At 66.4% G+C, this 57108-nt stretch carries 54 protein-coding genes (2 of these 54 running past the window's edge); 37 read left to right on the top strand and 17 right to left on the bottom strand.

The features are described from left to right. On the top strand, nt 1–416 hold the 3' portion of the coding sequence (locus CURSPS6_RS02105; RefSeq protein ID WP_030013769.1) for an N-acetylmannosamine-6-phosphate 2-epimerase. Its footprint begins 268 nt before the window's first position; only the last 416 of its 684 coding nucleotides appear in the window; its start codon lies beyond the left edge, outside the window; the stop codon is at nt 414–416. Nucleotides 417–522: 106 nt separating this feature from the next. Here the strand turns inward: CURSPS6_RS02105 and nagB are convergent, their stop codons facing one another. Further along, nucleotides 523–1302 carry a glucosamine-6-phosphate deaminase gene (gene nagB / locus CURSPS6_RS02100; protein ID WP_030013767.1) on the bottom strand — a complete coding sequence of 260 codons (780 nt, stop codon included), beginning with the start codon at nt 1300–1302 and terminating at the stop codon, nt 523–525. Nucleotides 1303–1405: 103 nt separating this feature from the next. Between nagB and CURSPS6_RS02095 the strand changes: the two genes are divergently transcribed. Together CURSPS6_RS02095 and CURSPS6_RS02090 are read left to right on the top strand one after the other, a co-directional pair. Next, on the top strand, nt 1406–2149 hold the full coding sequence (locus tag CURSPS6_RS02095; protein ID WP_035810097.1) for a GntR family transcriptional regulator: 744 nt from the start codon (nt 1406–1408) through the stop codon (nt 2147–2149). Beyond that, nucleotides 2146–3366, top strand: a complete 1221-nt coding sequence (locus CURSPS6_RS02090) for an N-acetylglucosamine-6-phosphate deacetylase (protein WP_051687527.1) — start codon at nt 2146–2148, stop codon at nt 3364–3366. The genes CURSPS6_RS02095 and CURSPS6_RS02090 overlap by 4 nt, the downstream gene beginning before the upstream one ends. On the opposite strand, the gene CURSPS6_RS02085 is transcribed toward CURSPS6_RS02090, so the two are convergent. The 4 genes from CURSPS6_RS02085 to CURSPS6_RS02070 all read right to left on the bottom strand — a co-directional run bounded on the left by CURSPS6_RS02085 (nt 3329) and on the right by CURSPS6_RS02070 (nt 8901). After that, nucleotides 3329–4015 (bottom strand): hypothetical protein, encoded by a 687-nt coding sequence (locus CURSPS6_RS02085; protein ID WP_030013763.1) that lies wholly within the window; start codon nt 4013–4015, stop codon nt 3329–3331. The genes CURSPS6_RS02090 and CURSPS6_RS02085 overlap by 38 nt on opposite strands. A 40-nt stretch (nt 4016–4055) precedes the next feature. Beyond that, on the bottom strand, nt 4056–7838 hold the full coding sequence (locus tag CURSPS6_RS02080) for a TM0106 family RecB-like putative nuclease (protein ID WP_082469941.1): 3783 nt from the start codon (nt 7836–7838) through the stop codon (nt 4056–4058). Between the two features lie 71 nt (nt 7839–7909). After that, nucleotides 7910–8656, bottom strand: coding sequence for a GntR family transcriptional regulator (locus CURSPS6_RS02075; protein WP_051687526.1), 747 nt, complete (start codon nt 8654–8656; stop codon nt 7910–7912). A 14-nt stretch (nt 8657–8670) separates the two neighbouring features. Then, nucleotides 8671–8901 (bottom strand): glucose PTS transporter subunit EIIB, encoded by a 231-nt coding sequence (locus CURSPS6_RS02070; RefSeq protein ID WP_030013758.1) that lies wholly within the window; start codon nt 8899–8901, stop codon nt 8671–8673. Between the two features lie 146 nt (nt 8902–9047). On the opposite strand from CURSPS6_RS02070, the gene CURSPS6_RS02065 reads away from it, so the two are divergent. Next, nucleotides 9048–10418 (top strand): PTS transporter subunit EIIC, encoded by a 1371-nt coding sequence (locus CURSPS6_RS02065; protein ID WP_082469940.1) that lies wholly within the window; start codon nt 9048–9050, stop codon nt 10416–10418. 42 nt (nt 10419–10460) lie between these two features. Further along, the gene (locus CURSPS6_RS02060) at nt 10461–11042 is read left to right on the top strand and encodes a TetR/AcrR family transcriptional regulator (protein ID WP_051687525.1); all 582 of its coding nucleotides are present in this window, start codon (nt 10461–10463) and stop codon (nt 11040–11042) included. Here CURSPS6_RS02060 and nrdF read toward each other — a convergent pair. Together nrdF and nrdI are read right to left on the bottom strand one after the other, a co-directional pair. After that, a complete protein-coding gene (gene nrdF / locus CURSPS6_RS02055) occupies nt 11039–12064 on the bottom strand; it encodes a class 1b ribonucleoside-diphosphate reductase subunit beta (protein ID WP_082469939.1) in 1026 nt (341 codons plus the stop codon). The two genes, CURSPS6_RS02060 and nrdF, sit on opposite strands and share 4 nt — an antisense overlap. Before the next feature lie 49 nt (nt 12065–12113). Further along, a complete protein-coding gene (nrdI, locus tag CURSPS6_RS02050) occupies nt 12114–12512 on the bottom strand; it encodes a class Ib ribonucleoside-diphosphate reductase assembly flavoprotein NrdI (RefSeq protein ID WP_235503658.1) in 399 nt (132 codons plus the stop codon). A gap of 228 nt (nt 12513–12740) precedes the next feature. Between nrdI and CURSPS6_RS02045 the strand changes: the two genes are divergently transcribed. From CURSPS6_RS02045 to CURSPS6_RS12260, 5 genes are all read left to right on the top strand, one after another. Beyond that, entirely contained in the window at nt 12741–13670 is a 930-nt protein-coding gene (locus CURSPS6_RS02045; protein WP_030013752.1) for a MurR/RpiR family transcriptional regulator, read from the top strand. Then, entirely contained in the window at nt 13667–14581 is a 915-nt protein-coding gene (murQ, locus tag CURSPS6_RS02040) for an N-acetylmuramic acid 6-phosphate etherase (protein WP_035810014.1), read from the top strand. The genes CURSPS6_RS02045 and murQ overlap by 4 nt, the downstream gene beginning before the upstream one ends. A 34-nt stretch (nt 14582–14615) precedes the next feature. Further along, nucleotides 14616–16124: a PTS transporter subunit EIIC gene (locus CURSPS6_RS02035; protein WP_051687524.1), complete on the top strand. Its 1509-nt coding sequence runs from the start codon at nt 14616–14618 to the stop codon at nt 16122–16124. Nucleotides 16125–16141: 17 nt separating this feature from the next. Continuing rightward, nucleotides 16142–17620 carry an amidohydrolase gene (locus tag CURSPS6_RS02030; RefSeq protein ID WP_030013747.1) on the top strand — a complete coding sequence of 493 codons (1479 nt, stop codon included), beginning with the start codon at nt 16142–16144 and terminating at the stop codon, nt 17618–17620. 184 nt (nt 17621–17804) lie between these two features. After that, nucleotides 17805–18686 carry an Abi family protein gene (locus CURSPS6_RS12260; protein WP_082469963.1) on the top strand — a complete coding sequence of 294 codons (882 nt, stop codon included), beginning with the start codon at nt 17805–17807 and terminating at the stop codon, nt 18684–18686. 165 nt (nt 18687–18851) lie between these two features. Here the strand turns inward: CURSPS6_RS12260 and CURSPS6_RS02025 are convergent, their stop codons facing one another. The 4 genes from CURSPS6_RS02025 to CURSPS6_RS02010 form a co-directional block, all read right to left on the bottom strand. Then, the gene (locus tag CURSPS6_RS02025) at nt 18852–19667 is read right to left on the bottom strand and encodes a class I SAM-dependent methyltransferase (RefSeq protein WP_030013746.1); all 816 of its coding nucleotides are present in this window, start codon (nt 19665–19667) and stop codon (nt 18852–18854) included. Beyond that, entirely contained in the window at nt 19664–20017 is a 354-nt protein-coding gene (locus tag CURSPS6_RS02020; protein WP_030013745.1) for a cupin domain-containing protein, read from the bottom strand. The genes CURSPS6_RS02025 and CURSPS6_RS02020 overlap by 4 nt, the downstream gene beginning before the upstream one ends. A gap of 101 nt (nt 20018–20118) precedes the next feature. Beyond that, nucleotides 20119–20775: a flavin reductase family protein gene (locus tag CURSPS6_RS02015; protein WP_030013744.1), complete on the bottom strand. Its 657-nt coding sequence runs from the start codon at nt 20773–20775 to the stop codon at nt 20119–20121. Beyond that, nucleotides 20772–22208 carry a purine-cytosine permease family protein gene (locus tag CURSPS6_RS02010; protein WP_082469938.1) on the bottom strand — a complete coding sequence of 479 codons (1437 nt, stop codon included), beginning with the start codon at nt 22206–22208 and terminating at the stop codon, nt 20772–20774. Before CURSPS6_RS02010 ends, CURSPS6_RS02015 begins: the two co-directional genes overlap by 4 nt. A gap of 143 nt (nt 22209–22351) precedes the next feature. Here CURSPS6_RS02010 and CURSPS6_RS02005 point away from each other — a divergent pair, with 143 nt between their 5' ends. The 3 genes from CURSPS6_RS02005 to CURSPS6_RS01995 all read left to right on the top strand — a co-directional run bounded on the left by CURSPS6_RS02005 (nt 22352) and on the right by CURSPS6_RS01995 (nt 24872). Further along, a complete protein-coding gene (locus CURSPS6_RS02005; protein WP_035810011.1) occupies nt 22352–23008 on the top strand; it encodes a GntR family transcriptional regulator in 657 nt (218 codons plus the stop codon). A 38-nt stretch (nt 23009–23046) separates the two neighbouring features. Beyond that, entirely contained in the window at nt 23047–23580 is a 534-nt protein-coding gene (locus tag CURSPS6_RS02000; RefSeq protein ID WP_030013740.1) for an O-acetyl-ADP-ribose deacetylase, read from the top strand. 62 nt (nt 23581–23642) lie between these two features. Continuing rightward, complete coding sequence (locus CURSPS6_RS01995) at nt 23643–24872, top strand: amidohydrolase (RefSeq protein ID WP_030013737.1); 1230 nt, start codon at nt 23643–23645, stop codon at nt 24870–24872. A gap of 67 nt (nt 24873–24939) precedes the next feature. Here CURSPS6_RS01995 and ppa read toward each other — a convergent pair whose 3' ends face one another. Then, complete coding sequence (gene ppa / locus CURSPS6_RS01990; protein WP_030013736.1) at nt 24940–25416, bottom strand: inorganic diphosphatase; 477 nt, start codon at nt 25414–25416, stop codon at nt 24940–24942. A 208-nt stretch (nt 25417–25624) separates the two neighbouring features. Here ppa and dacB point away from each other — a divergent pair, with 208 nt between their 5' ends. After that, entirely contained in the window at nt 25625–27070 is a 1446-nt protein-coding gene (gene dacB, locus CURSPS6_RS01985; protein ID WP_051687523.1) for a D-alanyl-D-alanine carboxypeptidase/D-alanyl-D-alanine-endopeptidase, read from the top strand. Nucleotides 27071–27159: 89 nt separating this feature from the next. Here dacB and CURSPS6_RS01980 read toward each other — a convergent pair whose 3' ends face one another. Beyond that, nucleotides 27160–28257, bottom strand: a complete 1098-nt coding sequence (locus CURSPS6_RS01980; protein ID WP_030013733.1) for a hypothetical protein — start codon at nt 28255–28257, stop codon at nt 27160–27162. Between the two features lie 178 nt (nt 28258–28435). On the opposite strand from CURSPS6_RS01980, the gene CURSPS6_RS01975 reads away from it, so the two are divergent. The 19 genes from CURSPS6_RS01975 to CURSPS6_RS01885 all read left to right on the top strand — a co-directional run bounded on the left by CURSPS6_RS01975 (nt 28436) and on the right by CURSPS6_RS01885 (nt 47873). Beyond that, a complete protein-coding gene (locus CURSPS6_RS01975; RefSeq protein ID WP_152978028.1) occupies nt 28436–29323 on the top strand; it encodes a hypothetical protein in 888 nt (295 codons plus the stop codon). A gap of 77 nt (nt 29324–29400) precedes the next feature. Next, nucleotides 29401–30624 (top strand): zinc-dependent metalloprotease, encoded by a 1224-nt coding sequence (locus tag CURSPS6_RS01970; protein ID WP_082469937.1) that lies wholly within the window; start codon nt 29401–29403, stop codon nt 30622–30624. Then, nucleotides 30624–31811, top strand: a complete 1188-nt coding sequence (tilS, locus tag CURSPS6_RS01965) for a tRNA lysidine(34) synthetase TilS (protein WP_030013730.1) — start codon at nt 30624–30626, stop codon at nt 31809–31811. Before CURSPS6_RS01970 ends, tilS begins: the two co-directional genes overlap by 1 nt. Before the next feature lie 117 nt (nt 31812–31928). Beyond that, the gene (gene hpt, locus CURSPS6_RS01960) at nt 31929–32480 is read left to right on the top strand and encodes a hypoxanthine phosphoribosyltransferase (protein ID WP_030013729.1); all 552 of its coding nucleotides are present in this window, start codon (nt 31929–31931) and stop codon (nt 32478–32480) included. A gap of 134 nt (nt 32481–32614) precedes the next feature. Beyond that, nucleotides 32615–34789 carry an ATP-dependent zinc metalloprotease FtsH gene (gene ftsH, locus CURSPS6_RS01955; RefSeq protein WP_200910814.1) on the top strand — a complete coding sequence of 725 codons (2175 nt, stop codon included), beginning with the start codon at nt 32615–32617 and terminating at the stop codon, nt 34787–34789. Nucleotides 34790–34791: 2 nt separating this feature from the next. Continuing rightward, entirely contained in the window at nt 34792–35361 is a 570-nt protein-coding gene (gene folE / locus CURSPS6_RS01950; protein ID WP_030013724.1) for a GTP cyclohydrolase I FolE, read from the top strand. Then, on the top strand, nt 35358–36290 hold the full coding sequence (gene folP / locus CURSPS6_RS01945; protein WP_235503654.1) for a dihydropteroate synthase: 933 nt from the start codon (nt 35358–35360) through the stop codon (nt 36288–36290). The genes folE and folP overlap by 4 nt, the downstream gene beginning before the upstream one ends. Nucleotides 36291–36353: 63 nt before the next feature. Further along, nucleotides 36354–36770, top strand: a complete 417-nt coding sequence (folB, locus tag CURSPS6_RS01940) for a dihydroneopterin aldolase (protein WP_051687522.1) — start codon at nt 36354–36356, stop codon at nt 36768–36770. Beyond that, nucleotides 36767–37279, top strand: a complete 513-nt coding sequence (gene folK / locus CURSPS6_RS01935; protein ID WP_030013717.1) for a 2-amino-4-hydroxy-6-hydroxymethyldihydropteridine diphosphokinase — start codon at nt 36767–36769, stop codon at nt 37277–37279. Before folB ends, folK begins: the two co-directional genes overlap by 4 nt. Next, a complete protein-coding gene (locus CURSPS6_RS01930) occupies nt 37276–37818 on the top strand; it encodes a DUF3180 domain-containing protein (RefSeq protein ID WP_030013716.1) in 543 nt (180 codons plus the stop codon). The genes folK and CURSPS6_RS01930 overlap by 4 nt, the downstream gene beginning before the upstream one ends. After that, nucleotides 37796–38401, top strand: coding sequence for a PH domain-containing protein (locus tag CURSPS6_RS01925; RefSeq protein WP_152978026.1), 606 nt, complete (start codon nt 37796–37798; stop codon nt 38399–38401). The genes CURSPS6_RS01930 and CURSPS6_RS01925 overlap by 23 nt, the downstream gene beginning before the upstream one ends. Then, the gene (locus tag CURSPS6_RS01920) at nt 38401–39990 is read left to right on the top strand and encodes a PH domain-containing protein (protein ID WP_051687520.1); all 1590 of its coding nucleotides are present in this window, start codon (nt 38401–38403) and stop codon (nt 39988–39990) included. The genes CURSPS6_RS01925 and CURSPS6_RS01920 overlap by 1 nt, the downstream gene beginning before the upstream one ends. Continuing rightward, entirely contained in the window at nt 39983–40921 is a 939-nt protein-coding gene (locus CURSPS6_RS01915) for a Rossmann-like and DUF2520 domain-containing protein (protein WP_030013709.1), read from the top strand. Before CURSPS6_RS01920 ends, CURSPS6_RS01915 begins: the two co-directional genes overlap by 8 nt. A gap of 116 nt (nt 40922–41037) precedes the next feature. Then, nucleotides 41038–41994, top strand: coding sequence for a pantoate--beta-alanine ligase (gene panC / locus CURSPS6_RS01910; protein WP_030013707.1), 957 nt, complete (start codon nt 41038–41040; stop codon nt 41992–41994). A gap of 125 nt (nt 41995–42119) precedes the next feature. Continuing rightward, nucleotides 42120–43568 carry a lysine--tRNA ligase gene (lysS, locus tag CURSPS6_RS01905; protein WP_082469956.1) on the top strand — a complete coding sequence of 483 codons (1449 nt, stop codon included), beginning with the start codon at nt 42120–42122 and terminating at the stop codon, nt 43566–43568. 81 nt (nt 43569–43649) lie between these two features. After that, complete coding sequence (locus CURSPS6_RS01900; protein ID WP_235503653.1) at nt 43650–43823, top strand: hypothetical protein; 174 nt, start codon at nt 43650–43652, stop codon at nt 43821–43823. Between the two features lie 209 nt (nt 43824–44032). Continuing rightward, the gene (locus CURSPS6_RS01895) at nt 44033–44377 is read left to right on the top strand and encodes a histone-like nucleoid-structuring protein Lsr2 (protein ID WP_030013703.1); all 345 of its coding nucleotides are present in this window, start codon (nt 44033–44035) and stop codon (nt 44375–44377) included. A 201-nt stretch (nt 44378–44578) separates the two neighbouring features. After that, a complete protein-coding gene (locus CURSPS6_RS01890; protein WP_030013702.1) occupies nt 44579–47194 on the top strand; it encodes an ATP-dependent Clp protease ATP-binding subunit in 2616 nt (871 codons plus the stop codon). 142 nt (nt 47195–47336) lie between these two features. Further along, nucleotides 47337–47873, top strand: a complete 537-nt coding sequence (locus CURSPS6_RS01885) for an amino-acid N-acetyltransferase (RefSeq protein WP_030013699.1) — start codon at nt 47337–47339, stop codon at nt 47871–47873. 1 nt (nt 47874) lies between these two features. Here the strand turns inward: CURSPS6_RS01885 and CURSPS6_RS01880 are convergent, their stop codons facing one another. Next, entirely contained in the window at nt 47875–48882 is a 1008-nt protein-coding gene (locus CURSPS6_RS01880) for an A/G-specific adenine glycosylase (protein ID WP_082469935.1), read from the bottom strand. A gap of 67 nt (nt 48883–48949) precedes the next feature. Between CURSPS6_RS01880 and CURSPS6_RS01875 the strand changes: the two genes are divergently transcribed. Then, the gene (locus tag CURSPS6_RS01875) at nt 48950–49762 is read left to right on the top strand and encodes a hypothetical protein (protein ID WP_035810005.1); all 813 of its coding nucleotides are present in this window, start codon (nt 48950–48952) and stop codon (nt 49760–49762) included. 82 nt (nt 49763–49844) lie between these two features. On the opposite strand, the gene disA is transcribed toward CURSPS6_RS01875, so the two are convergent. The 3 genes from disA to CURSPS6_RS01860 are packed head-to-tail and all read right to left on the bottom strand — an operon-like array spanning nt 49845 to nt 53588. After that, the gene (gene disA, locus CURSPS6_RS01870; protein ID WP_035810003.1) at nt 49845–50915 is read right to left on the bottom strand and encodes a DNA integrity scanning diadenylate cyclase DisA; all 1071 of its coding nucleotides are present in this window, start codon (nt 50913–50915) and stop codon (nt 49845–49847) included. A 42-nt stretch (nt 50916–50957) separates the two neighbouring features. Continuing rightward, on the bottom strand, nt 50958–52355 hold the full coding sequence (gene radA / locus CURSPS6_RS01865) for a DNA repair protein RadA (RefSeq protein WP_030013692.1): 1398 nt from the start codon (nt 52353–52355) through the stop codon (nt 50958–50960). A gap of 30 nt (nt 52356–52385) precedes the next feature. After that, nucleotides 52386–53588 carry an FUSC family protein gene (locus CURSPS6_RS01860; protein ID WP_082469934.1) on the bottom strand — a complete coding sequence of 401 codons (1203 nt, stop codon included), beginning with the start codon at nt 53586–53588 and terminating at the stop codon, nt 52386–52388. Nucleotides 53589–53839: 251 nt separating this feature from the next. Here CURSPS6_RS01860 and pstS point away from each other — a divergent pair, with 251 nt between their 5' ends. The 3 genes from pstS to pstA form a co-directional block, all read left to right on the top strand. Beyond that, on the top strand, nt 53840–54943 hold the full coding sequence (gene pstS, locus CURSPS6_RS01855) for a phosphate ABC transporter substrate-binding protein PstS (protein ID WP_030013688.1): 1104 nt from the start codon (nt 53840–53842) through the stop codon (nt 54941–54943). Between the two features lie 114 nt (nt 54944–55057). Then, nucleotides 55058–56080, top strand: coding sequence for a phosphate ABC transporter permease subunit PstC (pstC, locus tag CURSPS6_RS01850; protein WP_082469933.1), 1023 nt, complete (start codon nt 55058–55060; stop codon nt 56078–56080). After that, nucleotides 56077–57108 carry the 5' portion of a phosphate ABC transporter permease PstA gene (pstA, locus tag CURSPS6_RS01845; protein ID WP_030013685.1) on the top strand. It continues 81 nt past the right edge of the window, so only the first 1032 of its 1113 coding nucleotides appear in the window; its start codon is at nt 56077–56079; its stop codon lies off the right edge, out of view. The genes pstC and pstA overlap by 4 nt, the downstream gene beginning before the upstream one ends.

Below are 57108 nucleotides of genomic sequence, written 5' to 3'. Positions count from 1 at the left end.
TGGCGCAGGCCGGCGCCCACATCGTGGCCTTGGACGGGACCCGGCGCCCGCGACCGGACGGCCGAACCCTCCGCGAGACCATCGAGGCCGTGCACGAACAGACCGGCGCACGGGTCATGGCGGACTGCGGGTCCCTGGAGGACGCCGTCGCGGCGGTCGAGGCCGGGGCAGATCTGATCGGCACCACCCTGGCCGGATACACCGGCGAAAGAGACAAGACTCCCGGCCCCGATGTGGAACTCATCGAGTCCATCTCTCGGACCGGGCTGGGTCGGATGCTCGTCGCGGAAGGGCGGATCCATACCCCCGCCCAGGCCGCCGAGGCCATGAAGGCCGGGGCGGACGCCGTGGTCGTCGGGACCGCCATTACGCATCCCACGAGCATCACGTCATGGTTTGTCGAGGCTCTCGGCTAGTTTTGCCCAGACGACGACGCCACATCCGGCCGGACCGTACAGGACCGGCCGGATGTGGCGTTTTCTGAGGCGTGAATCGCGGGGCGATGCGTGGCCCCGCGGGCCGTCAGCGCTGCCAGCTCGGGCGGTTATCGCGCACGAAGTCGTAATATTCGCGCTGCGTCAGCTGAGAGGCCGCGGCCTCGTCGATCACCACGATCGCGCGACGGTGCCACTGAAGCGCCGAGGCGGGGCAGAAGGCCCCGGCGGGACCTTCGACCATCGCGGCCACCGCCGCCGCCTTTTCTTCGCCGTTGGCAACCAACAGGGCGATCTTTGCGTCCAGGATGGTGCCGATTCCTTGAGTGAGGCAGTGCGTGGGCACCCGTGAGAGATCGTTGTCGAAGAACCGGGCGTTGTCGGCCCGTGTTTTCGGGGTGAGCGTCTTGACCCGTGTTCGCCCGGCGAGGGACGAGCTGGGCTCGTTGAAGCCGATGTGCCCGTTGGCACCGATGCCGAGCAACTGAATGTCGACGCCGCCGGCCTCCCGGATCGCACGCTCGTAATCCTCGCACGCGGCGGGGATATCCGAGGCGTGTCCGTGCGGGACATGCACCTTGTCGGGATCCATCCCGAGGCGTTCGGTGACGTCGCGACGGATCACCTCGGCGTAGCTCTGGGGGTGCCCGAGGGGAAGACCGACGTACTCGTCGAGGGCGAAGGCGCTCGCGCGGGAGAGGTCCAGGCCTTGGCCGACGCGTCGTTCGAGGGCCTCATAGGTGGGCACCGGGCTGGACCCGGTCGCCACGCCCAAGACCGCCTCGGGATTCGAGGCAAGAACCTTGGCGATACGATCCGCGGCGAATTCGCCGACGTGTTCCGGGGTGGGTGCAACGATGATTTCCATGTCTTCATCATAGACCCATGAAGGCAAATTGGTACGTACCAACCACCTCTCAGCGGGGTGCCGTGTATGTTTGGTTCGTACCAGTATGGGGAAGGTGATGAGCATGGCTGACGGTTCCGGTGGGGCCCTCACTCGGCCAAAATACCTCGAACTTGCCGATTCTCTTCGCGCCGATGTCCTGAGCGGACTCGATTTTCACGAGGCGATCCCGACCGAACGGGAGCTTCAGAAGACCTATGGGGTGAGCCGAGCCACGGTGCGTCGTGCGCTCGCCCGACTCATTGACGAGGGCGTGCTCTACTCGGTGCGGGGGTCGGGGACTTACCTCGCCGATCCCAGCCTGATCCGCAAGGATTTGCGGCTGACGTCTTTCTCGCAGGATATGTCGCAGCGCGGGCACACCCCGGATAGCACTCCCTTGGGCTGCGATATCGTCGCGGCGCCGGAGCGGCTGGCCGAACAGTTGAGCATCGCCGTGGGGTCGCAGATCGTTCGATTGCACCGGTTGCGCTTGGCGGACGGCGCACCCATGGCGTTGGAAATCGCCCATCTCCCGCTGGACGTGCTCGGCGGGCGGCTTCCCGATCCGCACGCGTCACTCGATCAGCACCTGATCGAGTGCGGGCACCGCGCGGAGTCGGCCTATCAGTCGATTCGGGCGGTGAATCTGACCGCCGAGGAGGCCGGACACCTCCTGCAGCCGGTGGGGGCCGCGGCCTTGAGGGTCGCCCGACTCGCCTTCGATGGCCGGGGGCGCCCCGTAGAGCAGACCGAAACCACGTATCGGGCAGACCGCTATGGATTCGATCTGACCGTCATTCGTACCCCGAAGGATCACTTGTCATGACAACTCTCTTGCATTCGGCGCGCCCCACGCGTTCCCTGAACGACCACCCGGTGCTGGGCCACCTACCGGCATCCGCCCTCGCCGACGGCGCGAACACCGTGTGGGTCCTCCTGGACGAGACGGGTCTTCCGATCCGCGGTGGACTCAATGACACGTTTCACGGCACGGAACAAGCCCTGACCGCCGAACGCTGGGTGGATGCTTCCGGCCTGCGGTTGGCCCTCCCGTTCACGGACATTCATTGCCACGGGGGCGGAGGATTTTCCTACGAGGACCCGGGATGCCTTCCGCGCGCGCTGGAGGTCCACGGGGAGCACGGCACGGGACGCGCCGTGGCCTCCTTGGTGGCCAACCCGATTCCCGATCTTGAGGCCTCCTGCCGGCGTCTGGCCGAGGCGATCGACGCCCGTGACGTGGTGCCGGACGGCATGCGTCTGGAGGGCATTCACGCGGAGGGGCCCTGGATCTCGCCGAGCCACAAGGGCGCACACCGCCCCGATTATTTGCACCCGGCCTCCGTGGAGGAGGCTCGTCGTTTGGTCGACGCCTGCGGGGGCCACCTGCGTCAGGTCACGCTCGCCCCTGAGGAAGACCCGGGGTTGGCCGTGACGCGGTACCTCGTGGACCGGGGCGTGCGGGTGGCCGTGGGCCATACGGACGCCGACTACCACACGGCCCGAGCCGCCTTCGACGCCGGTGCCTCGGTCTTGACCCACGCGTTCAACGCGATGAACGGGATTCATCACCGGCGGCCGGGCCCCGTGGTGGCGGCGATGGAATCCAGCCACGTGTACCTGGAGGTGATCGCCGACGGCGTGCACGTGGCACCCGAGGTCGTCTCGATGCTCTTCCGCTCCGCCCCCGAGCGGGTCATCCTGGTCACCGACGCGATGTCCGCGACGGGGCAACCCGATGGCGACTACCGGTTGGGGAGTCTGGACGTTCGGGTGGAGGCCGGCGTCGCGCGACTGGTCACCGCCGACGGTTCCCAGGGCGCGATTGCCGGATCAACCCTGACCGTGGATCAGGCGGTGCGCACGGCCGTCGCAGCTGGAATCGATCCGGACGAGGCGATCATCGCGGCAACTTCTCGTCCCGCCCGGGCGCTCGGCCTTAACCCGTGCGACGAGGCCCTGCCGTTGCGCCTACTGGACGCGGATTTCTCGCCGGTCGCTGACCTTAGTCCCAGAACATCGTCTCGACGTCCACGCCCCTGACCATGAGCTCTTCGAGCAATACGTGACGGCATTCGATGGGTAGGGCCACCGAACCGATGGCGTCGTCCGGGCCGAGGTAGGGAGTCAGCTGTTCGAAGCCGACCCGGAAACGACCCAGGGTGCGGCACAGATCGGTGATGTCCTGAAGGTCGTCCTCGGCGGCGAAAACCCAGAAGGAGTCCTCCTCGGTGAGCTGGAAGAGGCCCACCGGATAGCCTCGCCCCTCGGCGGTATTGCGGCGGCGGATCCAGCCGCCGGGGCCGCCGGGGCCGAGAGGAGGGCACACGGGGTCGAAGAACCACGACTGCGCCTGGGCCAGCCAGTCCGGGATGTGCGGGGCGTAGGCGACGGCGTCGTCACCTTCGGGCCATTCCGTCTGCTGGAAAATCGCCGATTCGATGGCGCTCCAAAAGGTTTCTTCGTCGCCCTCGATCCCGACGCTGTTGATATCCTCCGGCTCGGGATCCGGATCGAAGTCCTCTTGTTCGGCGGTGATGCGGTCCCAATAGGTGGTTCGCGTCGCGAGGTCGGCGGTCAACAGGTAGGTCTCAATGGGCTTCAGGAACGACGGGTCCCCCAGGACCACGGTCTGCTCCTCAAAATGGAAGATATAAGGAGTCCGGGCCTTGTAACTGGGCTTGATGTTCACCGTCCCCTCCTCTTCTCGGCTTCTTCTACGGTCTCCATCATTATTCACGGGTCGCACCTCCGTTGTCCTGCATGCTCCCTGAGAGCGGAAGTTCGTGCCACGCACGGGCGTTCCGGCGAAGGCTCGTGAAGCCTCCGAGGATCGCGAGCGATTCCGGCGTGACAGGCCAAAAGTTCGTCAGTTGAGGTGAGCTGACGACGACGGCGGCCCACTGCCCACGCGAGACCGCGACGTTTAATCGGTTGGGGGAGAGGAGGAAATCCATTCCCCGGGGAACCTCGTCCGCCGACGAGGCCGCCATCGAGACGATGACGACCGGCGCCTCTTGGCCCTGAAATTTATCCACGGTTCCGACGCGCACTCCGGAAAGGTCGTGACCCGCGAGCCCGGCGTCGGCCAGGGCCTCGGCGATCAGTTCCACGTGAGCGTTGTAAGCGGCGACCACCAGGATGTCGTGTGGTTCCAGCGGAACCGCCGGGGCACCCTCTCGAGGGGTCCACGGCGTGCCGATGATCTGTTCGGCCAGCCGGACCACGGCCTCGGCCTCTTCCGGGGACGAGGTCGCGTTGCCCGTGTGCTCGACGTCCAGGTGATAGACGCCCGGCGGTATGCCGTGAAGATGGCGCCGGGATGCGGCCGGTGCCGATCGGAGGCGTCCACGGTACGAGAGCCTCGAGACGGGCCCGCAGAGTTCCGGGTGCATCCGCCACGAAGAGTCGAGGAAGTACCCGAATTCCGGCGGGAGGGTATGCCGACCGGCGGACAACCAGCCGAGGGCCGACTCGTCGACCGGCTGAGGGTGGCTTCCCTGGGTCACCTGCGGCAACTGTTGCGGGTCACCGAGGAGGAGCATGTTTCGCGCCGCCCTCGATACGGCGAGCATGTTGGCGAGAGAATACTGCCCGGCCTCGTCGATCACCAGGAGGTCCAGGCATCCGGGGGAGAACCTGTCCTGATTCGCGAAGTCCCACGCGGTTCCGCCGTAGATGCGGCCTTCGGCAGGACCGGTCGATTCCTGGGAAGCTTCCTCGAAGAATGCTGGGATGTCTTTCGGGGATATCTCACGCCACGGTGCGGCCGGTCGGTCGGAATCCTCCGCGCCGCGGGACCTTTTGGCCTTGGCGATGGCTTCGCCCGGGACCCCGCCATTGGCGATGCAGCCCCTCAGCAGATTCTCGACCACGGCGTGGGACTGGGCGACGACTCCCACCGTCCAGCCTTCTCGCACGAGCCGTCCGATGACATGCGATCCCACGAAGGACTTTCCCGTTCCGGGAGGCCCCTGGACGGCGAGGTACGACTCGTCCAATCGGGACACCGCCGAGTGAATGGCGTCGGCCATGGGAATTTCGCCATCGCCCAGTCCCGAGGCTCCAACCGTGGGTAGGGGGCCGCCGTCCCGAAGCCGCGGCGGTCGGCGAGCGAGGATATCCAGCCCCGCTCCCAGGGGAAGGTCCGGCAGGGCGGCGTCGACCTCCTCGGCCAACGCGTGCAGGGAATCCTCTTGGGCGGCCGTGCGGATCGGCGCGGGAGGAGTGATCGCCATGGGAAGCTGATCGAAGGCGTCGGCGGCTTGGGGGCGTGACTCGAGAAGGCGCACCCGGTATTGCCCGGGGGTTCCGGTGGGTTCGATCTCCTCAATGCTCAGCCGAGCGTCGCTGGCCCGCGTGGCGACGGCCCCGTGGGGGCCCTGACCATCCGCCTCCTGGCTCCCCTGGTCGACCGCCTGGCGCAGATAAGGCGGCAGCGGGGGCGCGTACATCGCGAAGAGGCCGGAGTCTCCGGGGCGTAACGACGAACCCTCGGCCAGACGCACCGTTCCACCGAGAACCCTCTTTTCCACGCGTCCGCGGGCGGAGGGTTTGTGCCAATCCTCCTCAACCGCCAATCGTTCCACGACCGCGACGTCCCGCTGATCTTCCCAGTCCGAGACCGGTGCGCTGAGACGATCGAAATGGGACCACCAGAACTGCTTGCGTTCCCGGCGATGGTATCCGGTGGCGCTCGCGACCATGGCCACCGCGCGAACCACCGCTCGGTGCTCCTCGGGATCAAGGCCCGTGGTCTCCGGGGAAGCGGTTTCGACGAAGTGACCGAGCGAGGCCTCGACGGGCGAGGCGGACGCGTCGTCCAGCGGGACCTCCGCCGCCACGGCCGGAAGCGCGGGTGGATCCGCTCGTTCACGGTCCGCGGAGCGCGAGGCCAACGTGAGGAGCCAGTCGCGAAGACGGAGGGTTGAGAGGCAGTCGTACTCGTTGTAGTCGCCGATCGCGGAAAGGATCTCACGCGCCCGGTCGGGGTGGCCGGTGTCTCGGGCGGTGCAATATTCCGAATAGGCGACCACGGAGGCCGCCGCGTCGGTGACGTCCCCGCTGCGAAGATTCTTTCCCATGTAGAGCGGTTCAAGCTTCTTGATGGAATACGAGCCTTCGGAAATGCGCAGGGCCTCCCTGACCGGCTCGTAGAGATCCACCAAAACCTCCTGGCGCAGGAGATCGTCCACGTCTTCCTCGCCGACGCCGTGGCGTGCGGCTAGCCCGCGGAGTGCACGCTTTTCGTAATTGGCGTAGTGATAGATCTTCATGCGGGGAAAGCGTTCCCTGCGCTGGCGTACGTAGGCCAGGAAATCCACGAGGGCCTGCTTTTCCTCCGCACGGGAATGCGCCCAGAACGGCACGAAACGGGGCTCGGAATTCGCGCTCTCCGGGGTCTCGACGAGTCCAAAAAGGTACTCGATGCCCCAGGTCGAGTCCTGTGGGTCCTGCCACAGCGGGTCCCCCTCGAAGTCGAAGAAGATATCCCCCTGATCGGCACGCGGGATGCGGGCGAGGGGCGCGGAATCGGTGACGAGGTAAGAGACGGTGTGCTGTGCGCCGTCCTTGGCGGTATAGGTGACCGAACGATCCGGCACGGCCAGCCCCGCTTGCATCGCGGCTTGGTCCCGCGCCTTGCGCACGGAAGAGGGGAGAGATGAACCCTCCAGACGGGCGAGATCCTGAAGCGTCCGGACCCCATACCGTTCCCGGAGCCTTGCCCGACGCATCCGAGACATGCCGGCCACGAGGAGGACGTCCTGGTGGGCCTCGATCTCGACGGTGCAATGCGGGCAGGAACCACAGCGAGCCACGGATTCGTCCCACCAGTCCAGCGGCGACGGATTGCTCATGCGGCCACGTGCGAGGGATTCGAAGCGCTCGCGTCGCTCGTGGTAAACGGCCATGAACTCGGCGACGGGAAAGCTCGCGCGTTCCAGATTGCCGAGAATCAGGGTTACCTCGGGGGAGACCGGAATTCCCTCGGCCTGCAGCTGATCGGCGTACGCGGCGAGTTGGAGCAACGCCGTGACCTTGGTGTGCCGGGCCAATTTGGTGTCGTAGACGGCGTAGCGGCCATCGGGGCCCTTCACCAGGAAGTCGGAGCGGCCGTGAAACCTCCCATCGAAGAAGGATGCCTGGAAGACCACGTCGGCCCCGGACCGTAGGGCGTCGAGTGATTCGCGATGCTTGGCCTCGAGCGTCCGGCGATCCATGTTTCGCGCCGGTTCGATCTCGTAGACCCCGCGACCGCTCTCGGGGTCATAGCGCCCGAAACGCTCAATCATCTGCCGCAGGACGGCCGCTTCGTGCTCGTCGCCCAGGCGCGAGGTGCGCTCGAGCATCGGATCCGCGGGAATATTCAGCCGGGGGACCACGCCGAGTTTCTCGTCCAGCAGGTGCATGGTGGCCCACGTGCACTCGGCGGCGCGGACCAGATCGGATGCCGAATAGATGAGGGTTTTCGGGGAGCCCTCGGGCGCACTCGTCGGAGCCTCAACGAAGAACACAGCCACCTCCTGGGAGACGGCCCGGCGCGGTACCGGGCGTTGAAACCAGGGTACGGGTGGGGACCGACAAGTTAAGGAGTCGGGGTGGCGCCGTGGACCTCCAAGGGATCGGGCGAGAGCTCAAGGTGCATCGAGAGCTGGTATCGATCCGAGCGGTAGGTCGAGACCGAGTATTCGAGCGGGATCGGCGCGCTGTCCCTGACGGAATAGGTATGGCGGAAGAACCGCAGGACGGCGGCGTGGTTGTCGATGTCCAAGACCCGCGCCATCTCGGGGTCGACGGTCGCCGCCTCCACGGTCTGCCGCGCGGAGCTCACCGGATAGTCCGTGGACGCGAGGTGGCCGTAGAGGGACTTGGTGAGGTCGTGGGCCAGGAGGTAATCCGTCAGCTCCGGGCGCATCCAGGATTCGTCGACGCTGACCGGGGCATCGTTGGCCGACCTCAGGCGCTTGATGCACAGCGTCGTGTCCCCCGCCCCGAGGTCGAAGAAGGTCGCGACCTCGGACGGGGGCACCATGTTTTCGGCGACCAGCACGACCGTCGAGGGGGCGAGCCCTGCCTGTTTCATGTCTTCGGTGAAGGACGCCAGATGCAGATCGGATCGAACCCGCCCGTGAGAAACGAAGGTTCCCTTGCCATGAACACGGATCAGGACGCCCTCGGCCACGAGATCCGCCACGGCACGGCGGACCGTGATCCGGGAGACCCCGAAATCCTTTTCGAGCTGGCGCTCGCCGGGAATCGCGGCTCCCGGGGACAGCTCGGTCAGCGCGTACCGTCGCAGCTGGGACCTGACCCGTTCATGTTTGTGAACCATCGATGGGCGCTGTTCTACAGCAGGTCCTGGATATCTTCGGCGATGTTCTCGGCCTGAGGGCCGACGACGACCTGGACCATGCTGCCCGACACCACGACGCCGTGAGCGCCCATGGACTTCAGCGCCTCCTGGTTGACCAGGGAGGAGTCGCCGACCTCGGTGCGGAGCCGGGTGATGCAGCCTTCGATGTCCTCGACGTTCTCCGCGCCGCCGAGCGCTTCCAGAATGTTCTTCGGATCCAACATGGGATTCTCCTCAAGTCTTGACAACTGCCGATGGGTCTAAGAGAGTGATCAGAACCACTGGTTATAATCAGTAGTACAGAGCGTATCACCACGCCGCATCATCACCAACGCACTCCGATCTCGGATTCCCGACAAACGAGGTAACCATGACTTCCCAAGCAGCCCCCGCTGTGTCCCCGACGAAGAAAAGGGGCGACGGCCGGGCCATGAAGGTCCTGCAACGTTTCGGCCGAAGCCTGATGCTCCCGATCGCCGCCCTGCCCGCCGCGGCCATCTTGCAACGTCTCGGCCAAGACGATCTCCTCGGGCAGTTCTCCTCGATCGAGACCGCGGCGCACGTGATCGGGGCGGCCGGCTCGGCCCTCTTCGACGGGCTCCCGCTGCTCTTCGCGGTCGGCATCTCCTTCGGGTTCGCCAAGAAGGGCGACGGCTCCACCGCGCTCGCGGCCGTCGTCGGCTACTTGGTGATGACCAACGTCTTCAAGGTCATGTCTCCGATCGTTCTGTCCGGAAACTCGGTATCCTCGGGCGACCAGGGGGACGGGATTAACTACGGCGTTCTCGGCGGCATCGTGATCGGCCTGACCTCCGCGCTGCTGTGGCAGCGCTTCCATCGCACCAAACTGCCCGACTTCCTCGGATTCTTCGGTGGGCGTCGTCTCGTCCCGATCCTGACCTCGGTCGCGGCCCTGGTTCTGGGCGTCGTGCTGGCCCTGGTGTATCCGTTCTTCGACAAGGGGCTCTCGGCCGTCGGCCACGCGGTCTCGAGCAATACGGTCGTCGGTGCCGGCGCCTACGGTTTCCTGAACCGCTTGTTGATCCCCTTCGGCTTGCATCACATCCTCAACTCGATCGTCTGGTTCATCCTCGGCGACTACAACGGCGCCCACGGCGACCTCAACCGCTTCTTTGCGGGCGACCCGAGCGCCGGCATCTTCATGACCGGGTTCTTCCCGATCATGATGTTCGGCCTTCCCGCCGCGGCCCTGGCCATTTGGCAGGAGGCCAAGCCGAGCCAGAAGAAGGTCGTCGGCGGCGTCATGCTCTCGACCGGCCTGACCGCATTCCTGACCGGGATCACCGAGCCGCTCGAATTCTCCTTCATGTTCATCGCTTGGCCCCTGTACCTGATCCACGCGGTCCTCATGGGCACCTCGATGGCTTTGGTCAACTTCCTGGATATCCACACCGGATTCGGGTTCTCCGCGGGCCTGATCGACTACTTGCTGAACTTCGGGATATCGAAGGACTCGATCTGGCTGATACCCATCGGGTTGGGCTATGCGGTGATCTACTACTTCCTGTTCCGGTTCGTGATCAGAAAGTGGAACCTGCGTACCCCGGGGCGTGAGGAAGACGCCGAGGCCCCGGCGGCGTCGGCCGACGGTGCGGTCCCCGCTGAGGCGGTGTCGGCCGGTCCCGCGAGCACGGAAGGCAAGGCCGACGTCGCGGATCCCTCGGGGGAGGCTCCCAGCGAGGCGACATCGGGCGACACCCCACGCCCACCGGAGAAGTAGCCCCTGGTCACGCCGGGAATCGATCTTGCTAAAGTCTCTGAAATGGCACAGAACGATTCCCGGCGCACCAGCGGCCCTCGAAACTCATATTCCAAAGGCGTGGCCAAACGAGCGGAGATCCTCGATTGCGCCCTGCGCCTGTATGGGATGACCCCCGCTCAGCCCCCGACGTTGCACGCGATCGCCGACGAGGCCGACCTCACCGAGGCGGGCGTGCTGCACTACTTCGGTTCCAAGTCCGAATTATTTGTGGAGGTTCTTCGGGCCAGGGATGAGAAGATCCGCGAGTCCTACAACGTCGATGACCCGGAATTCGTCTGGGACTACCTCCAGGACATGACCAAGACGCCCGGTCTCATGCGCCTTTTCGAAGATATGGCGCTGGCCGCGGCCGATCCCGAGCATCCCGCCGCACAGTTCATGGCCGAGCACGAGGCCGCGGTCATGTCGGTGGTCTCGCGGGCGCTGAACACGGACGATCCCGTGGTGATCCGCACGCTCGTGGCCACGGCCGAGGGGCTGAGCCTGAAGTGGCTCCGGGATCAGACCGTGGATATCGGCGGTTCGCTGCGTGACCTGGCCGAGCGGCTCGGATGCCTGCCGAAGGGCGCCGCTCGGGGCTAGAAGTCCCAGTCGGAGTCGTCCGTTTCCTCGGCCTTGCCGATCACATAGGCCGATCCCGAGCCGCTGAAGAAATCGTGATTCTCATCCGCGCCGGGGGCCAAGGCAGCCAGGATTTCGGGTTTGACGGCGGTCTCCTCGGCCGTGAATTGTGCGGGATACCCCAGATTCATCAGCGCCTTATTCGCGTTGTAGCACACGAAGACCGCGACGTCCTCCATGAGTCCGAGCGGCTCGTAGAGTTCCCCGGAGTACTTCAGCTCCAGGTCGTAGAGCTCCTCAAGGAGCCCGAAGGTGAACTCGCGGATCTCTTCCCGCCGAGACTCCGACGCGCGATCCAGGCCGCGCTGGAATTTGTACCCCGAGTAATAGCCGTGAACGGCCTTATCCCGCAGGATCAGGCGGATCATATCCGCGGTGTTGGTCAGGGTGGCGCGCACCGAGAAGTGCAACGGCAGGTAGAAGCCGGCGTACAAAAGCAGCGAGGAGAGCAGGGTCGAGGCGACCTTACGCTTGAGCGGATCCTCGCCGTAATAGTGCACCAAAACCTTTTTGGCCCGCTCTTGGAGCAGATCGTTGCCCACGGCCCACCTGTAGGCGGCGTCGATCTCGGGCGTACTGGTCAGGGTCGAAAAGACGCTCGAATAGGACCGCGCGTGCACCGCCTGCATAAACGCGATATTGGTGTACACCGCTTCCTCGTGCTCGGTCCGGGCGTCCTGAATCTGGCTGATCTCGCCGACCGTTGCCTGAACCGTATCCAGCATGGTCAGGCCCGTGAAGACCCGCATGGTCAGCGTGCGCTCTTGCCGCGACAACTGATTCCAGGCGGGCAGGTCGTTGGAGAGCGGCACTTTTTCCGGGAGCCAGAAGTTCGAGGTCAGCCGGTTCCACACCTCGCGGTCCTTCTCGTCCGGAATGCGATTCCAGTTCACGGGCCGCAGGCGCGCCGTGGGGTCGTGGCGGAACGACGGCGGCGTGGCGGAGAAGTCGTCGAGGGGAAGGTTTTGGGGGAGCGAGGTCATGATCGGCTTTCTGATTCGAGGTGGGATGGGTCGTGGAACGGGTGGCGGCTCAGTCCGCGGACTCGGACCAGAAGGTCGTGAGCCCGCGCTGGATGGTTTCGACGTCGTGCTGATTGCCCAGGAGCTCAAAGCGATATAGCTCCGGGACGCCGCATTTGCGGGCGATCACGGGTCCGGCGATGCAGTAGTGCTCACCGAAATTCGTGTTTCCGGCCGTGATGACGCCGCGGATGAAGCTCCGGTTTTGGGGGTCGTTGAGGAAAGAGATGACCTGCCGGGGCACGGCCTTGGCGGGGTCTCCTCCGCCGTAGCTCGGGACGACCAGCACGTAGGGGCGGCTCACGCGGATCATCCCGTCGCGTTTGGGCCTGAGGGGGATGCGAACGGATCGAACACCGAGGCGCTCGACGAGGCGACGGGTGTTCTCCGAGGCGCTGGAGAAGTACACGAGTCGGGGAGATTTCTCCGGAGGGAGGTCCGTAAACGTGAGGGGAGGCTTGGAGAGCGCGGCGTGAGTGGACACTGTCTTCCTTTCGCGACGGCCGGTCGGGGCACTAGATGTGGGGGTCTTGGGGTATCCGCTGGCCCATATATAGAAATATCACGAGTGCGAACTTAAAACTACGGCATGGCGAAGTGGTTGACGTGACTCACAAATGGAGGAAAACTCCACACTGTGTGTAGCGATAAGAAGGAAAACTTCACAGAGGGGGATATCCTCTCGACCCTGCGCGTCCTGGCGCCGACGCTGAACCGTGGCCCCGCCGCGGTGGCGGACTTCCTGCTCGCCGACCCGGGGCGTGCCATGCCCATGACGCTCGCCGAGGTCGCGCGGCAGAGCGGCACGAGCGACGCTTCCGTGATCCGCCTGGCGCGGGCCGCGGGATGCCGCGGATACCGCGAATTGCGCACGCGCTTGGCGACGTCGCTCGGGCGGGCCGAGGGCGCCTCCGAGGAAGGCTCCTATCCGGCCGGAGTGGCCGCGGGGGATTCCCCCGAAGCGGTGATCGCCAAGCTCGCGGCGACGGAGCGGGAGACCATCGCCCAGACGCAGAGAACGCTGGACGCCGCCGTCGTCCGGGACGTCGCGGAGTCCTTGGCCTCGGCGCGCAGGATTCTGGTGGTCGGCATCGGGGCCTCTGGCTTGGTCGCCCGGGATCTGGCCGCCAAGCTCAGCCGCATCGGACTCGTTGCCCACGCGGCGGCGGAGGCCCACGACGCGCTGACCTTCGCGGTTCTGCTCGGTCCCGAGGACGTTTTCGTGGGCATTTCGGTCTCGGGCCGCACCCGCGACGTCGTGGACGCGATGGACCTGGCCGCGAACTCGGGAGCCGCGACGGTCGGCCTGACGGCCCAGCCCCGCAGCGCCATCGGGGGAGCGGGACGGGCGCTGATCAGCGTCGCCCCTCGGGAAGCCGGTTTGAGGATCGGCGCCACCACGTCTCGTTCGGGTCAGCTTTTTGTGGTCGATGCATTGTTCACCATGGTTTACCAGCTTCGCGAGGAGGAATCCGCCCGCGCGCTGGCCCTCTCGCGGGACGCCCTCGCTTTCAAGCGAACACCACGATCGCGGCGGAACGCTCCGCCGGAGGAGACCTCGGCATGAGCCAAAACCCGAACATTCCCACCACCGAATCCGTCAACACGACGTTTTCCGCCATCGACAGGATGCCCACCGACGAACTCGCCCGGCTGATGAACCAGCAGGACTCGACGGTTCCGCTCGCCGTGGGGCAACACACCGAGGAGATCGCGGCCCTGATCGACGCCGCCCTGCCCGGTCTGCGGGTCGGGGGCCGGCTGATCTACGCCGGCGCCGGAACCGCGGGCCGGCTCGGGGTCTTGGACGCCTCCGAGTGCCCGCCGACCTTCAACACCCGGCCGGGCCAGGTCGTCGGCCTGATCGCCGGTGGCCCGGACGCGTTGGTGTCTGCGATCGAGGGGGCCGAGGACGACGACGCCGCCGGCGCCCGAGCCGTCGCGGGCCTGGACGTCGGCCCTCAGGACACGGTCGTGGGGGTTTCCGCCTCCGGGAGGACCCCGTACGCGATCGGGGCCGTGCGGGAAGCCGCCCAGCGCGGCGCGACCACCGGGTCCATCGCGTGCAACGACGGGTCCGCGCTCGCGGCCGCCGCCCGGCACCCGATCGACGTGGTCGTCGGCCCCGAGCTGGTCGCGGGTTCGACACGTCTCAAGTCTGGCACCGCCCAGAAGCTCGTGCTCAACATGATCTCGACCATCGCGATGGTCCGGCTCGGGAAGACCTACGGAAACCTCATGGTCGACGTGCAGTCGACCAACATCAAACTTCGGGAGCGGGTGCGACGCATCGTCGCCGAAGTCACCGGGGCCGAAGCCGAGACCGTCGAGCGCGCGGTGGATGCCGCCGGCGGCAGCGCGAAGGTCGCGATCCTGTCGATCCTCGGCAATCTCTCGGCGGAACGGGCCGAAACCGAGCTGGCACGAGACGCGGGCGTGCTACGAACCGCCCTCGATCGCACCGCCCACCAGGGCTGAAGAAACACCACGGCACACGGACAAAGGAGTCGTCATGGCCGACGAGAAGCACATTTCCCAGCAGGTGATCGCCGGCCTCGGCGGCGCCGCAAACATTGGCGGTGTGGAGAACTGCATCACCCGGTTGCGCATTCCGGTCGCGGATGAGTCCCGGGTCGACGTCGAGGCCCTGCGCGGCATCGACGAGGTCCTCGGGGTGGTGCCCGGACCCACGATGCAGGTCGTGCTGGGACCGGGCATCGTCGACACGGTCGCCCGAGACATCGAGACGACGCTCGCCGGGGCTCCGGAGGCGGAAGGCAGCACCGAGGCCACGGCGGCAACCGGGGCGAGCGAGCCCGAGGCCGCCACGGGAGGGGCTGCCTCCCCGGACGACCTTCAGGCCCTGGGCGCCCGCATGAAGAGCTCCCAGAAGGCCAAACGCTCCTCCCCGGTGCGAGCTTTCCTGGGCCGCATCGCCAACATCTTCCTGCCGCTGATTCCGGCGCTGATCGCGTGCGGCATCGTCGCGGGCATCAGCGGTGTGTTGCAGAACTTCGCGGCCAACGGGGCGTGGCCGTGGGCGACCGGCGTGGTTCCCGTGCTCACGGCGATCTCCAGCGGATTCATGACCCTGATCGCCGTCTTCGTGGGCATGAACGCCGCCAAGGAATTCGGCGGTACGCCGGTGCTGGGCGGGGCGGTCGCCGCGATCATCCCCTTCGCGGGCGTGGCCAAGGTGTCCATCCTGGGCACCGAGCTGGTTCCGGGGCAGGGCGGCGTGATCGGCGCGCTGTTCGCCGCGATCCTGGCGGCCTACATCGAACGATGGTGCCGCAAGTGGGCGCCGGAATCCCTGGCCATGCTGATCGTGCCGACCGTGACCGTGCTCGTCGCCGGCGCGTTGACGCTCTTCCCACTCATGACGGTCGCCGGGTGGATCTCCACGGGAATCGGCGCGGCGGCCACCTGGTTGCTCGGCGCGGGCGGCGGCTTCGCCGGATTCGTCCTGGCCGGGCTGTTCCTGCCCCTCGTGATGCTCGGTCTGCACCAGGCCCTCATTCCCATTCACACCACGCTCATCGCGCAGGCGGGGTACACGGTGTTGTTGCCCATCCTCGCGATGGCCGGCGGAGGGCAGGTCGGGGCCACCGCGGCCGTGTATCTGCGCATCCACAACCACGCCCTGCGCAACACCATCAAGTCGGCCCTTCCGGCGGGCATCCTGGGCGTCGGAGAGCCCCTGATCTACGGCGTGACCCTGCCGATGGGACGCCCGTTCATCACCGCGTGCATTGGCGGCGCCTTCGGCGGCGGATTCATCGGCCTGTTTAACCAATTGGGGTTCGCGACGGGATCCACGGCGATCGGGCCGAGCGGCTGGGCGCTCTTCCCGCTGGCGGCGGGCAATCACGGCATCGGCTCGGCGATCGCTATCTACGGCGTCGGACTCGTGATCTCCTACATCGCGGGATTCCTGCTGACGTACTTCTTCGGCGTGCCGAAGGATCTGGTCGAGCGGATGTCCGATGACGCCTCGACTGTGGAGTCGGAAGCCGCATGAGGTAGAAAAGGGGGATCATGATCTCTTATCTCCTGCGCCACGTCCGCGACGCCGCCACCGGGGCCATCGTGGACGCGCGCCTCGCCGACGGCCGCGTGGACCTCGGCCCGAGCATCGAGCCCCGCCCCTCGGACGAGGTCGTCGACGCCGACGGGCGATGGCTGATCCCCGGCCTGTGGGACGCCCACGTGCACTTCGACCAGTGGGCGGTTTCCCGGTCACGCCTGGACCTGCGCGGGACGGCCACGGCCGACGCGGTGACCCGCATCGTCGGGGAGGCTGTGCTGGAGAATCCCGAGGACGAGGCGGTGATCTTCGGCTTCGGATACCGCGCGTCGGTGTGGCCCAGGCAGCCGACCGTCGCGGAACTGGACGCGGTGACAGGCGCCCGGCCCGCGATTCTGATCAGCGGGGATATGCACAATGGCTGGCTGAATTCGGCGGCCCTGGCCCTGGTGGGCGTGAGTGGAATCGACGGTCTCATCGACGAAGACCGTTGGTTCCCGCTGTTCGCGAAGATCGAGCCGCACGTGCCGGATACCGCCTCGGCGGTCCGCGACGCGATGCAGGCGGCCTCGGCCCGGGGCGTGGTGGGGATCGTCGACCTGGAATTTGCCGCGAATCACGATGTGTGGCCCGAGCGGCTCGCGGGGGAGCCCGCCCCGTTTCGGGTCCGCACCGGCGTGTACCCCGACCGGATGGATGAGGTCCTGGCCCGCGGCCTGACCAGCGGGGACGCCCTGGACGAGCACGGTCTGGTGCGCATGGGACCCCTCAAGATCATCTCCGACGGCTCGCTCGGGACCCGGACCGCACACTGTTGCGACCCGTACCTGGACGCCGCAGACCTCACGAATGCGCGCGGCGTGCAGACGGTGCCCGCACCGGAGCTGCGCAGGCTCTTGGGCCTGGCGAGGGGCTCGGGGCTGGATGTGGCCCTGCACGCCCTCGGCGATGCCGCCGTCGGGGAGGCCCTCGACGCCTTCGAGCAGACGGGCGCGCGCGGCTCGATCGAGCACGCCCAGGTGATCCGCTGGGAGGATATCGATCGTCTGGCCCGAGCCGGCCTGACCGCAAGCGTGCAACCGGCGCAGTTGCTCGACGACCGCGACGTCATGGACCGGTTATGGGCCGATCGCGCCGAGCGATGCTTCGCCTTGCGCACCATGCGCGACCGCGGGGTGACCCTCGCGATGGGCTCGGACGCCCCGGTGGCCCCGCTCGACCCGTGGCTCGCGATGGCGGCGGCCGTTCATCGCTCGGCGGATGGCCGCGAGGCGTGGCATCCCGAGCAGTCCCTGACGGCGCGGGAGGCGCTCGCCGCGTCGACGGACGGAATCAACCGGATCCGCACGGGCGACGCCGCCGACGTCGTGCTCGTGGACCGCGACCCGTTCGCGGGGGCGACGCCGGAGGAATCCGCGCGGAACCTGGCGGACATGCCGGTGGCCGCGACGTTCGTCGGTGGTCGGGCGACGCACTGGGGGATGCAATAAGTGGCTCAAGAGGCGGACGGCGGTATGCACTTGTGATATTATCGCCTCAACCGTTCAGCCTGCCCCGACTACGGTTGGGAGTGGGCTGGATCTCTTTCTAGGCACTGAGGACCACGAATTGGCTAGGTCGCTTAAACCGTCCTTGACGGTCGAGCAACACGTCGAATTGCTCAGGCGTCGTGGTATGTCTGTTGATGAGGGCCTTGCTCTCCAGTGGCTCTCCAACGTGAGTTACTATCGGCTTTCCGCATATTGGTATCCGGCGAGATCGATGGATCCCCGGAACATCCGAACGGACAATTTCGTTCAGGGAGCAAGGTTTCGTGACGTTGTTGATCTTTACGAGTCGGATAGAAAATTGCGCACCTTGGTTCATGATGGCATGGAGCGGATCGAGGTTACTATGCGTACTCGTATGGGTGAATTACTGTGTGTTAATGGACCTCTCGCTTACTTGGAGCACGATAGGTTTCGGCCAAAATTCTGTCATTCGGATTGGATGAAAGTTGCCAGAAAGCGTATTGATCTTGCTGCTCGAACTAACGAGTCTGTAAAGCATTACAAATATGAATACGCGGACAAATATCCTTTTTGGGTCTTAGCTGAAGTTCTAGACTTTGCAGATGTTTCCCGGCTCTTTGAAGGCCTCCCGGCGCGTGATCAACGATGTATTAGCGAGGGGCTCGAGATAGTCCCGGATCTTGGTCAACTATCGCTCAATCAACAGCGCAAGGTAAAAGCACTTCCTCCGTTGGTTCGATGGATGGAACAACTTACGGTCGTGCGAAATGTTTGTGCCCACCATGGTCGGTTATGGAACAAGAAGTTCACGCCGGCTCCGACAGTGGCCTTGCGGACTCAGCGCGAGTTTAACGGCCTCCCTGAGGGGCAAAGCGAAAGAATCTTTGGCGCTCTTACCGTTATGGCTCACCTCTTGCGGATGGCCTCCCCGGGGACGAGCTGGCCCGATAAAATTTCTCAAGTTATCAACTCGGATTTCTTGCGAAATCCACTTGTAGATCCAGCGGCCATGGGATTGCCAAACAATTGGAGTGGCAATTTTTAGGTCGATGAGGTCGTGCTTTAGGTGACCAGGATCGCGAATCTCAGGCCCGCTTCGGGGTAAGACATTCCATGCAAAATAGGTTCGGAATCAGTGCGATGGTTACCAAATTAATTCTTTATTTCCATGGATTGACGCGCGTCCGCGCCTTTTCCGGGCCTGAGCCCCTCATCCCTTCGATGCCGTAGCGACGAATCCGACGCCGCACAGGTGCTCGCCGTATTTCCGGAAGACCGCCCGCATCGTCAGCATCCTGTGCCGGCCGGCGGGATTGACGATCATGTTCTTCGCGATGCGCGCTGTGCCCAGGAGGCCCTCGTCCGCGAGTACGCGCCGGGGCTCCAGCAGATTCATCGGATTCTGATGGGCGAACCGTATGCTGAACCCAGCTTCCGTGAGGAGGGCTCGCCACTGGTCCATCGTCGACGGCCTGGCGCCGACCTTGACCGTCCGGGAAATCTCCTTCTGAAGCTCGGCGGCCGTGTCCGGGTCGATGTCTTCGGGCGCGAGCCCCATCTCGTGGACCACGTAGCGGCCGCCCGGCTTAAGGATCCGGGCCGCTTCGGCAATGATCGCGACCTTGTCCCGCGGGTTCATCATGGTCAGCATGGCCTCGCCGATCACGACGTCCGCGCTTTCATCCGGGAGGCCGGTGGACTTGGCGTCCGCGGTCACCACACGGGTGCTGACATGCGGAAAGTCCGCCAACACCTTCCGGAGCGCGGGCGCCCCTTCCGGGTTGGGGTCGACGCCGATGTACCGCGCGGGGGACGTTCCGAGCAATAACCTCGCGGTCCTGCCCACGCCGGGACCAAACTCGACCACCGTTTCGCCGGGTAGCGGACGCGCGTGCTCCAGCAGGGCCTCGGTCATCTCGAGGCCTCCGGGACGCAGGACGGTCTTGCCCATCGTGGCGAGCAGCCAATGCCCCTGGAGACGTTTCTCTTCCGGACCGCTGCGCGATCCTTTCCGGTCCCGGCTCACCGTTCCTCCCCGCCGTCCGCGCGGACCAAAGTCAGCGACATGCGGGACGGCTCGAGGGCTTCCACGGCGTGCCGTTCATTCGGTGCCAGGAAGATCGAGTCACCCGCCGTCACCGTGTGAGCCGTGCCGGAGACCGTGAAGACCATGCGACCGCCGAGAATCGTGACGACGACGGCCCGGCTGGAGGCGTGCTCCGTGAGAATCTGGCCGGCGTCCATCGAAAATGTCACCTGGCGCAGAAGCGCGTTATTGACCAGAACCCTCGAGGTGGTGGATTCCTGGACGATCGGTAGCTTGTCGAACACCTCCGTGGTCACCACGGACTCGGATAAACGGGTTGTATGCGGCATGAGACGGCACCTCATAGGACGAATCATTGATGTAGCCCGAGATGTTACTCCAACCTCTCCGAGTTGTCCGAGCGTCCCGACGCCGAACCCCGCGACCTGCGTTACCGCGGTTGCCCGCCCAACCCGGCCTGCGCGTCGGCGTCGGCCCCCGGGACTCGCATCTCGAAGGTGTCCGTGACCACCGTGTAGTCGAAGTACCCCATGCGGGCGATCGGCTTCACGGCCTCGATGTCCACGCGCCCGGTGTCGGTCAGGAACCGCTCATCCAGGTGGATGCGCTCGACGGTCGCGTAGACCACGTCGATCGTCCCGACGTTGGACTTCCCCGGAAGGCGGTGCGTGGTCAGGTACTTGCACTCGTAGTGGAACGGGCTCTCGGAGACCATCGGGGTGTTGGAGAGGTCCGCGTAGCTGCGCGTGACGTCGAGGCGGTCGAATTCGCTCTCCTCGGAGGGCAACACCATCGCGCTGGTGTTCACGGCCTCGCGGAGGTCCCACGTGGCCATGTTCCACACGAACCAGCCGGTCTTCTCCGCGTTGACCACGGTGTCCTTGCGGCGCCCGTCCGGGTACTGGTTCGCGGCGAACATGACCATCGGCGGATCGAAGGTCAGGTTCTGCCACTGGCTGTACGGCGCAATATTCTCGACGCCGTCCTCGCTGACGCTGGAGAGCCACCCGATCGGGCGCGGAACCGTGAGCGCCTTGAACGGCGAATGGTCCAGGGGCTTGGTGGCTGCGTTCGGATCGTATTTCACGAGGAGACCCTTTCGGTGGTGGGTTCGGTGCGGGTGAGGGGCTTGCCGGCGGGGTTGAGCCCACGGGCTTGGTTGCGTTTGGCGATGTAGAGGTACAGCGCACCGGAGACCGCCAGGCCGATGATCCAGGCAACCTCCGCGCCTCCGAAGAGGTTGGCGATGGGTCCCACGTACAGCTCGGAATTCATGAACGGAATCTGGATCAGCACGCCCAGCCCGTAAGCGAGGAACGCTCCTTTGTTGATGGTTCCGTAGGGGCCGTTGCGCTGGAACAGGGCGTCGACGTCGTACTTCTTGTGGCGCACGAGGTAATAGTCCACCAGGTTGATCGAGGACCACGGCGTCATGAAGTAGAGCAAAAACAGCAGGAAGTCGGTGAAGACCGCGACGAAGTTGTCCGATGCCAACAACGCGATGATCACGGCCAGCAGCGAGATGATCAACACGTAGATCGAGCGGGCCTTGGGCTTGATGACCTCGTGGCGGGCAATCGCGGTGACGATCGTCGCCAGGGACATGAAGCCGCCGTAGGAGCTCAGCGTATTGCCGGTCAGCTTCCCGACGACGACCGCCAGCAGCACCAGCCAGAAGAACGATCCCGCCAGCCCGGACAGGTACCCGACCTGGTGGGCGCCGAAGGCTTCACCGCCGAGGTGCGCCGCGAAGGCCCCGACCGTCATGGCCAGGGAAGCCCCGAAGAAACTGCCGCCGAAGGTCCAGCCGATCGTCGAGCGCTGCGAGGTGGATTCGGGGAGGTACCGGCTGTAGTCGGCGATGTACGGGCCGAAGGTCAGCTGCCAGGATGCCGAAAGGGACACGCCCAGGATGAACGGCGCGAGGGCGAAACCATTGCTCGAGGCGATCTCGTGGCGCATGGGACCGCCCAGAATGATGACCAGCAGGACGATGAAGACCAGGCCGCTCAGCACGGACGCGACGTGGGAGAACTTGTGAATCCACTTGTAACCGGCGATCGCGAGCACCGTGGAGAAGACCGCGAAGATCACCGCGCCCCACCGCACGCTCACGTGCAGGAGGGTCGCCAGGGCCTGCCCGCCGAGCACCAGGCCGGTCGCGTAGAAGCCGATGTAGATGATCAGTGCCAAGATCAGCGGCAGGATCGCCCCGTAATAGCCGAATTGCGCGCGGGACTGGATCATCTGCGGCACACCGAGCTGCGGGCCCTGGGCGGAGTGGAGCGCGGTGATGAAGCCGCCGATCAGGTTGCCGATGATGATCGCGGGAATGGACCATAGGGCGGAATTGCCGAGGATCACGAAGAGCCCGCCCGTCACGAGCGCGGTGATCGAGCTGTTGGCCGCGAACCACAGGAAGAACAGCGACAGCGGGGAACCGTGCCGTTCCTTGGGAGGAATCCAGTCGATGGACCGCATCTCCATGGTCTTGGGGCCGATGTCGGGCGTGGTGGTCATGTGTCATCTCCTCGTCATATCGCCGATCGAGTGATCTGCGACACTTATGTTGTGGGACACTCTACCGATATATCGGTTGTATATATAACCTCCACGCCAAAATTTTTTTCTGACCACCGATTCCCCGCCCGGAAGGACGCCGCATGACTCACGCCGAGCGCACCGCCGCCCCACGATCCCTGACCGATCGAGCCTACGAACGCATCGAAAACATGATCATCCACGGTGAGATCGAACCGCTGACTTTTGTCTCCGAGGCGGACTTTATGGAGCACACCGGCCTCGGCCGGACCCCGGTGCGGGAAGCGGTGCACCGGCTCGCCAGGGAGCGCATGGTCGAGATCCACCCGAATCGCGGCATCCTCATCACGGACGTCGGCGCCGAAACCGAGATGCGGATCTTGGAGCTGCGTCGCGAGCTCGACGGCCTCGCCGTGAGGCTCGCCTGCGATCGCGCGACCCTCGCCGAACGCGAGGCCATCCAGACCATGGCCCGACGGCTGGCGACCGAGGAGTTCACGCTGGCCGGCTACTCCGAGACCGTCCGCGAGACCCACCGTCTCGTGCACGGGGCGGCGCACAACGACTTCCTGGTCGACTCGATGATTCCCCTGCAGAATCTCTCGCGCCGGTTCTGGACCTCGCACGTGAGAGACCCCGAGGACCTCGTGACCGGGGCGGGCCTGCACCGCCGGATGCTGGAGGCGATCCTGGCGCGGGACCCGGAGGCGGGGGATCGCGCGGCCCGGGAACTCAACGACTATCTCCGCGGCTTTGCCCAACGGGTGCTGAGCGCCTGACCGTTCCGGTATCCGCGCCGGGCTCCTAGGCTGGAGGCATGCAGATCGACATCCATCCCGGAGACATCACCCGATTCAGCGCCGACGCCATCGTCAACGCCGCGAATTCCTCGCTTCTGGGAGGCGGGGGCGTGGACGGCGCGATACACCGTGCCGGCGGGCCGACGATCCTCGAGGAATGCCGCCGGCTTCGGCAGACACGATTCCCCGACGGTTTGGAGGCCGGCCAGGCCGCCGCGACGACCGCCGGGAACCTGCCGGCCCGCTGGGTCATCCACACCGTCGGTCCGACCTACGCGTCCTCCCCGGAGAAATACGCGCAAAAGGCCCCGATTCTGGCCTCCTGCTACCGCACGTGCCTGCTGACGGCGGCCGAGCTCGGCGCGAAGAGCATCGCTTTCCCCGCGATCTCGGCGGGGGTCTACGGGTGGCCGATGAGTGATGCGACCCGGATCGCCGTGGAGACCGTGCGGGACATGGACGGACAGGTGGGGCGGGCCATCGAGACCGTGACCTTTGTGCCGTTCGGCCGAGAGGCGGAAGATGGGTACCGAGCGGCCCTGACCGGTTAGGCCCGCGGTGCTCCGATCCGGCCCTTTGCCCCGGATCGCTCGATGATCAATGGGAGGAACACATGGGAGATCAGCCCGAGAACGTCCTGGCGCAACTCGCGGACCAGATCGATTGGCAAGAGGAACTCTACAAAGACCTCCACCGCCACCCCGAGCTCGGAATGCAGGAGGAGCGCACCAGCAAGGTCATCCAACGCGAACTCACCGACCTTGGCCTTACGCCGCGGGTCATCGGGAAGACCGGCGTCGTGGCCGTCGTCGAGAACGGTGACGGACCGACCATCATGTCCCGCGCGGACTTCGATGCCCTGCCCGTGGCCGAGCGAACGGGCCTCGAATACGCTTCCGAGAACGACGGCGTGATGCACGCGTGCGGCCACGACATGCACGTCGCGTGCCTGCTCGGGGCCGTGCGGTTGATGTCCCAGAACCGGGATGCTTGGGCGGGGACCTACATCGCGCTGTTCCAACCGTCGGAGGAGAATTCCCGGGGCGCCCGCGCCATGATCGACGACGGCCTGGTCGAAAAGGTGCCGCGCCCGGAGGTCGTGCTCGGCCAGCACGTGATGCCGAAGCCCTCGGGTCAGGTTTTCCTCGGCTCGGGGCCCATGCTCTCGATGGCCGATTCCCTCAAGATCACCGTGCACGGTCGCGGCTCGCACGGGTCGATGCCGCACCTGTCCGTGGACCCGGTCGTGCTCGCCGCGTCGATCGTGCTGCGGCTTCAGACCGTGGTCTCCCGCGAGGTCGAGCCCGGGGCCTTCGCGGTACTGACGGTGGGATCGCTCTCGGCTGGGCAGCAGGCTAACGTCATTCCCGATCGGGCGGAGCTCCGGCTGAACCTGCGGACCTACGACGAGCAGGTGTGCGATCGCGTGATCGCCTCGATCGAGCGGATCGTGCGCGGAGAGTGCGAGGCCGCCGGCTCTCCCGAGGAGCCCGATTTCGAGTACTACGACCAGTTCCCGCTGACCGACAACGACCGCTCCGTGACCGAGCACGTGAGCAAGGCCTTGATCGGTGGTTTCGCGAAGGGAACGGTTCAGGAGGGCTCCCCGGCGACGGCCTCGGAAGACTTCAGCGAGATCCCAGACGCATTCGGGGTCCCGTACTGTTACTGGTTCTTCGGCGGGGCCGACGCCGAGGAGTACCAACGGTCCGCGCAGAACGGCAGCATCCAGGAGGATATCCCCGCCAATCACTCGCCGTACTTCTACCCGGTGATCCATCCGACCCTTGAGACCGGCACCCAGGCGCAGACGATCGCCGCCCTGGGATACCTGGGGAAGTAGCCCCGAACGCGAACGGGCCCGCCGCGCGGCGTCTTGCCGCGGGGCGGGCCCGTGAGGAGCCGGCGAACTACTTGTTCAGGCGCTCCTGAGCCTCGGTGACCAGGCGCTCGGCCTCTTCCTTGGAGTCCCAGCCTTCGCCCTTGACCCACTTGCCGGGCTCGAGATCCTTGTAGCGCTCGAAGAAGTGCTTGATCTCGCCCTTCTTGAAGTCATCGACGTCGTCGAGGCTCTGGATCGAGTCGTAGCGCTTGTCGGTCGGCACGCACAGGACCTTGGCGTCGCCACCGGCCTCGTCGGTCATGTTGAAGACGCCGATCGGGCGGGCCTCGACGATGACACCGGGAATGATGTCGACGTCCATGAGAACCATGGCGTCCAGCGGATCGCCGTCTTCGCCCAGGGTGTTCTCGAAGTATCCGTAGTGGGTCGGGTACTGCATCGAGGTGAACAGGACGCGGTCCAAGTGCAGGCGCCCGGTCTCGTGGTCGATTTCGTACTTAACGCGGGATCCCTGCGGGATCTCGATCATGACATCAAGTTCCATGAATGGTGCTCCTTGAACGTGGGTTCCGCGGGGGACCCGCGGCGGATTCGGCCGGCGATGCGGCCCTTCGTCTTCACAATCTATCCTCCGGCACATACTTTGGGAAAAACCCCGGTCCCGCGTTGGGCCTAAACTCGTGGAAGATCATTGTCACTGCCCAGGCCGAACAGCGGCGGGGGAGAACCGCCCGTCCTGACGAAGGAGATCGATGAGCACGCGCCGCCCGAACCGCCCGAACCGGAAATCCGCGCGGGGATGGTGGGTCGGCTCCGCGATTCTCGCCGCCGGATGCATCGGCATCGGGGCGTGGCTCGTGCCCACCGCGACCGGCCGCTGGGATCAGCTCTCGGGCACCGACCAGCCGAAGCCGATGTCCTCGATCTCCACGGTGGCTTCCTCCCTTAAGGACCTGCCGGAGGACGCGCCCCAGCCGACCGCGGATCAGCTGCAGGCCCCCCTGGCCGCGACCGCGCAGAAGCTCGGCGACGGGGGAACCATGGTCTCGCAGGTGGTGGACGTCAAGAGCGGTGAGGTCCTGTACGGGCAGGACGCCGAGCACCCCGTGACCCCCGCCTCGAACATGAAGCTCCTGACCGAATTCGCGTTGCTGAGCCACTCGGATCCCAACGCGAGGTACTCGACGGACGCGTACCTGTCCAAGGACTCCTCGTCTCTGAACCTCGTGGCCGGCGGCGACACGATGCTCGCGGACGGCGCCTCGGAGGACGGCTCGGTGCTCGGCCACGCCGGTCTGGGAACGTTGGCCGATCAGACCGTCTCGAAGCTCGCGGCCGACGGCGTCACGGGCACGCTACCGGTCAATCTCGATGCCTCGATGTACACGGGCCCCGCGGTGAACCCCGCCTGGGCACCCGAGGACGTGAAGAGCGGATACGCCACGGGGATTTCGCCCATCGCCCTGTGGGACCACCACACCCAGCGCCCGTCGGATGGGGAAGACGTCTCGCACCGCCCCCGGGACGCCGGGGCCGAAGCCCTGAGCTCGTACGTGGACGCCCTCAACAAGGCCGGGGCCGAGCACGGGCTGGCCTTCAGCGCCGGCTCGACCACGCCCGCGGCGACCGATCAGGACTCGGCCCGGCGGGTCGCCTCCGTCGAGTCGGCCACCGTGCTCGAACAGGCCCGATACATGATGGAGAACTCCGATAATGTCCTCGCCGAGGTGCTGGGGCGTAACGCGGCGATCTCCGCGGGGAACGAGGGCTCCATCGACGGCGCCGTCGCGACTGTCAAGAGTTCGCTGACCGACGCCGGGATCTCGACACAGGGCCTCACTCAGAAAGATTCCAGCGGCCTCTCCGCGGACGACCGCGTCACCCCGGTCACGCTGTCCCAGCTGATCGCCAAGGCCACGCAGTCCCGCACGGCGACCTCCAACCTGGCCGAAACCCTCCCGGTCGGCGGCGGGACCGGGACGCTGGCCGCGCGCTTCGAGGAAGACGGAACCACTGCGGCGCAGGGAAACGCCAGGGCCAAGACGGGTACCCTGCTGACCGTGAACTCGTTGACCGGGTACACCACGACCAGCAAGGGACGTTTGCTCGCCTATTCCTTCGTGGTCAACGACGTCAAGGATTCCAAGGCGGCCGTGACGGCGCTCGATAGCTCCGTCGCGACCCTGACCCAGCTGTGAGTCCGGGGCCGCGCGTTCGGAGGAGGCCCCGGACAGCGGCCGTCGCGAGGAGCGCCGCCCCCGGGACCGCGGATCGCGGCGGCCGTCGGTCAGTCGATCGCACCCTGGGCGCGGGCGTCCTCGGCCGTCAGTTCGTTCTCCTCGACGGTCGGGGCGTTACCGTCCGGGCCCACCCCGCGGCGGCCGGTGCCGGCAGGGAAGAATAACGACTGCGCGTCGCTGATCGCGGTCAACGTCGAGAGGCTTCCGTCCCCGTTGAGATCCGCCGAAACCGGGGTCGTGGCGATCTTTCCGTCGTGGTTCAGGTCCAGCGGGCCGTTGGCCGGAATCAGCCGCGACCGGTCCCGCGGGTCCTCGACGGCATAACCGGCGGCGCCGGCGCCGAAACCCCGGGTCTCGTCCAAGGCGTTTTCGTCCAGGGCCGGCAGGGTGCGGGTGGAATATCCGAAATAATTGCTGTTATGCAGTCGGGGGACCCCGGTCACCTGATATCGATAATTCATCACGCTGAAATAATTTGGCTTATCATTAACGCCATCTCTGCCCCCGTGACCCAATCCCAAGTTATGTCCGAGTTCGTGAATGAATGAGCCGACTCGGGCCCCCGGGCTAGCCTTACCCCAGAATCGCGGACCCACGGTCACCATGAATTCCATTCCCCTCGACCAGGCGAGTCCCGAGGACGAGGAATTCTGATAGGAATCTCCCCACACCATGTAGTGGAAAATGCCGCGTCGGGCCGGATCGGAATCCGTCCGCCGCAATTGCATCACGCTGTTAATGCCTCCGAGAAGATCGCTGTGAGGGATCTCGTTGCCACCCCCGAGGTCGTAGGCCTGCCCCCGTGCGGGCCCGGCGTCGAGATGGAGGTTGATCCCGCGATTCCCGTCGGGATTGACGATCGGCAGTTGGGCGAAGGAGTCCACGATGACCCCGAGCTCATAGGCCGACGGCAGGAGGCCCGGCATATAGTCCATCTCCACGAAGAGATCTTTGTGGTAGGGGGAGGCTCCCATGGCCGGCAGGTCCACGTCGACGATGCCGTCCCCGTCGGCGTCGTAGCCGTTGATCTCCCACGCATCGGGAATGCCGTCTCCATCGCTATCCCCAGGGCCCGCTGCGGTCGCCGGGGATAGTCCGGCGCAGACAATGACGAGGGAGAATCCCCAGGTCAGAATGTGTTTCATGATGTTTCTCGAAGGCATCATGCGGCAATTCCTTTTCTTATTAGTTAGTGAAACAAACCGATATCGACCGCGTTGGGCGATGGATATTAGAATAGAACACTCGGGCCATTGGGGGATGTGGTCAAGAATGGGTGGAAATTCCCCGAATCCCAGGGGTCAATGACAGGGGGTAAATACTATGAAATGTGGTTCTGACCAGCGTTTTCTTCCGTCGCGGAGGGGAATTATCACGACGGCCGCGTGGTCGGTGCCGCTGATTGCGGCGAGCACCACGGTCCCCGCGATGGCGGCGTCGACCCGGGAGGGCATTTCCGCGGACGTCGGGCTGTTCGTGCAGGTCGCCGACGCGCAGTGGGACGACCCCTACGACACGATTTTCGGGGTCACCTCCTTCGCGGGCCGGGCGGCGGACCCCTCGGGGACCGCTCCCTACGCCGAGCGGGACCACGCGACGCCGCGAGGCTTCGTTGCGCGGGGCGCGGGAACCTTCACGCCGGGCGGCACGGTGACATTCGGGGGCTTGGACGGCTACGGCGGGGCCGGGCTCTTCGTGTCGATGCCGAAGGCCTCCGACGGTTCGTGGCTTCCCGGACGGACCTATCTCGCCCAGGGCGCCGCCGTCGAGGTGGAGTACCTCGTGACCTTCACGAACGATCCGCCCTACGAGCCGATCACCTGGGTCGGCGGCCGGTCCGATGCCTTCCCCGCCATGCCGGCCGGCGGCAACGCTCACCGGGCCGGGCTTCAGGGTGCCGACGTCACGGGGACCTTCGGCCCCGGGACGATCACCGGCCGGCAGTGGCGCGGAACCCAGACCTTCAGGTTCACCTCGGACCTGCTGGTCAAGGACGTCAACCGGCCCTATGCCCAAATTCTCACGAGCCATCAGCCCGTCTATTACACGGAACACGGGCCGGATTCCATGCAGGTCACGATGAAGATCACGCACGGCATCGTCATCGTCGAGCCGGATGGTCTGCCCCGACAAGTGCTCCGGCCGGCCGGAACCACGGTGACCGCGACGTTGTCGCGCAACGATCCTCCGGGAAAACCCGCCGGCCCCTGACGCGGCGGTATTTCGCCCATCGAGGAGCCTCGCGGTCACGCCGAATCGGCCGGGGCGAATGTGGCAAGGTGGGGGTCATGAGCGACAACATCATCAGGTGGGAGGCCGCCGCCGCCACGGCCGCGCGGCTCACGCCGGCCGGGCCCAAGATGTCCGCCGCGGAAGTCCGCGGCGCCGTCGAATCCATCCGCTACCACGCGACCGCTTCGGTGGACCACGTTCACCGGATCACCGGGCTCGATGCCGCCGAGAACCTTCACGACTCCCAGGTCCTGGTGGTGGATCGGGCGGGGTGGTCCCGGGCGAATTCCCAGACCTTCTCGCACATCCTCAATCGCCTGATCCGCTCCGGAATGAAAAGCCGATTCGAGCAGATGGGCGAGCTGGACCGGAAAGTCGCGGAGGTCGGCACGGCCGTCGAGCTGGGCGGCGTGCTGGGCTTCATGTCGAGCAAGGTCCTGGGACAGTACGACCCCTTCGCGGCGCTGGGCGGTTTCGGGGCGCCGGGCGGTCGGCTGCTCCTCGTCGCCCCGAACATGATCATGATCGAGAAAGAGCTCAACCTCGATCCCGAGGACTTCCGTCTGTGGGTGTGCCTCCACGAACAGACGCACCGGGTGCAATTCGCGGCGGCCCCCTGGTTGCGCGAGCACATGCTCGATCTCATGACCCGCCTGCCGGAATCGGTCTCCGGCGGTGGGCAGGAACTCGTCAATCGCCTTCTCGAGGCCGCGAGTGAGGTCGCCAAAAACGCCGTGGGTCGGGGGAGCTCGGCGCCGTCGCCGGATGCGGAGGAAGAGCCGTCGGCCGGGGATGGCGTTCCGGCGCTGCGGCCCGTGCCCAAGAACCGCATGACGGCGATCCTTGACGAGGAATCCGCGGCCGTCTTCTCCCGGCTGACGGGCATCATGAGCCTCATGGAAGGCCACGCCAACGTGGTCATGGACGCCGTGGACGCGAGCGTCGTCCCCTCGATCAAGACCATTCGCCGGCGCTTCGACGGCCGGGCCAAGAACCGCGGCGCGATGGACACGATGATCCGCAAGGCGATGGGCCTCGACGTCAAGATGCGCCAGTACCGGGACGGGCAACGCTTCGTGCAGGCCGTCGTGGACGCCCACGGAATGGAAAAGTTCAACCGCATCTGGGAGGGGCCCGAGAACCTCCCGACCGAACTGGAGATCCACAACCCCGGCCTCTGGATCGACCGGGTCCTGCACGGCGAGGCGGGGGCCTCCGCCTCGCATTCCGCCGACCATCCGGGAGACCGCCCGGAATCGCGTCCGGGGGACCGGCGCTAATGGCGCAGTCGGGACGGACGGGCCGGCTTCATCCCGCGGTCGGTTCCGCGCGCCGCCACGTCGTCGAGTGCCTCTCATCCCACCTGCCCGGATTCTCAGCGGCGCCCACGGGAAAGGCCTCGAGGCGCACGCGTTCGGAGGCCCCCGGCCCCGAGGACCGGCCGCTCGTGCTCGTCGCGTGCAGCGGCGGACCAGATTCGCTGGCCTTGGCCGCGATCGCCGCGCACTTCGGCCGCCGCGGAGATCTGCGGGCTGGGGCGGTCGTCGTCGATCACCAGATGCAAGAAGGCAGCGCCGAGCAGGCCGAACGGGCCGCCGAGCAATGCCGAGGCCTGGGGCTGGAACCCGTCCGGGTCGTGACCGCCGAGGTCCGCCGCGGGGGATTAGGCCCGGAGATGGCGGCCCGGCTCGCGCGGTACGACGCCTTGGAGCGGGAAGCCCACCGCGCCGGGGCCGCCGCGATTCTGCTCGGACATACCCTGAACGACCAGGCCGAAACGGTTCTGCTGGGGCTTAGCAGGGGCTCGGGCACCCGGTCCCTGGCGGGAATGCCGGCCGCCCGCCCCGTGCGAGAAGGCTCCGACGGGCCCTTGTTGCTCCGGCCCTTCCTGGGGTTGCGCCGCGAAGAGATTCACGAGGTCTGCGCGGCCGAAGGGCTCACCGCTTGGGCCGACCCCACCAACGACGACCGGGCCTACCGCCGCAATCAGGTCAGGCACGAGATCCTTCCGTACCTGGAAGAACACCTGGGCCCGGGGATCGCCGAGGCCCTCGCCCGAACCGCGGCCGTCCTGGGGCCCGACGCCGAACTCTTGGAAGAGCTGGCGGAAGACACCGCCGCGGCGGCGCAGGTGAGCCCGGGTGCCTATCAGCCCGTCCCGGAAGATCACGGCCGCGCCGTCTCGGGGTTGTCGATGCCCGCTCTCCGGCGGATGCATCGGGCGCTCCGCCGACGCGTCATCGCCCGGGCCGTGGTCGCCGCGGGTGGTGAGTCTCCGAGCTTCGAGAGGCTCGGGGCCGTCGACGAGTTGCTCGGGGCCTCCGGCAAGGCCGGTCCGGTTCAGCTCGCGGGCCACGTGGCCGTGTGGCGACGTCGTCCGCTTCCGTCCGGCCCCGGCCGCGGCGGCAATGCCCGCGACGGGGCCCTCGTTCTCGCCGTGACCTCAGGGCCGGGCGACGAGACGTGACGCCGATAAGGTGCACGGGACACGGACAGGTAGAGTGACCATGTGCCGCCGCGGTCCGGGCGGACCCCTCCGCTCGGCGCACGACCACAGACTTCAACACTCACGCAGGAGACAGCAGTGGATTCACAGGACGTCAAGGACGATCTGAAGCACGTTCTTTTCACCAAGGACGAGATTCAGGAAAAGATTTCCGAGCTCGCGGCTCAGATCGACAAGGACTACGAGGACAAGGACGTCCTCCTGGTGGGCGTGCTCAAGGGCGCGATCATGGTCATGGCCGACCTGTCGCGGGCCCTGCACGCGCACTACACGATGGACTGGATGGCGGTGTCCTCCTACGGCTCCGGAACCAAGTCCTCCGGCGTCGTCCGGATCCTCAAGGACCTCGATACCGATCTGCACGGTCGTGACGTGCTGATCGTCGAGGACATCATCGATTCGGGCCTCACCCTGTCGTGGCTCAAGGCCAACCTGGAATCGCGCGGCGCCAACACGGTGGAAATCTGCGCGCTCCTGCGGAAGCCGACGTCGGTCAAGACCGATATCCCCGTCCGTTACATCGGATGGGATATCGACCCCGAATTCGTGGTCGGTTACGGCCTCGACTTTGCCGAGCAGTACCGCAACCTGGATTGCATCGGTACGCTCGCACCCCACGTCTACTCCTAGACCGACGGCGACCACCGACGCCGTCGGTGCAGTGTCCGCTGTGAGGTGAAGGGCCAACGCTCTTCAGCTTGCGGCGGTACCCTGTTCCGAGTATCAAATCGCGACCGTGAACGCCTCACGCGGAGGAACAAAGCTTGGCTCAGCAGAATACGAATCGGAAGAAGACCCTGCGGGAACGCATCCTCAAGGGACCTTATTTCTGGATTTTCTTGGCGCTCTTGGTCTTATTGCCCATGATCTTCGTCTCGACCTCCTCCAGCAGCAACCGCGTGGACACCAACGTCGGCATGGAGCTGCTCAAGGACGACAAGGTCGACGAGGCCAAGATCTACGACGGCGACCAAAAGGTTGAGCTTTCCCTCAAGGATTCCTACCACGAGGGCGATCGCGATCTCGGCAAGAAGGTCGAGTTCTACTACGTCCAGCCGCGTGCGGGCGACGTCGTCAAGGCCATGGACGATGCCGGGCTGAAGGGCTACACGGACCAGCCCGTCCAGAACAACTGGTTCACCTCGATGCTGGGCTTCATCGTTCCGTTCCTCATCGTGATGCTGCTCTTCTGGTTCCTGCTCTCCCGCATGGGCGGTGGCGGCGGCCAGATCATGAGCTTCGGCAAATCGAAGGCCAAGAAGTTCAACAAGGAAAACTCGACCGTCAAGTTCCACGACGTCGCGGGCGCGGACGAGGCCGTCGAGGAGCTTCAGGAAGTCAAGGAATTCCTGACGGACCCCGCCCGATTCACCTCGGTGGGCGCCAAGATCCCCAAGGGCGTGCTGCTCTACGGTCCTCCCGGCACGGGTAAGACCCTGCTGGCCAAGGCCGTCGCGGGCGAGGCCGGGGTGCCGTTCTACTCGATCTCCGGGTCGGATTTCGTGGAGATGTTCGTCGGCGTGGGCGCCTCCCGCGTGCGCGACCTCTTCGAACAGGCCAAACAGAACGAGGCCGCGATCATCTTCGTCGACGAGATCGACGCCGTCGGCCGCCAGCGCGGCGCCGGCATGGGCGGCGGCAACGACGAGCGCGAGCAGACGCTCAACCAGCTGCTCGTCGAGATGGACGGCTTCGACGAGAACACCAATATCATCCTGATCGCCGCGACCAACCGCCCCGACGTGCTCGACCCGGCGCTGCTGCGCCCCGGACGTTTCGACCGTCAGATCGGCGTGGACGCCCCCGACCTCAAGGGCCGCCTGCGCATCCTCACGGTGCACTCCCAGGGCAAACGCCTGGCGGACAACGTCGATCTGGCAACCGTCGCGAAGCGCACCCCGGGCTTCACCGGTGCCGACCTGGCCAACGTCATGAACGAGGCGGCCTTGCTGACCGCGCGCTCCAACGCGCAGATCATCGACGACCGCGCCCTTGACGAGGCGATCGACCGCGTCATCGCGGGTCCCCAGCGCCGCTCGCGCCTCATGAAGGAACTCGAGCGCAAGATCACCGCTTACCACGAGGGTGGGCACGCCCTGGTCGCCGCGGCCCTGCGCAATACCGACCCGGTCACCAAGATCACGATCCTGCCGCGCGGCCGGGCCCTGGGATACACCATGGTCATGCCGGTGGACGACAAATACTCCACGACGCGCAACGAACTGCTCGATCAGCTGGCCTACGCGCTGGGCGGGCGCGCCGCGGAGGAGATCGTGTTCCACGATCCCTCGACCGGCGCGGCCAACGACATCGAGAAGGCCACCGGGACCGCCCGGAAGATGGTCACCGAGTACGGCATGAGTGCCCTGGTCGGCTCCGTGAAACTGGGCTCGGGGAGCTCGGAACCGTTCATGGGTCGCGACGGCGGCTCCGGCGGCCCGGAGTACTCGGACGAGCTCGCGGCCACGATCGATTCCGAGGTTCGCGCCCTGATCGATCGCGCCCACGACGAGGCCTACGAGATCCTGACCGAGAACCGCGACGTCCTCGACCGTCTCGCCTTCGAGCTGCTCGACAAAGAGACGCTCAACGAGCGTGAGATCGCCGAGATCTTCCACGACGTGCGCAAGCGTCCGCTGCGCGATGTCTGGCTGTCGAAGTCCTCGCGGCCGGTCTCCGAGATCCCCCCGATCACGACCCCCGCCGAGAAGCAGGAGGCCGCCGAGGCCGGTGCGGCCGACCCCGAGACCATGGCACCCCAGGACCAGGCCGTCGCGGCGAAGCCCGAGCATCCGCTCGAGGTTCCGGAGAATTCCACCGGGGCGACCCCGCCGGAAAACGGCCCGCAACCGGGACCGGGCGAGCCCGGATCCGATGAGCCGGGCAACGGCCCGTCGGGAGTCCAGGGCGCCGGCGACGGCACCGACGGTCGGGGGTAAAAGTGGACCTGCCCCGCATTGAGGCCGCCGTCCGGGAGATCCTCTCCGCCATCGGAGAGGATCCGGATCGTGAAGGACTGAAGCAGACGCCCGCGCGCGTCGCCCGCTCCTACGCCGAGGTCTTCTCCGGGATGTCCGCCGGGCCGGCGGAGCTACTCGAGACGACCTTCGACATCGGTCACTCGGAGATGGTCCTGGTCAAGGACATCGACTTCTTCTCGATGTGCGAGCACCACCTGGTGCCCTTTTTCGGGCGGGCCCACGTCGCCTATATCCCCGGCGAGGACGGCCGAGTCACCGGCCTGTCCAAACTGGCCCGGCTCGTGGACCTCTACGCCAAGCGGCCGCAGGTGCAGGAACGACTCACGACGCAGGTGGTCGAGGCCCTCGAGGAGTATCTCAAGCCGGCCGGCGCCATCGTGGTGCTCGAAGGCGAGCACATGTGCATGGCCATGCGCGGCGTCCAGAAGCCGGGAACGCAGACCGTGACCTCCGCGGTGCGCGGGCAGCTGCGCGACCCCGCGACCCGTGCGGAGGCCATGGGCCTCATCCTGGGAGGCGCGCGCCGGTGACACGCGCCGCGGCCCCCGACGTCCTGAGCCTCCGCGGCTGGGGATCTTACGAGGCCCTTCCCCGAGACCGGACCCTGATCATGGGGATTCTCAACGTCACCCCCGACTCCTTTTCGGATGGCGGCCTGCACGACGAGCCGTCCTCGGCGGTGCGGCACGCGATGCGGCTCGTCTCCGAGGGGGCCGACATCATCGACGTCGGTGGGGAATCGACCCGCCCCGGGGCCGAGCCGGTCGCCCCGGAGATCGAGCGGAAAAGAATCCTTCCCGTGATTCGGCAGCTGGCCGCGCGCGGGGTCGTGATGTCGGTGGACACGATGCACGCCGAGACCGCGCGTGCCGCCGTCGCGGCCGGGGCCCACATCATCAACGACGTTTCGGGGCAGCGCCTGGACGACGCCATGATCGACGTCGTCCGCGAGACCGGGGTGCCCTACGTCCTCATGCACGCGCGCGGAGACTCGCGCACGATGGATCAGCTCGCCCACTACGAGGACACCGTCGAGGAGGTCCGGGCCGAACTCGTGCAGTGGCGCCAGCGGCTCGTGGACGCGGGCGTCGACCCGGCCAAGATCATCCTGGACCCCGGTCTCGGCTTCGCGAAGGGCGGCGTCCAGGATTGGGAGCTGCTCGCCGGAATGCACCGCATCGTCGAGCTCGGTCACCCGGTGCTGATCGCCGCCTCCCGGAAGCGCTTCCTGGGGACCCTGTTGGGGGAGGCCCGGTCGAGCATCGCGGGGCGTGGCGCGGGCGACGCGGGGGAGGTTCCCCGGCCCGCGGAGCGCGACGCGGCAACCGCGGCCATCTCGGCTTTGTCCGCCGAACACGGGGCGTGGGCGGTCCGGGTCCACGACGCCGCGGCCTCCCGCGATGCGGTGGAAGTCACCCGCAAGCTACTCGCGGCCAGGGTGGATCGTCCAGCATCCTGATACAAAGGATTTTTCGGCATCGCCGCGCGATGCACCCCAGCACCTGATGAGGAAGGCCAGCACATGACGGAGAACCTCGACGCGGTGACGACAACGTTGCCCCGCCTTGCCACGGACCGACGCGACCAGATTTCGGTCACCGGCATCGGAGCCGTGGGATACCACGGTGTTTTCGACAACGAGCGCCGGGTCGGCCAGCCGTTCTTCGTGGATGTGACCCTTTTCTCCGACTGCGCGGCCGCGGGCGCGAGCGACGACCTCAACGACACCATCAACTACGGGGCCGTGGCCGAGACCGTCAAGGAAGCCATCGTCGGCGATCCGGTGAACCTCATCGAGACCCTGGCCGAACGCATCGTGCGGAACATCTTCGACCGGTTCGGTGTACCGGCGGTCGAGATCACGGTGCATAAGCCGAAGGCCCCCATCGAGGTCACGTTCGCGGACGTCGCCCTGACCATTTACCGGGAGAACACATGAGCGTCGAATCCGTCATCGCTCTCGGCTCCAATCTGGGCGAGTCTCGTGACACCCTCGCGCGGGCCGTGGCCGCTCTCGAGGAGCACGAGAAGATCACGCTTCAGGCGGTCTCGCCGATCGCGGTGACCGCCGCCGTGGGCGGACCCGCGGGCCAGCCCGACTTTCTGAACCAGATCGTCAGGATCCACACCGATCTGAGCCCCTTCTCCCTGTTGCGGTTTGCGCAGCACCTCGAAGAGGAATTCCACCGCGTCAGGACCGTGCGCTGGGGGCCGCGGACCCTCGACGTCGACATCGTGACCTTCGGGGATCTCTTCATGGACGAGCCCGAGCTGTCCCTTCCGCATCCCCGGGCCGCCGAGCGGGCCTTTGTGCTGGCGCCGTGGGCCCGTATGGACCCGGGCGCCGAACTCGATGGCAGGTCCGTCGCCGTGCTCGCCTCGCGTGCGGCGGACCGCGACGGCATCCGCGGGTATCTCGACGAAGCGACCGGCGAGGTCGGCCCGTGAAACCCCTCCGGTACCGTTGGCTCGCTCTGATCGCGGCCGTGGCCCTTGCCGCGGGCGGCGTCGTCAGCGGCCTGTGGCCGGACCTGCGGCGCGTGGTCTTCACGGTTCCGTGGCCCACCCTGGCGCTCAGCACCCTGCTGGCCGTCGTGTGTCTGGTGCTCGCGTGGCGCGTGAGGGCGTATATCAAGGATCCGCGGCGACGGCCCATCAACGCGGTCTTCGCCTCGCGGATCGCGGTTCTGGCGCAGACCTGTGCGGTCTACGGCGCGATCCTCTTCGGGTGGGCCGGCGGCGTCCTGCTGTACGACCTGTCTCTCCTGAGGTTTCGGTCGGGAACCGAAAATCTCTTCCTGACATTGGCAAACGTCGGGGTTGGCGTGGGAGTGTGTATTGCCGGTTGCGTGGCCGAAACCTGGTGCAAGAGGCCGCCGGAAGGTCCCGAGGATCCGAAGGACTCCGGCGATGCCGCCGAACGCCGACCGCGCCGCAACGAATTTCCCGAGGGAGAAGGTGGTTATGCCCGAAACAGAGGCCGTTGACATGTCCGGGGACCCCGCTGCCTCCCGACGACCCCGGCTGGGCCCGGGGAGCCCGCGTTTCGAGGCCCGGCTCGGCCGGCTCGACGTGTGGAACACCGACTGGACCCGCCCCGATCGCCGTTTCCTCAAGGCGCACCTGCTGTACGAGGCCCTGACCGGCGTCATCCTCTCGGCGTTGCTGTGCATCCCGTTGATCCTGGTGCTCTCGGGGGTGTGGGACTGGCCCCTGCCCTGGCTGTTGGTGTCCATCCTGGTCCCGGCGGCGTCCGTGGTGATCACCGTCGTCAATCTCTTCTTGGCGCCCCGCCGATGCCGCGCCCGCGGCTACGCGGAGCGCGAGGAGGACCTGCTGGTTCGTCACGGCGTCATGTGGCATAAGGTCAACGCGATCCCGTACGGGCGCCTGCAGTTCGTCGAGGTCTCCGTGGGACCGATCGACCGGATGTTCGGCCTGGCGAAGGTCGAGCTGCACACGGCCTCGTCCTCCACGGACGCCAAGATCTTGGGCATCAGCGCCGAAGACGCCGCGCGGCTCCGGGAGGACCTGTCCCAGCGCGGCGACGATCGTCTCGCGGGGCTCTGATGAGCGAGCCGACCCGAACCGACAGCCCGCACCCGGACACCTCGACGTGGGAGCGGGTCCATCCGCTGAGCCCGCTGGCGCGCTTCTGGATCGCCATCGTGGTGCTGATCTTCACCTTCGGTCGGCACTTCCTCGAAGACTCCCTGGAAGGCGGCGACGACGCCCACGTGCTTCAAGACGGCGTGGGGCGCATGGTTGCATCCCTGAGCCTCCTCGCCTGGCTCGGCCTCATCGCGGTCGTGCTGGTCGTGATCGGGATTCTCTTCTGGAGCTGGTGGTTCACCCGATACACCATCACGGACGGCACCGTCCGCCTGCGTCAAGGCGTCATTTTCCGAACCGATAAACAGGCGCGCCTGGACCGGGTGCAGAGCATCGAGGTCACCCAGCCGTTCTTTGCCCGGTTGATCGGCCTCGCCGAGTTGCGCTTCGACGTCGCCGACTCGGGCGACTCGACGCTTCACCTGCAATACCTGCGGAAGGCCGACGCCGAAGACCTGCGCGCCCGCTTGCTCGGTCGCAAGCGCGAGATCCAACGGGAGGCCTCGTCCACGAACGAGCCCGCGCCGTGGGGCCCCGAGGCCTCCGTCGCGGAGGCATCGACGGCCGCCCCGACGCCCCGCGACGCGACCCCGGATCCGTCGACGGACCGGCCCGGTGCGCCGTCGGCCGATACCGAGATCGCGCGGATGTCCGTCGGCCGGGCCGTCGGCGCGACGTTGATGTCCGGAGTGGGCCTCTGGTTCGTCGTCGTGTTGTTGGGGGCCGGGATCATGACGGTCTTTCTCCCGGGCGTCGGCCTGGTGTCCTTCGTCCCGACCCTCCTGGGTTTCGGAAGTCTCATCTGGTCGGGGATTAACGAGGGCGCGAATTTCCGGATCTCCCGTCACGGCGAGGGTTTCCGGGTGCGGCACGGGCTGACCTCGACGTCGGCCCAGAGCATCCCGCTCGGAAGGATCCAGGCGGTCGGCATCGATCAGCCGTGGCTGTGGCGCATTCCGGGCTGGTTTCGTGTTCGGATCAATTCGGCGGGGCTGGGCACGGACGCGGGCGAAGACTCGCGCCACGTTCTGCTTCCGGCGGGGTCGGGTCAAGATCTGTTCGACCTCATAACGCACGTGATCCCCTCGCCCCAGGACGGCGGGGTCTCCGGCCAGACGCTTCGGGCGGCGCTGGAGGGCCGCGGCGATGGCCACGGATTCGTCATCGCTCCCCGGCGTTCTCGGTGGTTGGACCCGTTCGCCCAACGCCGCAACGGTTATGCCAACACCGCGGACCTGATTCTTCTGCGCGGCGGATGGCTTGACCGTAGGTTGTCGATCGTGCCGCACGCCAGGACGCAGTCGGCCGCGATCTCCGATGGCCCCCTCACGCGTCGGCTCGGACTGGCGGATGTTCGCTTGGACTCCGTCGGCGGGAGCGTGCAGACCACGGTCAAACATCTCGCGTTGGACGACGCCCGGACGCTGGTTCGGGACCAGGCCCGGCGCGCCTCCTTCGCCCGGCGGATCGACGCGGCGGGGCCGAGCACCACCGCGACGCCCATCGAATCCCACGACCCGATCGAAATAGGAAGACACCATGACTGAAGCATCCCGCCGCCCAGGCCGGCTGGGGATCGGCATCATAGGCGCGGGACGCGTCGGTGCCGTGCTGGGGGCCGCGTTGCGGGCCGCGGGCCACGCGATCGTCGGGGTCCACGCCCTATCCGAGGCATCGCGCACGAGGGCCGAGGCGCTCCTGCCCGACGTGCCGATCCTGCAGATCCCGGAGATCGTCGAGCGCAGCGAGGTCGTCCTGTTTGCGGTGCCCGACGACGAGCTGGGCCCTCTCGTCTCCGGCCTGGCCAGCGGCGGCCATTTCACGGCGGGCCAGATCCTGGTGCACACCTCGGGTCGCTACGGAACCGACGTCCTGGAGCCGGGGCGTGAAGCGGGCACCGTGGGCTTGGCGATCCATCCCGCGATGACGTTCACGGGCCTGTCCCTCGACCTGACGCGCCTGCGGACGGCGTCCTTCGGCGTGACCGCCGGGGCGGCCTTCCTGCCGATCGCTCAGGCCCTGGTGGTGGAGATGGGCGGGGAGCCCGTGGTGATCGCGGAGGGAGATCGTCCGCTGTACCACGCGGCCCTGGCCCACGCGTCGAACCACACCGTGACCCTGATCGGGCAGGCCTCGCAGATCTTGGAGAGCATCGGTGTGGACAAACCCGGGGAGATGCTCGGTCCGCTGGTGCGGGCCAGCGTCGATAACGCCCTGGCCTCCGGGGACGCCGCCCTGACGGGTCCGGTGGTCCGGGGGGACGTCGGCACGGTCGTCTCGCACCGGGACATCCTGCAAGGCTTTGCCACCGAGGAGGACGCCCCCGATATTGGCGCCGCGTATCTCGGGTTGGCCCGTGCCAGCGCCGAGCGCGCGCATCGTCGCGGGGTCCTTTCCGATGAGTCATTTCGAGGAATTCTTCGTGCTTTGGCTCTCGATGAGGGGCCTCGACGTGAAAGCGGCGATCCAGATCAGTAAACTCTATGGCGGCCGTTCACGCATCGGGCGAGGTAGTTCTCTGCGCGCCGGCCTCTCAACACCGGGCCGGCCAGAGCGGTCGGCGTGACTTTGGTACCGGTGAAGGAAGGACGACTATGACGGGTGAGCTCTTTGTTGCTCGCACCCTGGAAGAATTTTTCGCTCAGATCAGCCAACGCATGGGCGAAGCAGAGGCTCGCATCCACGCGGAGGAGTCGGAGCGTATCGCCCACGAGGGGGTCGACCCCGAGGGCGAGCCGGGCAAGCCCCGCGTCGCGACCATGGGCCTCGTGCCCACGATGGGCGCCCTGCACGACGGTCACGCAACCCTCATCCGCCGCGCGCGCGAGCAGAACGACGTCGTGGCGGTCTCGTTGTTCGTGAACCCCCTGCAATTCGGGCCGGACGAGGACTACGACAAATATCCTCGCACCGAAGAGAAGGACCTCCAGCTGCTGCGTGAGTACGGCGTGGACATCGCTTTCGCCCCCTCGCTCGAGGCCATGTACCCCGGTGGGGAGCCGCTCGTGCGGGTCAGCTCCGGGGAATTGGGCACCATGTTCGAGGGCGCGGCCCGTCCGGGACACTTCGACGGCGTGTTGACCGTGGTCAACAAGCTCTTCAACGTCGTGGTCTCCGCGGCCGGAACGCACCGCGCCCGCGCCTATTTCGGCCAGAAGGACGCCCAGCAGGTGGCCCTCGTGCAGCGCATGGTCGCCGACTTCAACATCCCGATCACGGTCTGCCCCGTCGCGATCGTTCGCGACGACGACGGTCTCGCCTTGTCCTCCCGCAACGCCTACCTCTCCCCAGAAGAGCGCCGCGCCGCGCTGGTTCTCTCCCGCACCCTCGCGCTGCTGCGCGAGGAGGGCCTCTCCCGGGGGTACGCGGGCATCGACGTGGACGCCGCGAGGGAACGCATCTCTGAGCGAGACGGCGTCGAGCTGGAGTACCTTGAGATCGTGGATCCCCTGACCTTTGCCGCGCCGACCGAGGGCTCTGAACGCGCGACCGCGTTGGCGGCCATCCGGGTCGGCGGGACCCGGCTGTTGGACAACATGGACGTCATCTAGGCGACCGCCTGACCCGCACTCTTCCTCCCCGGCTACCCGACGATAGGCTAAAGACCGTGACTACCTCAGATTCGACGTCCCCTCAGCCCCAGCACGACGCCACCTCCGTGGAGGTGAGCGAGCAGATGCAGATCCGCATGGATAAGCGTGCGGAGCTGATCAAGCGCGGTCGCGAGTCCTACCCCGTCGGCGTGCCCGTGACCCGGACCATTCAGTCCATTCGGGAGCAGTACGAGCATCTTGAGGCCGGAGACGAGACCGGGGACGTCGTCGGCGTCGCCGGGCGCGTGGTCTTCATGCGCAACACCGGCAAGCTGTGCTTCGCGAGCCTCCAAGCGGGCGACGGTACGCGCTTGCAGGCCATGATCTCTTTGGCCAAGGCCGGGCAGGAGAACCTGGACGACTGGAAGGGCCTCGTGGATCTGGGTGACCACGTCTTCGTGCACGGCGAGGTCATCAGCTCCCGACGAGGAGAGCTCTCGGTCATGGTCGACGACTGGAGCATGGCCTCCAAGTCGCTACGCCCGATGCCCACCCTGCACAAGGACCTTAACGAGGAGACCCGGATCCGTCAGCGGTATCTGGACCTCATGGTTCGCCCCGAGGCGCAGGAGATCGTGCGCAAGCGGGCCAAGATCATCAACACGGTTCGCCAGGTCATGAACGACGACGACTACGTCGAGATCGAGACCCCCATGCTGCAGCTCGTGCACGGCGGAGCGACGGCTCGTCCGTTCGCGACGCACCTGAACGCGTTTGACCAGGACATGACGCTGCGCATCGCGACGGAGCTGTACCTCAAGCGCGCCGTGGTCGGCGGCATCGACAGGGTCTTCGAGATCGGTCGCGTCTTCCGCAACGAGGGCGTGGACTCAACCCACAGCCCGGAGTTCACGACGATCGAGGCCTACCAAGCCTACGGCGATCAGTACACGATGGCCGATCTGATCCAGCGGATCATCTTGGCCTGTGCGGATGCCGTGGGAATCCACCAGATCGAGACCGAGAACGGCACGGTGGACCTGACGGGGGAGTGGGCCTGGCTGGGCGTGTATCCGGGCCTCTCGGAGGCCGTGGGCCAGGAGATCACCCCGGAGACCCCGGCGTCGACGCTGCGCGAGATCGCGGCCGAGCGCGGCGTTTCCGTGGACCCGGCGTGGGACGCCGAGAAGCTGGTCATGGAGCTCTTCGAGGAATTCGTGGAGCCGACCCTGATCAACCCCACCTTCGTGTGCGATTACCCGCCGTCGGCTCAGCCGCTCGCGCGCCCGCACCGGAGCAAGCCCGGCGTCATCGAGGCCTGGGACCTCATCATCGGCGGCATGGAACGTGGCACCGCCTTCTCCGAACTGATCGATCCGGTGATCCAGCGGGAGCGCCTGACCGAACAGTCCCGCCTGGCCGCCGGCGGCGACGAGGAAGCCATGCAACTGGACGAAGACTTTCTGCGGGCCCTGGAGTACGCCGCCCCGCCGATGGGCGGATTCGGCCTGGGAATTGATCGCTTGATCATGTTGTTCACTGGATTGGGGATCAGGGAAACGATTTTGTTTCCCCTGATGAAACCCGAATAATTTCGGGTCGTTCGATGATCGGGCCGCCGGGCCCGGAGAGAAGGTCTAGCCATGGAATATGTGGCCGTTTTACTGCCGTCTGTGGCGATCGGTGCACTCTTCTACCTCTTGATGCGCTGGGCGTTCCGCGCGGACAGCGCCGAGCGCAAGGCGCGCGCGGCCTCCGAGGACGACGCGCGGCGCTGGTACGAGGACATCAAGCGCCGGGAAGGCGACGGCGAGATTTTTCGACCCCGCGCTGACAAGGATTCATAAGTTATTCCCAGGAAGAACATTGGGAATACGGCACTAATCGGCTGTAATTTTTCGCTAATGATTGCTAACCTGTCTCTCAAGACGGACATTAAGTCGCATTGACTTTAGTATCGCGAGACGGGTTCGGGGATCCTCGCTTCGCTAATCGTTTTGAGGTCGAGAACGCAAATCCGCGCCGACCAGTGCTGACAAGGATTGAGGAGACATTCATGGCTCAGAAAGTAAAGATCATTCTGGAGGACGACCTCGAGGGTGGCGCCGCTGACGAGACCGTTCGCTTCGGCTTGGACGGTGGCCAGTTTGAGATCGACCTGACCTCGGAGAACGCCGCGAAACTGCGGGACGCGATCCGTCCGTACGCCGCCAAGGCTCGTCGGGTCCAGTCCCGCAACTCCAACCGCACCGCGAATAAGGGGACGGGCCAGGTCCGCAACCCGGAGACCGCCCTGATCCGCAAGTGGGCCAAGGAGAACGGTTACAACGTTTCCGACCGCGGACGCATCCACCAGGAGATCCAGGACGCCTACTACGCGGCGCGCAAGAAGGACTCCTAGGTCGGCATCGCCGAATACCCCCTTTTGAGATTCACCGGCACGGCCCGGGACGTCGCGGGAGGGTAGTTTTTCCAGCTCAGGGCGGAAATGTTCACGCATTTTCCGCCCTGAGCTTTATTGCGTCTCGCCGCTGGCGAACAGCTGATGATCAGCGATTTTCTCTGCGTAGCATCGAAACAAAGACGTACAAGGAGACCACCTATGTTTGAACGGTTTACGGACCGCGCACGGCGTGTTGTGGTGCTGGCTCAGGAAGAAGCCCGCATGCTCAACCACAACTACATCGGCACAGAGCACCTGTTGCTGGGTCTGATCCATGAGGGCGAAGGCATCGCCGCCAAGGCGTTGGAATCCATGGGCGTGACCCTTTCCTCCGTCCGGGAGCAGGTGCAGGACATCATCGGACCGGGCCAGCAGGCGCCGAGCGGGCACATCCCGTTCACGCCGCGGGCCAAGAAGGTCCTCGAGCTATCGCTGCGCGAGGCATTGCAGCTCGGACACAACTACATCGGAACCGAGCACATCCTGCTCGGCCTCATCCGGGCCGGCGAAGGCGTCGCCTCGCAGGTCCTGTCGAAGCTCGGCGCCGAGCCTTCGCGGGTCCGGCAGACCGTGATCGACATGATCTCCGGTTACCAGGGCGGCTCGGGCGACTCCAAGGAGACCGCGGGCGTCGGCGCCGGCGGCAAGGACGGCACCCCGGCCGGTTCGGCGGTGCTGGACCAGTTCGGCACCAACCTGACCGCTCAGGCCCGCGAGAGCAAGCTGGACCCGGTCATCGGCCGCTACAAGGAGATGGAGAGGGTCATGCAGGTCCTCTCCCGCCGCACCAAGAACAACCCGGTGCTCATCGGTGAGCCCGGCGTCGGCAAGACGGCCGTCGTCGAGGGGCTCGCGCAGGCGATCGTTCGGGGCGATGTTCCCGAGACCCTGAAGGATAAGCACCTGTACACGCTGGACCTCGGCTCCCTCGTGGCCGGTTCTCGCTACCGCGGTGACTTCGAAGAGCGCCTCAAGAAGGTTCTCAAGGAGATCCGCACCCGCGGGGACATCATCCTGTTCATCGACGAGATCCACACCCTCGTCGGAGCCGGTGCCGCGGAAGGCGCGATCGACGCCGCCTCGATCCTCAAGCCCATGCTGGCTCGAGGCGAGTTGCAGACCATCGGCGCGACGACCCTCGACGAGTACCGCAAGCACATCGAGAAGGACGCCGCCCTGGAGCGTCGCTTCCAGCCGATCCAGGTGGATGAGCCTTCGCAGGCGCACTCCGTCGAGATCCTCAAGGGCCTGCGCGACAAGTACGAGGCTCACCACCGCGTGACCATCTCGGACGAAGCCCTGGAATCCGCCGTCAGCATGTCGGCCCGGTACATTTCGGATCGCTTCCTGCCGGATAAGGCCATCGACATGATCGACGAGGCCGGCGCGCGTCTGCGCATCAAGCGCCTGACCGCGCCCCCGGAGATCAAGGACCTGGAGGAGCGCATCGCCAAGCTCCGCTCCCAAAAGGAGTCCGCGATCGACGGCCAGGACTTCGAGAAGGCCGCGTCCCTGCGCGACAAGGAGCAGAAGCTCATCGCGGAGAAGGACGAGCAGGAAGAGCAGTGGAAGGAGAGCGACTCCGCCATGGGCGAGGTCACCTCCGACGTCATCGCCGAGGTTCTCGCCGCGGCCACGGGCGTTCCCGTCTACAAGCTCACGGATGAGGAATCCGGTCGCCTGCTCAACATGGAGGAAGAGCTGCACCGCCGTGTCATCGGTCAGGACAACGCCATTAAGGCCCTGTCCCGCTCGATCCGACGCACGCGTGCCGGCCTCAAGGATCCTCGCCGTCCCGGCGGCTCGTTCATCTTCGCCGGCCCCACCGGCGTCGGCAAGACCGAGTTGGCCAAGGCCCTGGCGGAGTTCCTCTTCGGCGACGACGACTCGCTGATCACCCTGGACATGTCCGAGTACCAGGAGAAGCACACGGTCTCCCGGCTGTTCGGTGCGCCTCCCGGATACGTCGGCTACGAAGAGGGCGGCCAGCTGACCGAAAAGGTCCGCCGCAAGCCCTTCTCCGTGGTCCTCTTCGACGAGGTCGAGAAGGCCCACGCGGACCTGTTCAACTCCCTGCTGCAGATCCTCGAGGACGGCCGTCTGACGGACTCGCAGGGCCGCGTCGTGGACTTCAAGAACACGGTCATCATCATGACGACCAACCTCGGTACCAAGGACATCTCCCGCCGGGTGCCCGTGGGATTCCAGTCCCACGAGGACCCGACGACCAACTACGAGCGCATGCAGGCCAAGGTCCAGGAGGAGCTCAAGGAGCACTTCCGCCCCGAGTTCCTGAACCGCGTGGACGACATCATCGTCTTCCCGCAGCTCTCGGAGAAGGAGATCATCCAGATCGTGGACCTGTTCGTGGCCCGCCTGGCCGAGCGCCTGCGCGAGAAGGACATGTCCATCGAGCTGACCGACGCCGCCAAGAAGCTCATCGGGGAACGCGGTTACGACCCCTCGATGGGTGCACGGCCCTTGCGCCGCACGATGCAGCGCGAGATCGAGGACCAGCTCTCGGAGAAGATCCTCTACGGCGAGATCAACGCCGGCGAGAAGATCACCGTGGACGTCGAGGGCGAAGGCGAGGACGGCAAGTTCGTCTTCTCCTCGCAGAAGATGTCCGAGCTGTCCGACGACGGATTCGACTACGGCGACGCTTCGTCGACCGACTCGAACCCGGACACCCAGCAGGTGTCCCGCCCGTCGACGCCGCCCCGCTACGAAGGCGGTAACGGCAGCGGCGGTGCCGCCGGCTCGGCGACCGCCTAGCGCGTCGCACCGGACCGACGAACCGGCCATATCGGGGCCGACCCTTGCGAGGGTCGGCCCCGATGCCGTTAACCCTCGCACGGGCCGACTCATAGGAGACATGTTCTCCTGCGGGCCTGCCGTGGGCGTAAACTCGACGCCCATGACGACCCTCACGCTGCGACCTGCCCAAACATCCGACGTCGCCGGGATCCGCCGGCTCGTGCAGCCGTACGTTGACACCGGGGCGCTCATCGCCAAGGAAGCGGTGGACTATTTCGAGGCCATCCAAGAGTTCCTGGTGGTCGAGGAGCGCGACGACGCCGGGGACGCCCGCCTTCTGGGCTGCGGCGCCCTCCACATCCTGTGGGAGGATCTGGGCGAGGTCCGCACGCTGGCCGCGAGCGAAGAAGCCCGGGGGCGAGGCATCGGGCGGATGCTCGTCGAAGCCTTGATCGAACGCGCCCGCACGATCGGGGTTTCCCGCGTGTTTTGCCTGACCTTCGAGGTCGACTTCTTCCGACGCATGGGCTTCGAGGTCATGACCCACCAGGAAACCTTGGACCCGGAGGTTTTCGCCGAATTGCTGCGCTCACCGGATCAGGGTGTGGCGGAATTCCTCGACCTCGCCCGGGTCAAACCCAATACCCTCGGGAATACCCGCATGATCAGGGCGCTGGGAGCCCCAGAGCCTCGCTAGGTTAGTGGGGAAGCGCGATCCCGCCGTTTCGCTCTTCACGGGCCAGGCCGTCGCGGATCAGCCCGTCGAGGCACCGCGTCAGCTGTTCCCGGTCCGCACCGAGCATCCGCAGCGCGTGCATCGGCGAGCCGTGTTCAGTCCCCGTCGCAGGGGCCTGGCCCACGAGCGATTCCCGGGGGACGGGGCCCTCGGCCTCGCGCAGGACGGCCATGATGGCCCCGCGGGCCTGACGGTCGGTCCCCTTCCACGCCTGCCCGCGGGGCACGTACTCGGGCTCCGGGCGGCCCGCGGCGACCCACGCGCAGTCGTCGACGATCGGGCACCGCTCGCACGCGGGCGACCGGGCGGTGCAGACCAGGGCACCGAGCTCCATGACCGCGGCATTCCAGGCGACGGCCGCCGCGTCGTCGGCCGGCATGAGGTCTTCGGCCAGGCGCGTCTCGGCGGCCGTCAGGGACTTCGAGGGAAGGGCCTTTCCCCCGACGGCGCGCGCGTGCACCCGGCGGATGTTGGTGTCGATCACGGTCTGGCGGTTCTCGAAGGCGAAGACCGAAATGGCCGCGGCGGTGTACGAACCGACCCCGGGGAGGGCCAAGAGTTCGTCGTAATCCTCCGGGACCCGGCCGCGGTGGCGCTCGGTGATCGCGACGGCGGCGGCGTGCAGGCGAAGCGCCCGGCGAGGGTACCCGAGCCGTCCCCACATCTTGACGGCCTCACCGGGCGAGGCCCCGGCGAGGTCGGCGGGCTCCGGCCAGCGGCTCATCCATTCCCGCCACCGGGGGAGGACCCTGACCACCGGGGTCTGCTGCAACATGAACTCGCTGACCATGACCTGCCACGGCGTGCGGTCGGGCGACCTCCAGGGCAGGTCGCGCGCGTGGGTCGAGTACCAGTCGATGACCGCGGCGTGGAGCCGTCCCGGGGGATTGTCGAGGGGCTTCGCGGGTGTCCCGTGGGCGCGATCGCGGTCCCTCGCCGTCGCCCCGGCCGGTGCTGTCGAATAATTCATGACGTGACCACTGTAGTGGCTCGTTTCGTGCCCTGAGTTGGGCGATTGTTTTAGTAGCCTTAGACACATGGCTGAGTACGAAGACCCCACCCCGGACGGGGAGCACCACGAGGATGGCTATCGGCGCGAATCCCCCGAGGTGTATCGCCGCCGCCGGATCATCGCGGTGATCCTGGCACTCTTGGTGGTGATCCTTCTGGTATGGGCCATCGTGTTCGCGGTCGGCAAGGTCGCCGCGAGCTTCGGGGGCGGGGGAGAGGCGAGTTCTTCCGCGTCGTCGAACGACAATTTCGCCAGCTTCAGCGCCCGACCGTCTCAGTCCGCCTCGGGAAGCGCGTCCGCCTCGGGATCGGCCAGCGGTTCGGCCTCGGCCTCCTCGTCGGCCAGCGCGAGCGGTTCGGCGTCGCCGTCGGATCAGCCTTCCGAATCCCCGAGCCCGAGCGAATCCTCCGCCGAGGCGGCCCCGGCGCCAACGTCGAGCGAGCCCCCCAAGGTCGAGGCCTGCGGCTCGAACATCGAGGTTCAGGCGGCCGTGGACAAGAAAACCTTTGGTCAGGGCGAAAACCCGGTGATGACGGCGACCGTCAAGAACACCGCGGCCAACCCCTGCACGATGGACCTGAGCGCCGCCAAGGTCACCTATGACATCACCTCCGGCCCGGCGGACGTGTACTCGAGCAATAATTGCGGCCCCGACACCGCGCCCAAGGAGGCCACCATCCAGGCCGGGGCGACCGAAACGACCACTCAATCGTGGGACCGCACCATGAACACGACCGGCTGCGGGGCAGAGGCGCAACCGGTTCAGCCGGGCTACTACTGGCTGACCGTGTCGGTCAACGGTGTGCCGAGCCAGCGCCAAGCGATCGTGATCCAGTAGAACGGACCGGTCGGTCACGCACGGATCGCGCCAGAAACCCCCGAGGGCGGATGCCTCTCGGGGGTTTCTTGGCGTTCGGGGGCTACATGAAGCGGTCGAGGAGGCTTGTCTCGGCCATGCGGGCCAAGGACTCGCGGATGCTTCGTGCGCGGTACTCGCCGATGCCTTCGACGCTGCGCAGGTCCTCGAGGTTGGCCGCCATGAGCGTCTGGAGGCCGTCGAAGCGCGCGACGAGGCGCTCCGAGACGCTCCGGGGGATCGACTTCACGCCGTTGAGCAGACGGTAGCCGCACGGGTGCAGGGTGTAGTCGAGGTCCGCCCCGCCCGGGAGGCCCACGGCCCGCGCGACCGCGACGGGGTCGGCGAGCTCGACGGGAGACAGCTCGGCGAGGCTCTTCTGCGCGCGCCGGATGATCTGGGGGTCGTGAGCCTGGGGGAGATAGTCACGGAAGACAAGCTCGGTGGTCGGCTGATTCAGCACGAGTTCCTCGAGCTGCATCGCGACCATGCGCCCCTGGTCGCCGAGCTCGACGACGCTGTCTCCGATTTCTTCGGAGATACGGCGCACGAGTTCGAGGCGTTGCAACGTGAGGGCCACGTTGCGGACGGTCACGTCGGATTCGATCTCGAGGGCCGAGAGGTTCGACAGTTCCTGTTCCAAACGAACGGTGTACCGCTCCAGGGTCTGAATGGCCTGATTGGCCCGTGCCATGATCTCCTGGGCCTTCTCCAGAGGGTACCGCTGGCCGTCCGCGTAGATCGTGATGACGCTCATCGACTTGGACACCGAGATCACCGGGTACCCGGTCTGTTTGGCGACCCGCTCCGCCGTGCGGTGTCGCGTGCCCGATTCGGTGGTCGTGATCTCGGGGTCGGGCATGAGCTGAACACCGGCCCGGTGAATCGTGGTCACTTCTCTATTGCAGATGATCGCGCCATCCATCTTGGCCAGCTCCCGCAGACCCGTTCCGGAGAATTCGGTGTCGATCACGAAACCGCCGCTGGCGATGGTCGTGACGGGCTCGTCGGACCCGAGAACGATGAGGGCGCCGGTGCGGCCCTGGAGGATGCGGTCCAGGCCGTCGCGCAATTGCGTTCCGGGCGCGAGAAGCGCCAGGGTCTTTTTGAGCTGGTTCTTCCGGGTAGTAGGCACGTTCTCCAGCCTAACCCGTCAACCTCGCGCCGGCCCGGGAACTCACGATCGTCCCGGGAACAGCGTGTCCACGGCCTCCACCACGGAGGCGACCTCTTTGACCGTGACGCCCTCGGGGGTTCCCTCGACGCCCGCCGGGGATGCCGGGACCATGACGTGCGTGAAGCCGAGGCGGGCAACCTCCGCGATGCGTTGACGGATGCCCGGTACCGCGCGGACCTCCCCGGCCAGGCCGACCTCCCCGAAGACCGCGAGCTTGCGTGGGAGGGGGCGGTCTTCCGCGGCCGAGGCGAGGGCCATGACGGTGGCCAGGTCCGCGGCCGGCTCGGTCAGCCGCACGCCGCCGACGGTCGAGAGGTAACAGTCCAATTTCCCGACGTTGAATCCGGCGCGTCGCTGGAGGACCGCCAGGAGCATGGCCGTCCGCGCGGAGTCGAGCCCGGCCGTGGCGCGCCGGGGCTGTGCGGTCGCGGACTCGTCCAGGAGCGCCTGGACCTCCGCCAGGAGGGGCCGCCGGCCCTCCATGGTCACCGTGAGGCAGGTTCCCGCGACGGGATGCGCCGTGCGGGAGACGAACAGGCCCGACGGGTCCGAGACGCCGGCGATGCCGTCCTCGACGAGGTCGAAGCACCCGACCTCGTCCGTGGGGCCGAAGCGGTTCTTGACGGCCCGGAGCATGCGGATACGGGAGTTTTTGTCCCCCTCGAATTGGCAGACGACGTCGACCAGGTGCTCCAGCAGCCGGGGCCCGGCGATCGTGCCCTCCTTGGTCACGTGCCCCACGAGCAGGGTGGTCATGTTGCGCTTCTTGGCTTCCGCGGTGATGGAGGCCGAGACCTCCCGGACCTGGGTCACGCCGCCGGCCGAACCCTCGATCTCGGCGCTCGCGAGGGTCTGGACCGAGTCGACGATCAGCAGGCTCGGCGCCACGGCATCGATCTGGGCGAGGGCGGTCCCGAGGTCGGTCTCCGACGCGAGGTACAGGGTGTCCGCGACGGCCCCGATGCGGTCGGCGCGGAGCTTGACCTGGGCCGAGGATTCCTCACCGGTCACGTAGAGGACGTCGTGCCCTTTCCCCGAGGAGCCCCGGGCGAAGGTCGCGGCGACGTCGAGCAGAAGGGTCGACTTGCCCACGCCGGGCTCCCCGGCCATGAGGATCACGGCCCCGGGAACCAGGCCGCCGCCGAGCACGCGGTCGAACTCTTCGATTCCGGTCCCGGCGAATTGGGCGAGCGACGCATCGACCTCGCCGATGGGTCGGGCGGGGGTCTCGACGCTGCGCGCGGGTGCCGTCCGGGCCACGGACTGGCCCCCGACCTCTTCAATGGTTCCCCATTGCTGGCATTCGCCGCAGCGGCCCACCCATTTGGCGGTGGTCCATCCGCATTCGCGGCATCGATAGGCGTTGGCGTTGCGAGAGGTCTTTCGTGCGGGACTCATACGAGCATCGTACGGGCCGGGACTGACAACTTAAGAGTCGGTATCCTGCGGTTCTTCGGGGTCCACGATGTCGATGGCCTCGGTCAGCTCTTGGCGTATCGTGGCCAGGACATTTCCGGCGGCCCGCTGGTCCATGCCGGTCATGACCAGCAGGTCGACGGTCAGCGGGCGGATGATCATGACGAGGGCCTCGCCCTGGTAGGTGCGAACCCCCAGGAGCTGCGGGTCGAGCTTCGCGGCGACCGAGCTGAGGTCGATCCGGGCCCGGCGCAACATCGCGTCGCGGGCATCGGTCGACTCCGCCTTCAGCGACAGGCCCAGCACGTCGACGGCTTCGGAGAGCTCCAGCAGGACGTCGCGCAGCGAGCGGATCGCCTCGTCGCGCAGGTGCACCGTGGTGATCACGTTGGCGATGCGCCGGACGAGCACTCGGGCGTTGCGGATCGAGTAGTCGAACCCCTGGAGGGCGCGCTCGTAGGCGCGGACGTCGTCGAGGGCTTGGCGCCGCGTGAGGGCGACCTTGGCCAAGGATTTGCTGGTCTTGAGCGAGCTCTCGATCGAATCCAGCGTGGGCTGGGTCTTACGCGCGCGGGCCAGCGCGTGCCAGGCGAGGGTCGCGTCGTAGTTCCCGATCGCCTCCGAGGCCTCGCGGAGCACTCGGGAGAATTCCCGGGTGAGCTGAATCATCTGGTCCTTGGGCTGTCTCCTCGGGTCCTGGGGGACCAAGGCCATGATGACCAGGGCGCACAGCCCGCCGACGACCGCGTCGAGGCTACGGGCGAAGGGACCGTCGATGGCCGGGGGCAGCAGAACCACGAGCACGGCCTGAAGGCCCATCTGCGTCGAGAAGATCGTGCCGTTGTCGAGGAAACGTGCGAGCAGGAGCGAGACGAGCAGCACCGCGAAGGCCTGCAACGGCCCGCGGCCCAGGAAATACATCAGGGAGTCGCCGACCGCGATGCCGAGGGTGCAGCCGATGGCCACCTCGAGGATTCGGCGCATGTGGTTGCCGCCGGAGACGTAGCCGAGGGACACGATCGCCGCCGTCGCCGCGAACAGAGGTTGGTGGTGGCGGAGCAGAACTTCCGCGAGGAAATACGCGCCCACGGCGGCCACCGTGATTTGAATGGACTGGAAGAAGCCGGCCCGAACCCGGGACATGCCCAAGCGGCTGCGTGAGGCCAGGTCCGTGCGGGCCGATCGCATGCGCTGGGAGAAGGTATTTCGGGCCATGACGCCATCATAGTTTGCCGAGGACGCGGGGTCGCCGGGAAAGTTCACGTTCCGTTCACCAGGGACAACACCCGTGGATACCTGCCCTCCCTAGCGTGTACTGGTGTTGGGAACAGTGCCGAGGCAGTTACTCGTGCGTCACATCAACGGATGGTCGCCTCCATTCCCGACGACCTCACACCTCGGACGTCCCGGGAAGACCCACCGGATCCTGGACACCGACATACAGCACTCTTGAAGGGGTACCTTTCGTGAAGATCTCTCGCATCGGGCGTTTCGCCGCCATCGCCGCCGTCGGAACCATCGCTCTGACCGCTTGCGGTTCCGACAACGCCACTGGCAAGTCCTCCTCGGACACCAGCGCCGCCGCGGCGAACGTCTCCGGCAAGCTCTCCGGCGTCGGTTCCTCCGCGCAGCAGGCCGCCATGACCCAGTGGCAGACCGACTTCCAGAACGCCAACGACGGGGCCGAGGTTCAGTACTCGCCGGACGGATCCGGCGCGGGCCGCAAGGCATTCCTCTCCGGCGGTGCGAACTTCGCCGGCTCGGACGCCCACCTCAAGGACGAAGAGTACAACCAGGCCAAGGAGCAGTGCGGCCCGGACGGCGCCATGGACATTCCCGTCTACGTCTCCCCGATCGCGGTGGCCTTCAACGTCAAGGGCGTCGACGAGCTGAACCTCGATGCGCCGACGATCGCCAAGATCTTCAAGGGCGAGATCAAGACCTGGGACGACGACGCGATCAAGAAGCTCAACCCCGACGCCAACCTGCCGAGCACCCCCGTGACCGTGGTTCACCGCTCGGACAACTCGGGCACCACCGAGAACTTCACCGACTACCTCGAGAAGGCCTCCGAGGGCGCTTGGGGCGAGAAGGCCTCCGGCGACTGGCCCAAGGCCTTCGCCGGCGAAGCCAACAAGGGCACCTCCGGCGTCGTCTCGACGACCCAGAGCACCGACGGCGCGATCACCTACGCCGACGAGTCGGGCGTGGGCGACCTCAAGACCGCGAAGGTCAAGGACGGCGAGGACTTCGTCAAGGTCTCCTCCGATTCCGCCTCGAAGGCCGTCGAGAGCTCCAAGAAGGTCGAGGGCCGCGGCGAGCACGACATGTCGCTCGAGCTGAACCGCACCCCGAACGACGGTTCGTACCCGATCGTTCTGGTCTCGTACCACATCGTCTGCTCGACCTATAAGGACCAGAACACCGTGGACCTGGTCAAGGGCTTCGAAAACTACGTCGTGAGCGAGGACGGCCAGAAGTCGGCCGCCGATGCCGCCAAGTCCGCCCCGCTGCCGAAGAGCATGCAGGAAGACGCCAAGAAGGCGATCGACTCGATCAAGACCAAGTAACGCTCCGGCCGTCCGCGTGACGGTTTGACCGAGATTCCCGCCAGGCCCTTCCGGCCCTGGCGGGAATCTCTCACCTCTCATCCATCATCGACCAGCAGAGAGTCTCGAGGATTCATGTCTCATTCTTCGTCGACGGCCCCCGAGCAGGGCACGCATCTCGCGCCCGGGGACGACCACGACAACGAGCCCCAAGGATCCAGCTCCGCAGCCAAAACCCGTGACTCGGGTGCGAAGGGCGGGCCCGCCCAAGACCGGGCCTTCGCCAGCATCACCGTGATCGCCGGCGCGATCATTCTCGTGGTGTTGGCCGCCGTCGCCTTCTTCTTGACCTGGCAGGCCTCGCCGGTCTTCGGCGCCGATCCCTCGAAGATCACGGGCGGCAAGGGATTCTCTTCCTACATCTGGCCGCTCGTCGTCGGGACCCTGATCGCCTCGGCCATCGCCTTGATCCTGGCCACCCCGGTGGGCATTGGCGTGGCCCTGTACATCTCCCACTACGCCCCGCCGCGGTTTGCCAAGGGCGTGGGCTACGTGATCGACCTCCTGGCCGCGATTCCTTCCGTGATCTTCGGTGCGTGGGGAGCATCCATCCTGGCGCCCAAGATCGTGCCGTTCTACGACTGGCTGTCCCACGTGTTGGGCTTCCTGCCGATCTTCCAGGGACCGCCGACCGCGACGGGCAAGACGATCCTGACCGCCGGCATCGTCCTGGCCATCATGATCCTGCCGATCATCACCGCGATGTGCCGCGAGATCTTCGCCCAGACCCCCGTGTTGCAGCAGGAGGCCGCCCTCGGTCTCGGCGCGACGAAGTGGGAAATGGTCCGCATGACGGTCTTCCCGTTTGCCCGCGCGGGCATCATCTCCTCGATCATGTTGGCCCTCGGGCGCGCGATGGGCGAAACCATGGCGGTGACCCTGGTGCTCTCCGGCGGCCCGTTCAACCCGTCGCTCATCCAGTCGGGTAACCAGACGGTGGCCTCGGAGATCGCGCTGAACTTCCCGGAGGCTTACGGCCTGCGCCTGAACGAACTCATCGCGGCGGGCCTGGTCTTGTTCGCCATCACCCTCGTGGTGAACCTGCTGGCACGCCTCGTGATCAGCCGGTACAAGGATTTCTCTGGAGCTAACTCATGACCACCACGAGCACGCATACCCCCTCGAAACTGACCAGCGGCCAGGCTCCGAGCTGGATGCCGTACGCGATCGGGGCCGGCGCCATTATCCTCGGTGCGGCGCTGTCCGCGCTCGTCGGATTCAGCATCGGCCTGTGGGCGGTCTTCGCGGCCGTCATCTTCGTGGTGGTCGGACCGATCGTGGTCGGCTCGATCGAAGGCGGCCGCAAGGGCAAGGACGCGTTCGCCCGTTACCTCGTCTACGGCGCGTTCATTCTGGCCCTCATCCCCCTGGTCTCCGTGATCTGGGTGGTTCTGAGCCGAGGTATTCCGGGCCTGTCCGGAAACCTGCTGGGAACCTCGATGAACGGCGTCAGCGGCGTGACCGACAACCAGGCCAAGAGCGGCGGCCCGGCCTACGGCGGCGCCTACCACGCGATCATCGGAACGCTCATGATCACCCTGTGGGCCGCGGTCATGTCCGTGCCGATCGGCCTCCTGACGGCGGTGTTCTTGACGGAGTACAGCAGTGTGAACCGCGCGTTCCGTTGGATCGGTCGCATCATCACGTTCCTCGTCGACGTCATGACCGGCATCCCGTCGATCGTCGCGGGTCTGTTCGCCGTCGCCCTGTTCGTACAGGTCCTCGGCGACCCGTCGGCCCGCTTCGGCTTCATCGCCTCGGTGGCCCTGTCCGTGCTCATGATCCCGACGGTCGTGCGAAACACCGAAGAGATGCTCAAGATCGTGCCGAACGAGCTCCGCGAGGCCTCCTACGCGCTGGGCGTTCGGAAGTGGCGGACCATCACCAAGGTGGTCATCCCCACGGCGATCTCCGGCATCTCCTCGGGTGTGACCCTCGCGATCGCCCGAGTGATCGGTGAGACCGCCCCGATCCTGGTGACCGCCGGCTTCGTCGCGAGCATCAACTACAACGCCTTTAGCGGCTGGATGACGACGCTGCCGACGTTCATTTACTACCAGATCATGAACCCCACCTCGCCCACGGCTCCCGAGGTTTCCGCGGACCGAGCCTGGGCCGCGGCATTG

It is taken from the genome of Curtobacterium sp. S6, assembly GCF_000710345.2.
Taxonomy (GTDB): Bacteria; Actinomycetota; Actinomycetes; order Actinomycetales; family Micrococcaceae; genus Rothia.
Note: the sequence above shows the minus strand (reverse complement) of the source record. Positions and strands in the feature narration are given on the sequence as shown.

Coding starts and splice junctions, on each gene's coding strand:
- nagB (WP_030013767.1), bottom strand. CDS start 1,302: ATGGAAATCATCGTTGCACCCACCCCGGAACACGTCGGCGAATTCGCC.
- CURSPS6_RS02095 (WP_035810097.1), top strand. CDS start 1,406: ATGGCTGACGGTTCCGGTGGGGCCCTCACTCGGCCAAAATACCTCGAA.
- CURSPS6_RS02090 (WP_051687527.1), top strand. CDS start 2,146: ATGACAACTCTCTTGCATTCGGCGCGCCCCACGCGTTCCCTGAACGAC.
- CURSPS6_RS02075 (WP_051687526.1), bottom strand. CDS start 8,656: ATGGTTCACAAACATGAACGGGTCAGGTCCCAGCTGCGACGGTACGCG.
- CURSPS6_RS02070 (WP_030013758.1), bottom strand. CDS start 8,901: ATGTTGGATCCGAAGAACATTCTGGAAGCGCTCGGCGGCGCGGAGAAC.
- CURSPS6_RS02065 (WP_082469940.1), top strand. CDS start 9,048: ATGACTTCCCAAGCAGCCCCCGCTGTGTCCCCGACGAAGAAAAGGGGC.
- CURSPS6_RS02060 (WP_051687525.1), top strand. CDS start 10,461: ATGGCACAGAACGATTCCCGGCGCACCAGCGGCCCTCGAAACTCATAT.
- nrdF (WP_082469939.1), bottom strand. CDS start 12,064: ATGACCTCGCTCCCCCAAAACCTTCCCCTCGACGACTTCTCCGCCACG.
- murQ (WP_035810014.1), top strand. CDS start 13,667: ATGAGCCAAAACCCGAACATTCCCACCACCGAATCCGTCAACACGACG.
- CURSPS6_RS02035 (WP_051687524.1), top strand. CDS start 14,616: ATGGCCGACGAGAAGCACATTTCCCAGCAGGTGATCGCCGGCCTCGGC.
- CURSPS6_RS02030 (WP_030013747.1), top strand. CDS start 16,142: ATGATCTCTTATCTCCTGCGCCACGTCCGCGACGCCGCCACCGGGGCC.
- CURSPS6_RS12260 (WP_082469963.1), top strand. CDS start 17,805: ATGTCTGTTGATGAGGGCCTTGCTCTCCAGTGGCTCTCCAACGTGAGT.
- CURSPS6_RS02020 (WP_030013745.1), bottom strand. CDS start 20,017: ATGCCGCATACAACCCGTTTATCCGAGTCCGTGGTGACCACGGAGGTG.
- CURSPS6_RS02010 (WP_082469938.1), bottom strand. CDS start 22,208: ATGACCACCACGCCCGACATCGGCCCCAAGACCATGGAGATGCGGTCC.
- CURSPS6_RS02005 (WP_035810011.1), top strand. CDS start 22,352: ATGACTCACGCCGAGCGCACCGCCGCCCCACGATCCCTGACCGATCGA.
- CURSPS6_RS02000 (WP_030013740.1), top strand. CDS start 23,047: ATGCAGATCGACATCCATCCCGGAGACATCACCCGATTCAGCGCCGAC.
- CURSPS6_RS01995 (WP_030013737.1), top strand. CDS start 23,643: ATGGGAGATCAGCCCGAGAACGTCCTGGCGCAACTCGCGGACCAGATC.
- ppa (WP_030013736.1), bottom strand. CDS start 25,416: ATGGAACTTGATGTCATGATCGAGATCCCGCAGGGATCCCGCGTTAAG.
- dacB (WP_051687523.1), top strand. CDS start 25,625: ATGAGCACGCGCCGCCCGAACCGCCCGAACCGGAAATCCGCGCGGGGA.
- CURSPS6_RS01980 (WP_030013733.1), bottom strand. CDS start 28,257: ATGAAACACATTCTGACCTGGGGATTCTCCCTCGTCATTGTCTGCGCC.
- CURSPS6_RS01975 (WP_152978028.1), top strand. CDS start 28,436: ATGAAATGTGGTTCTGACCAGCGTTTTCTTCCGTCGCGGAGGGGAATT.
- CURSPS6_RS01970 (WP_082469937.1), top strand. CDS start 29,401: ATGAGCGACAACATCATCAGGTGGGAGGCCGCCGCCGCCACGGCCGCG.
- tilS (WP_030013730.1), top strand. CDS start 30,624: ATGGCGCAGTCGGGACGGACGGGCCGGCTTCATCCCGCGGTCGGTTCC.
- folB (WP_051687522.1), top strand. CDS start 36,354: ATGACGGAGAACCTCGACGCGGTGACGACAACGTTGCCCCGCCTTGCC.
- folK (WP_030013717.1), top strand. CDS start 36,767: ATGAGCGTCGAATCCGTCATCGCTCTCGGCTCCAATCTGGGCGAGTCT.
- CURSPS6_RS01925 (WP_152978026.1), top strand. CDS start 37,796: ATGCCCGAAACAGAGGCCGTTGACATGTCCGGGGACCCCGCTGCCTCC.
- CURSPS6_RS01920 (WP_051687520.1), top strand. CDS start 38,401: ATGAGCGAGCCGACCCGAACCGACAGCCCGCACCCGGACACCTCGACG.
- CURSPS6_RS01915 (WP_030013709.1), top strand. CDS start 39,983: ATGACTGAAGCATCCCGCCGCCCAGGCCGGCTGGGGATCGGCATCATA.
- panC (WP_030013707.1), top strand. CDS start 41,038: ATGACGGGTGAGCTCTTTGTTGCTCGCACCCTGGAAGAATTTTTCGCT.
- lysS (WP_082469956.1), top strand. CDS start 42,120: ATGCAGATCCGCATGGATAAGCGTGCGGAGCTGATCAAGCGCGGTCGC.
- CURSPS6_RS01895 (WP_030013703.1), top strand. CDS start 44,033: ATGGCTCAGAAAGTAAAGATCATTCTGGAGGACGACCTCGAGGGTGGC.
- CURSPS6_RS01890 (WP_030013702.1), top strand. CDS start 44,579: ATGTTTGAACGGTTTACGGACCGCGCACGGCGTGTTGTGGTGCTGGCT.
- CURSPS6_RS01885 (WP_030013699.1), top strand. CDS start 47,337: ATGACGACCCTCACGCTGCGACCTGCCCAAACATCCGACGTCGCCGGG.
- CURSPS6_RS01880 (WP_082469935.1), bottom strand. CDS start 48,882: ATGAATTATTCGACAGCACCGGCCGGGGCGACGGCGAGGGACCGCGAT.
- CURSPS6_RS01875 (WP_035810005.1), top strand. CDS start 48,950: ATGGCTGAGTACGAAGACCCCACCCCGGACGGGGAGCACCACGAGGAT.
- radA (WP_030013692.1), bottom strand. CDS start 52,355: ATGAGTCCCGCACGAAAGACCTCTCGCAACGCCAACGCCTATCGATGC.
- CURSPS6_RS01860 (WP_082469934.1), bottom strand. CDS start 53,588: ATGGCCCGAAATACCTTCTCCCAGCGCATGCGATCGGCCCGCACGGAC.
- pstC (WP_082469933.1), top strand. CDS start 55,058: ATGTCTCATTCTTCGTCGACGGCCCCCGAGCAGGGCACGCATCTCGCG.